Source organism: Salinivibrio costicola subsp. alcaliphilus (assembly GCF_001996185.1).
Classification (GTDB): domain Bacteria; phylum Pseudomonadota; class Gammaproteobacteria; order Enterobacterales; family Vibrionaceae; genus Salinivibrio; species Salinivibrio costicola.
In genome coordinates this window covers 57672-115342 of sequence record NZ_MUFR01000001.1, presented here as the reverse complement: position 1 = coordinate 115342, position 57671 = coordinate 57672, and the positions used below count along the sequence as shown (strand labels likewise).

Annotated in this window: 51 protein-coding genes (2 of these 51 cut by a window edge); 31 read left to right on the top strand and 20 right to left on the bottom strand. The window is 49.5% G+C overall.

Annotation, left to right across the window (positions count from 1 at the left end; all coding sequences use genetic code 11):
• A protein-coding gene (gene yjjG, locus BZJ21_RS00510) for a pyrimidine 5'-nucleotidase (RefSeq protein WP_077668862.1) crosses the window boundary here: on the bottom strand, nucleotides 1-137 show its beginning. The gene continues 535 nt to the left of window position 1, outside the view; only the first 137 of its 672 coding nucleotides appear in the window; the start codon lies at nucleotides 135-137; its stop codon lies beyond the left edge, outside the window.
• Nucleotides 138-259: 122 nt separating this feature from the next.
• Nucleotides 260-1483, bottom strand: coding sequence for a NupC/NupG family nucleoside CNT transporter (locus BZJ21_RS00505; RefSeq protein WP_021022502.1), 1224 nt, complete (start codon nucleotides 1481-1483; stop codon nucleotides 260-262).
• 634 nt (nucleotides 1484-2117) lie between these two features.
• Here BZJ21_RS00505 and BZJ21_RS00500 point away from each other — a divergent pair.
• The 5 genes from BZJ21_RS00500 (at nucleotide 2118) to BZJ21_RS00480 (ending at nucleotide 8793) form a co-directional block, all read left to right on the top strand.
• The gene (locus BZJ21_RS00500) at nucleotides 2118-3731 is read left to right on the top strand and encodes a BCCT family transporter (protein WP_174566328.1); all 1614 of its coding nucleotides are present in this window, start codon (nucleotides 2118-2120) and stop codon (nucleotides 3729-3731) included.
• Nucleotides 3732-4088: 357 nt separating this feature from the next.
• A complete protein-coding gene (locus BZJ21_RS00495) occupies nucleotides 4089-5705 on the top strand; it encodes a BCCT family transporter (RefSeq protein ID WP_236719489.1) in 1617 nt (538 codons plus the stop codon).
• A 161-nt stretch (nucleotides 5706-5866) separates the two neighbouring features.
• Complete coding sequence (locus tag BZJ21_RS00490) at nucleotides 5867-7744, top strand: DUF294 nucleotidyltransferase-like domain-containing protein (RefSeq protein WP_021022499.1); 1878 nt, start codon at nucleotides 5867-5869, stop codon at nucleotides 7742-7744.
• A gap of 9 nt (nucleotides 7745-7753) precedes the next feature.
• Nucleotides 7754-8485: a 3'-5' exonuclease gene (locus BZJ21_RS00485; RefSeq protein WP_077575881.1), complete on the top strand. Its 732-nt coding sequence runs from the start codon at nucleotides 7754-7756 to the stop codon at nucleotides 8483-8485.
• A gap of 104 nt (nucleotides 8486-8589) precedes the next feature.
• Nucleotides 8590-8793: a hypothetical protein gene (locus BZJ21_RS00480; protein WP_021022497.1), complete on the top strand. Its 204-nt coding sequence runs from the start codon at nucleotides 8590-8592 to the stop codon at nucleotides 8791-8793.
• A gap of 77 nt (nucleotides 8794-8870) precedes the next feature.
• Here BZJ21_RS00480 and BZJ21_RS00475 read toward each other — a convergent pair whose 3' ends face one another.
• The 6 genes from BZJ21_RS00475 to dinG form a co-directional block, all read right to left on the bottom strand.
• Nucleotides 8871-10301, bottom strand: coding sequence for an alanine/glycine:cation symporter family protein (locus BZJ21_RS00475; protein ID WP_077460143.1), 1431 nt, complete (start codon nucleotides 10299-10301; stop codon nucleotides 8871-8873).
• A 613-nt stretch (nucleotides 10302-10914) separates the two neighbouring features.
• Nucleotides 10915-11091 carry a pleiotropic regulatory protein RsmS gene (gene rsmS / locus BZJ21_RS00470; RefSeq protein ID WP_021022495.1) on the bottom strand — a complete coding sequence of 59 codons (177 nt, stop codon included), beginning with the start codon at nucleotides 11089-11091 and terminating at the stop codon, nucleotides 10915-10917.
• Nucleotides 11088-12014 carry a histone deacetylase family protein gene (locus BZJ21_RS00465; protein WP_077668860.1) on the bottom strand — a complete coding sequence of 309 codons (927 nt, stop codon included), beginning with the start codon at nucleotides 12012-12014 and terminating at the stop codon, nucleotides 11088-11090. The genes rsmS and BZJ21_RS00465 overlap by 4 nt, the downstream gene beginning before the upstream one ends.
• A gap of 55 nt (nucleotides 12015-12069) precedes the next feature.
• Nucleotides 12070-12624 (bottom strand): primosomal replication protein, encoded by a 555-nt coding sequence (locus tag BZJ21_RS00460; protein ID WP_236719485.1) that lies wholly within the window; start codon nucleotides 12622-12624, stop codon nucleotides 12070-12072.
• Nucleotides 12625-12666: 42 nt separating this feature from the next.
• Complete coding sequence (locus BZJ21_RS00455; protein WP_077460146.1) at nucleotides 12667-13440, bottom strand: sulfite exporter TauE/SafE family protein; 774 nt, start codon at nucleotides 13438-13440, stop codon at nucleotides 12667-12669.
• Between the two features lie 14 nt (nucleotides 13441-13454).
• Nucleotides 13455-15527 (bottom strand): ATP-dependent DNA helicase DinG, encoded by a 2073-nt coding sequence (gene dinG, locus BZJ21_RS00450; protein WP_077668859.1) that lies wholly within the window; start codon nucleotides 15525-15527, stop codon nucleotides 13455-13457.
• A gap of 536 nt (nucleotides 15528-16063) precedes the next feature.
• On the opposite strand from dinG, the gene BZJ21_RS00445 reads away from it, so the two are divergent.
• Together BZJ21_RS00445 and BZJ21_RS00440 are read left to right on the top strand one after the other, a co-directional pair.
• Nucleotides 16064-17080: a porin gene (locus BZJ21_RS00445; protein ID WP_077668858.1), complete on the top strand. Its 1017-nt coding sequence runs from the start codon at nucleotides 16064-16066 to the stop codon at nucleotides 17078-17080.
• Nucleotides 17081-17167: 87 nt separating this feature from the next.
• The gene (locus tag BZJ21_RS00440; RefSeq protein ID WP_077668857.1) at nucleotides 17168-17815 is read left to right on the top strand and encodes a YccT family protein; all 648 of its coding nucleotides are present in this window, start codon (nucleotides 17168-17170) and stop codon (nucleotides 17813-17815) included.
• 135 nt (nucleotides 17816-17950) lie between these two features.
• Here the strand turns inward: BZJ21_RS00440 and BZJ21_RS00435 are convergent, their stop codons facing one another.
• A complete protein-coding gene (locus tag BZJ21_RS00435) occupies nucleotides 17951-18334 on the bottom strand; it encodes a hypothetical protein (protein ID WP_077660947.1) in 384 nt (127 codons plus the stop codon).
• Nucleotides 18335-18752: 418 nt separating this feature from the next.
• Here BZJ21_RS00435 and BZJ21_RS00430 point away from each other — a divergent pair, with 418 nt between their 5' ends.
• From BZJ21_RS00430 to BZJ21_RS00390, 9 genes are all read left to right on the top strand, one after another.
• A complete protein-coding gene (locus BZJ21_RS00430; protein WP_077668856.1) occupies nucleotides 18753-19220 on the top strand; it encodes a YbaN family protein in 468 nt (155 codons plus the stop codon).
• Nucleotides 19221-19257: 37 nt separating this feature from the next.
• Nucleotides 19258-19803: an adenine phosphoribosyltransferase gene (apt, locus tag BZJ21_RS00425; protein WP_021022485.1), complete on the top strand. Its 546-nt coding sequence runs from the start codon at nucleotides 19258-19260 to the stop codon at nucleotides 19801-19803.
• 57 nt (nucleotides 19804-19860) lie between these two features.
• Complete coding sequence (gene dnaX, locus BZJ21_RS00420; RefSeq protein ID WP_077668855.1) at nucleotides 19861-22104, top strand: DNA polymerase III subunit gamma/tau; 2244 nt, start codon at nucleotides 19861-19863, stop codon at nucleotides 22102-22104.
• Between the two features lie 24 nt (nucleotides 22105-22128).
• Nucleotides 22129-22458, top strand: a complete 330-nt coding sequence (locus tag BZJ21_RS00415) for a YbaB/EbfC family nucleoid-associated protein (RefSeq protein ID WP_021022483.1) — start codon at nucleotides 22129-22131, stop codon at nucleotides 22456-22458.
• 3 nt (nucleotides 22459-22461) lie between these two features.
• Entirely contained in the window at nucleotides 22462-23070 is a 609-nt protein-coding gene (recR, locus tag BZJ21_RS00410; RefSeq protein ID WP_077668854.1) for a recombination mediator RecR, read from the top strand.
• Nucleotides 23071-23271: 201 nt separating this feature from the next.
• Nucleotides 23272-25167, top strand: a complete 1896-nt coding sequence (gene htpG / locus BZJ21_RS00405) for a molecular chaperone HtpG (RefSeq protein ID WP_077575877.1) — start codon at nucleotides 23272-23274, stop codon at nucleotides 25165-25167.
• A 155-nt stretch (nucleotides 25168-25322) separates the two neighbouring features.
• Entirely contained in the window at nucleotides 25323-25967 is a 645-nt protein-coding gene (gene adk, locus BZJ21_RS00400; protein ID WP_021022480.1) for an adenylate kinase, read from the top strand.
• A gap of 163 nt (nucleotides 25968-26130) precedes the next feature.
• Nucleotides 26131-27105: a ferrochelatase gene (hemH, locus tag BZJ21_RS00395; protein ID WP_077668853.1), complete on the top strand. Its 975-nt coding sequence runs from the start codon at nucleotides 26131-26133 to the stop codon at nucleotides 27103-27105.
• Nucleotides 27106-27194: 89 nt separating this feature from the next.
• Nucleotides 27195-28496 (top strand): inosine/guanosine kinase, encoded by a 1302-nt coding sequence (locus BZJ21_RS00390; protein ID WP_077668852.1) that lies wholly within the window; start codon nucleotides 27195-27197, stop codon nucleotides 28494-28496.
• A 72-nt stretch (nucleotides 28497-28568) separates the two neighbouring features.
• On the opposite strand, the gene asnB is transcribed toward BZJ21_RS00390, so the two are convergent.
• The 5 genes from asnB to nagB form a co-directional block, all read right to left on the bottom strand.
• The gene (gene asnB, locus BZJ21_RS00385; protein WP_077575876.1) at nucleotides 28569-30236 is read right to left on the bottom strand and encodes an asparagine synthase B; all 1668 of its coding nucleotides are present in this window, start codon (nucleotides 30234-30236) and stop codon (nucleotides 28569-28571) included.
• Between the two features lie 289 nt (nucleotides 30237-30525).
• Entirely contained in the window at nucleotides 30526-32106 is a 1581-nt protein-coding gene (locus BZJ21_RS00380) for a cation:proton antiporter family protein (protein ID WP_077668851.1), read from the bottom strand.
• 172 nt (nucleotides 32107-32278) lie between these two features.
• On the bottom strand, nucleotides 32279-33493 hold the full coding sequence (gene nagC, locus BZJ21_RS00375) for a DNA-binding transcriptional regulator NagC (protein ID WP_077575874.1): 1215 nt from the start codon (nucleotides 33491-33493) through the stop codon (nucleotides 32279-32281).
• A 7-nt stretch (nucleotides 33494-33500) separates the two neighbouring features.
• On the bottom strand, nucleotides 33501-34637 hold the full coding sequence (gene nagA, locus BZJ21_RS00370) for an N-acetylglucosamine-6-phosphate deacetylase (RefSeq protein WP_077575873.1): 1137 nt from the start codon (nucleotides 34635-34637) through the stop codon (nucleotides 33501-33503).
• A gap of 11 nt (nucleotides 34638-34648) precedes the next feature.
• Nucleotides 34649-35449 carry a glucosamine-6-phosphate deaminase gene (gene nagB / locus BZJ21_RS00365; protein WP_077668850.1) on the bottom strand — a complete coding sequence of 267 codons (801 nt, stop codon included), beginning with the start codon at nucleotides 35447-35449 and terminating at the stop codon, nucleotides 34649-34651.
• Nucleotides 35450-35767: 318 nt separating this feature from the next.
• Between nagB and nagE the strand changes: the two genes are divergently transcribed.
• Together nagE and glnS are read left to right on the top strand one after the other, a co-directional pair.
• Nucleotides 35768-37270, top strand: coding sequence for an N-acetylglucosamine-specific PTS transporter subunit IIBC (nagE, locus tag BZJ21_RS00360; RefSeq protein WP_077460160.1), 1503 nt, complete (start codon nucleotides 35768-35770; stop codon nucleotides 37268-37270).
• 216 nt (nucleotides 37271-37486) lie between these two features.
• A complete protein-coding gene (gene glnS, locus BZJ21_RS00355; RefSeq protein ID WP_077668849.1) occupies nucleotides 37487-39154 on the top strand; it encodes a glutamine--tRNA ligase in 1668 nt (555 codons plus the stop codon).
• 70 nt (nucleotides 39155-39224) lie between these two features.
• Here the strand turns inward: glnS and fcrX are convergent, their stop codons facing one another.
• Entirely contained in the window at nucleotides 39225-39671 is a 447-nt protein-coding gene (fcrX, locus tag BZJ21_RS00350) for a ferric iron uptake transcriptional regulator FcrX (protein ID WP_021022470.1), read from the bottom strand.
• Nucleotides 39672-39867: 196 nt separating this feature from the next.
• On the opposite strand from fcrX, the gene BZJ21_RS00345 reads away from it, so the two are divergent.
• The gene (locus BZJ21_RS00345; protein WP_021022469.1) at nucleotides 39868-40356 is read left to right on the top strand and encodes a DUF4442 domain-containing protein; all 489 of its coding nucleotides are present in this window, start codon (nucleotides 39868-39870) and stop codon (nucleotides 40354-40356) included.
• A gap of 59 nt (nucleotides 40357-40415) precedes the next feature.
• Here the strand turns inward: BZJ21_RS00345 and fldA are convergent, their stop codons facing one another.
• The 3 genes from fldA to BZJ21_RS00330 all read right to left on the bottom strand — a co-directional run bounded on the left by fldA (nucleotide 40416) and on the right by BZJ21_RS00330 (nucleotide 42108).
• Complete coding sequence (fldA, locus tag BZJ21_RS00340) at nucleotides 40416-40943, bottom strand: flavodoxin FldA (RefSeq protein WP_077668848.1); 528 nt, start codon at nucleotides 40941-40943, stop codon at nucleotides 40416-40418.
• 109 nt (nucleotides 40944-41052) lie between these two features.
• On the bottom strand, nucleotides 41053-41274 hold the full coding sequence (locus BZJ21_RS00335) for a DUF2788 domain-containing protein (protein ID WP_021022467.1): 222 nt from the start codon (nucleotides 41272-41274) through the stop codon (nucleotides 41053-41055).
• Between the two features lie 60 nt (nucleotides 41275-41334).
• Complete coding sequence (locus BZJ21_RS00330; RefSeq protein WP_021022466.1) at nucleotides 41335-42108, bottom strand: alpha/beta fold hydrolase; 774 nt, start codon at nucleotides 42106-42108, stop codon at nucleotides 41335-41337.
• A gap of 99 nt (nucleotides 42109-42207) precedes the next feature.
• Here BZJ21_RS00330 and seqA point away from each other — a divergent pair, with 99 nt between their 5' ends.
• Together seqA and pgm are read left to right on the top strand one after the other, a co-directional pair.
• On the top strand, nucleotides 42208-42753 hold the full coding sequence (seqA, locus tag BZJ21_RS00325) for a replication initiation negative regulator SeqA (protein WP_021022465.1): 546 nt from the start codon (nucleotides 42208-42210) through the stop codon (nucleotides 42751-42753).
• A 28-nt stretch (nucleotides 42754-42781) separates the two neighbouring features.
• Complete coding sequence (gene pgm / locus BZJ21_RS00320) at nucleotides 42782-44428, top strand: phosphoglucomutase (alpha-D-glucose-1,6-bisphosphate-dependent) (protein ID WP_077668847.1); 1647 nt, start codon at nucleotides 42782-42784, stop codon at nucleotides 44426-44428.
• 55 nt (nucleotides 44429-44483) lie between these two features.
• Here pgm and BZJ21_RS00315 read toward each other — a convergent pair whose 3' ends face one another.
• Nucleotides 44484-45308, bottom strand: coding sequence for a DUF1853 family protein (locus BZJ21_RS00315; protein WP_077668846.1), 825 nt, complete (start codon nucleotides 45306-45308; stop codon nucleotides 44484-44486).
• 138 nt (nucleotides 45309-45446) lie between these two features.
• On the opposite strand from BZJ21_RS00315, the gene BZJ21_RS00310 reads away from it, so the two are divergent.
• Both BZJ21_RS00310 and BZJ21_RS00305 read left to right on the top strand, forming a co-directional pair.
• Nucleotides 45447-45644, top strand: coding sequence for a DUF2517 family protein (locus BZJ21_RS00310; protein ID WP_021022462.1), 198 nt, complete (start codon nucleotides 45447-45449; stop codon nucleotides 45642-45644).
• Between the two features lie 134 nt (nucleotides 45645-45778).
• Entirely contained in the window at nucleotides 45779-46537 is a 759-nt protein-coding gene (locus BZJ21_RS00305; RefSeq protein WP_025744307.1) for a Nif3-like dinuclear metal center hexameric protein, read from the top strand.
• A 53-nt stretch (nucleotides 46538-46590) separates the two neighbouring features.
• Here the strand turns inward: BZJ21_RS00305 and BZJ21_RS00300 are convergent, their stop codons facing one another.
• Nucleotides 46591-47880 carry a citrate synthase gene (locus BZJ21_RS00300; protein WP_077668845.1) on the bottom strand — a complete coding sequence of 430 codons (1290 nt, stop codon included), beginning with the start codon at nucleotides 47878-47880 and terminating at the stop codon, nucleotides 46591-46593.
• Between the two features lie 420 nt (nucleotides 47881-48300).
• On the opposite strand from BZJ21_RS00300, the gene sdhC reads away from it, so the two are divergent.
• From sdhC to sucD, 8 genes are all read left to right on the top strand, one after another.
• On the top strand, nucleotides 48301-48693 hold the full coding sequence (sdhC, locus tag BZJ21_RS00295; protein WP_021022459.1) for a succinate dehydrogenase cytochrome b556 subunit: 393 nt from the start codon (nucleotides 48301-48303) through the stop codon (nucleotides 48691-48693).
• The gene (gene sdhD / locus BZJ21_RS00290; protein WP_021022458.1) at nucleotides 48687-49037 is read left to right on the top strand and encodes a succinate dehydrogenase, hydrophobic membrane anchor protein; all 351 of its coding nucleotides are present in this window, start codon (nucleotides 48687-48689) and stop codon (nucleotides 49035-49037) included. The genes sdhC and sdhD overlap by 7 nt, the downstream gene beginning before the upstream one ends.
• Nucleotides 49038-50804 carry a succinate dehydrogenase flavoprotein subunit gene (gene sdhA, locus BZJ21_RS00285; RefSeq protein ID WP_021022457.1) on the top strand — a complete coding sequence of 589 codons (1767 nt, stop codon included), beginning with the start codon at nucleotides 49038-49040 and terminating at the stop codon, nucleotides 50802-50804.
• Between the two features lie 13 nt (nucleotides 50805-50817).
• Nucleotides 50818-51531 carry a succinate dehydrogenase iron-sulfur subunit gene (locus tag BZJ21_RS00280; RefSeq protein ID WP_077668844.1) on the top strand — a complete coding sequence of 238 codons (714 nt, stop codon included), beginning with the start codon at nucleotides 50818-50820 and terminating at the stop codon, nucleotides 51529-51531.
• A 115-nt stretch (nucleotides 51532-51646) separates the two neighbouring features.
• Nucleotides 51647-54457, top strand: a complete 2811-nt coding sequence (gene sucA / locus BZJ21_RS00275; RefSeq protein WP_077668843.1) for a 2-oxoglutarate dehydrogenase E1 component — start codon at nucleotides 51647-51649, stop codon at nucleotides 54455-54457.
• 28 nt (nucleotides 54458-54485) lie between these two features.
• Entirely contained in the window at nucleotides 54486-55697 is a 1212-nt protein-coding gene (gene odhB / locus BZJ21_RS00270; protein WP_021022454.1) for a 2-oxoglutarate dehydrogenase complex dihydrolipoyllysine-residue succinyltransferase, read from the top strand.
• A gap of 112 nt (nucleotides 55698-55809) precedes the next feature.
• On the top strand, nucleotides 55810-56976 hold the full coding sequence (sucC, locus tag BZJ21_RS00265) for an ADP-forming succinate--CoA ligase subunit beta (protein ID WP_077460170.1): 1167 nt from the start codon (nucleotides 55810-55812) through the stop codon (nucleotides 56974-56976).
• A 2-nt stretch (nucleotides 56977-56978) separates the two neighbouring features.
• On the top strand, nucleotides 56979-57671 hold the 5' portion of the coding sequence (gene sucD / locus BZJ21_RS00260) for a succinate--CoA ligase subunit alpha (protein ID WP_021022452.1). The gene runs 180 nt beyond the window's last position; 693 of the gene's 873 nt are visible here — the first part of the coding sequence; the start codon lies at nucleotides 56979-56981; its stop codon lies off the right edge, out of view.

Sequence of the window (57671 nt, the reverse complement as noted above, 5' to 3'; positions counted from 1 at the left end):
TTTAGCTCTGAGTATTCCGCAAACGCGTGATGGTCAAAATTGACATTGTAGCGCGAAAACATACGTTGCAGTCCCGCAAAGGCATCGAAGTGAAACAGGGTTTCATCCGCATCAAAAAGCACCCAAGGATATCGCATCGATTTAACTCTCTTAATGTAAAGTGAAAGAGTGTAACAGACCCAGAGGTTTGCTAGCGAGCCTCCACAAGCGACTCACCGTCCATGGTGATAAATAACGAAAACACAAAGCCATGTTGCTATTAAAGGGAGAGGTATAGCCCTGCCAAGGTGGCACTCATGAGGTTGGCTAAGGTTGCGGCAAGAATGGCGCGCATGCCTAATTTGGCGATATCACCGCGGCGCTCTGGGACAATGCCGCCCAAGCCACCCATTAACATTGCTATTGAGGTGAGGTTGGCAAAGCCACATAACGCAAACGTAACAATGGCTTGGCTATGGGGAGAGAGCGCCCCTTTTAGGTTCATAAAATCCGCAAACGCCACAAATTCATTCACAGCAATTTTCTTACCAATCAAGGTGCCTGCTGTCATCGCCTCTTGCCAGGGAATGCCAATCAGCCAAGCCACTGGTGCAAATAGGTAGCCGAATAGCCACTCAAGGCTTAGTTGCGGCAAGTTTAAAATAGGCCCCAGTTTCCCTAACCCACCATTAATCAGCGCAATCATACTGATCACGGCGAGTAAGCTGGCCCCCACGGCCATCGCAATTTGTAAGCCACTCAAGGCGCCTTGCGTGCCAGCATCAATCACATTCACTGGTTTATCTTGATCGTCTTCGAGCGCTTGGTGTTGAGCATGATTCATGGGGGATTCGGTCTGCGGTACCATTATTTTGGCCATCATTAACCCAGCAGGTGCCGACATAAACGCAGCCGCGATCAGGTATTTCATCTCTACCCCCAAGCCTGCGTAACCCACCATGGTGCCGCCGGCGACTGAGGCGAGCCCGCCTACCATAACAGCAAACAGCTCGGAGCGAGTCATGGTAGAAAGAAAAGGTTTTACAACCAACGGTGCTTCAACGGAGCCAACAAAGATATTGGCCGTGGCAGACATGGACTCAGTGCGAGAAGTGCCAAGTACGCGGCGCAATAAGCCACCAATGAGGCGAATGATCCAAGTCATGACCCCAATGTGGTAAAGCACAGCGATCAGTGCAGAGAAAAAAACGATGGTGGGAAGTACATTAAAAGCGAAAATAAAACCAAGTTTAAACTTAGCCAGATCACCAAACAGAAATTCAGCGCCAATATCGCCAAAACTAATAATCGCCGACACGGCTTCTGATGCGTTAGCTAGAATACGCTGACCAAGCGGAACAGAGATGATAAAGCCAGCAAAGACGATTTGTATTAGGAACGCACCTCCCACTGTGCGCCAATTAATCGCGGAGCGATTTTCCGAAAAGACAACCGCGATAAGGAAGAGGACACTAATCCCCAAAAGGCCAATGCCAAACTGCATGATGTTGCTCCGCAAACGTTAAACTTAGGATGGAAAACGATTGCGGCGGTATTGTACGCGATTTTAATAATGTGACAAGAGTCACTTTTTGTCCTCTTTGTGTTCATTTAATTGCACTTGTGTCTATATTGATAAAAGGTGTGTTGTAGCTCGTAAATGATGCGTGACATCTTGGTTATAAAAGGTGTCGAGACGGGTTCTTCCTATCAGCATTGTGAGTGAAGATTGCGTTGCATCAAAAGTGTTGATGGTGACTGTGTCTATTTTTCATGGGCATCTAGAATAAAACCCGGCTATGATTCGAATAGGCCAAGGATAGTGCTATTTCCTTAGCGACACGATTATTTATAGTTCTGAAATAAAGAGTTCAAATAACTCGCTGAGCGAGTAAGGACGCGGGATTCGGGCTGATTTTTTCTTAGTGGGTGGTCACAAAATGAACATTTGGTTAGGCCCCTAATTAAAAAATTTTCGAGATGTGTTAATGTAGCCGACTGTGTGGTGATGACTGATCTTTTATTGATGTTAAAGATGGCTTAAACATCAATAAATAATGAGCTCGCTACCAACACTCACAGGCTTCCGAATAAACGGACTAAGGAGTTAACTCGTGAGCGATAAAAGCCATGAAGATATGATGACACCAGACGGGAAGGTTAACCCGATCGATACTGACTATCAGGTCGGTCAGGATAACGTAGCGCTGAAACTCGGCCCGTTTGGTTTTGATATTCATAACCGAGTATTTATGATTTCCGGGCTGTCAATTTTGGCCTTCATTTTTGTCACCTTGGCATTTCAAAACCAAATCGGTCCTGTTTTTGGGGATTTGCGTGGATGGCTAACCTCAAATCTAGACTGGTTCTTCCTTTCTGCAGGTAATATTTTTGTTGTTGCTTGTCTAGTGCTGGTTGTGTCACCACTGGGTAAAGTTCGATTGGGTGGTACTGAGGCAAAACCGGATTACGGCTATCCTGGCTGGTTCGCGATGCTTTTTGCGGCCGGTATGGGCATTGGCTTGATGTTCTATGGCGTATCTGAACCATTGACGCACTTCCAAACCGCGTTAGGTGGAACGGCAACCGGTGCTGACGGTCTTCGCACTGACTGGGCGCCTTTGGGGGCGGCAGCCGGGGATACGGAAGCTGCCCGTCGCCTAGGTATGTCTGCGACTATTTTCCACTGGGGCTTACACCCATGGGCGATTTACGCGGTATTGGCTCTAGGCTTGGCACTGTTTGCGTATAACAAAGGCTTGCCTTTGACCATGCGTTCTGTGTTCTACCCACTGTTCGGTGAACGTGTTTGGGGTTGGACAGGGCACGTGATTGACATTCTCGCAATCATTGCGACCTTGTTTGGTCTTGCCACCTCGCTAGGCTTGGGAGCATCACAAGCATCCGCCGGTCTGCACTTCCTGTTTGACACGCCGTTGGGTGATACCACCGAAGTCTTGCTGGTGATGGGTATCACAGGCGCGGCGATCCTTTCGGTTGTCGCAGGGGTAGACAAAGGGGTCAAACGCCTGTCTGAAATCAATATGATTTTGGCACTGTTGCTGCTGATCTTTGTGATTGCCGTGGGTCCAACGATTGCCATCTTAACCGGCTTCTTTGGAAACCTAGGGGCATATCTACAAAATCTGCCTGCGCTGTCTATGCCATTTGGCCGTGAAGATGCGAACTTTACCCAAGGCTGGACTTCCTTCTATTGGGCATGGTGGATTTCTTGGTCCCCATTTGTGGGGATGTTTATTGCGCGTGTTTCACGCGGTCGTACTGTGCGTGAATTTATCACCTGTGTGCTGATCATCCCTTCAGCGGCCTGTGTGCTTTGGATGACCGTCTTTGGTGGCACGGCGATTGGTCAGTTCGTTAATGAAGGCTATACCGCTGTTGCCGATGCGGAGCTTTCACTCAAGCTGTTTGCGATGCTGGATGGTTTGCCATTGGCATCAATCACCTCGTTTATCGGGATTATCCTGGTTATGGTATTCTTTGTGACCTCGTCTGACTCGGGCTCATTGGTTATTGATACCATTTCAGCGGGCGGTAAAGTGGATGTGCCTGTACCACAGCGTGTTTTCTGGGCGTCTTTCGAGGGCTTGGTTGCGGTTGCGCTGATCCTTGGCGGTGGCTTGGTTGCCCTGCAAGCGATGGCGGTATCAACCGGTTTCCCATTCACGATTGTGCTGTTGGTCGCGACGGTCTCCTTGTTTAAAGGCTTGATGTCAGAGCCGCGAGTCTAGTTAGCGAAATAGCGTTAATCTAGTCAATGATGAAAGAGGCAGCGCACCATGCGTTGCCTCTTTTTTATTAGCGCTGTTTTATTGTCTTCTTTTTTCAGCCCCCCCTTTTTGCCGCTAATGTTCGTCTCCCGAGACGAAGCGTTATGAAGTGGTTGAATCTTGACCAAGCTCGCCAGCCCTTTATTCACCTATTCATCTTGTGTGATATTCTTGCTGACTTTTCTGTCATTGCTTCTTTTTGCGTGCTGACGTTTACCTCGATATCGAGTGTCGTCCAGGCAGCGTTTAGCAATAATGACAGGTTGCCGAGTAGACGGAGTAAGGAGTTTACGTGTGAGCGATAAAAGCCATGAAGATATGATGACACCGGACGGGAAGGTGAACCCGATCGACACCGATTATCAGGTCGGTCAGGACAATGTTGCCCTCAAGTTTGGCCCGTTTGGCTTTGATATTCATAACCGTGTATTTATGGTCGCGGGTTTGGTGATTATGGCCTTTGTGTTTGTGACGTTGGCTTTCCAAAACCAAATGGCCCCGATTTTTGAGCAGATGCGCGCTTGGTTAACCGCAAACCTCGACTGGTTCTTTCTTTTAACCGGTAACGTCTTTGTCATCGCTTGTTTGGTGCTAATTGTCTCACCACTAGGCAAGGTACGGCTGGGGGGCACTGAGGCCAAACCGGATTACGGCTATGCTGGCTGGTTCGCGATGCTTTTTGCCGCCGGTATGGGCATTGGTTTGATGTTTTATGGTGTCTCTGAGCCACTAACCCATTTCCAAACGGCGTTACAAGGGACCGCAACGGGTACTGATGGTCTACGTACCGACTGGGCACCTTTGGGGGCTGCCGCCGGTGATACCGAAGCCGCGCGTCGGCTGGGGATGTCGGCAACCATTTTTCACTGGGGCTTACACCCTTGGGCGATTTATGCCGTATTAGCACTCGGTTTGGCATTGTTTGCTTATAACAAAGGGCTTCCTTTGACCATTCGGTCGGTATTTTATCCGCTGTTTGGTGAGCGTATTTGGGGCTGGACCGGTCACTTGATTGATATCTTAGCTATCGTCGCGACGCTCTTTGGTCTCGCTACTTCGCTTGGCATTGGTGCATCACAAGCATCCGGTGGTTTGCATTATTTGTTTGATACACCATTGGGGGCCACCACTGAAGTCTTGCTGGTGATCGGCATTACTGCGTTGGCGATCTTTTCGGTCGTAGCGGGTGTGGATAAAGGGGTAAAGCGTTTATCTGAGATCAACCTAGGCCTGGCGTTCTTACTCCTCCTTTTCGTGATTATCGTCGGGCCAACGTTAGCGATTCTGACCGGCTTCTTTGGTAACCTCGGGGCGTATTTACAGAACCTGCCGGCGCTGGCTATGCCATTTGGCCGAGAGGATGCCAACTTTACCCAAGGTTGGACCGCGTTCTATTGGGCATGGTGGATTTCTTGGTCTCCATTTGTGGGTATGTTTATTGCCCGCGTCTCACGTGGTCGAACCGTTCGCGAGTTTATTACCTGTGTGCTGCTGATCCCATCCGCCGCGAGCGTATTGTGGATGACTTCATTTGGTGGCACCGCGATTAACCAGTTCGTCAATGAAGGGTATACCGCAGTGGTTGACGCAGAGTTGTCGCTGACCTTGTTTGCCATGCTAGAAGGGTTGCCGTTAGCAGAGATTACCTCGTTTATCGGTATTATCTTGGTCATTGTCTTCTTTGTAACTTCGTCTGACTCCGGCTCTTTGGTGCTAGATACCATTTCGGCAGGCGGGAAAATGGACGTACCGGTATCGCAGCGCGTTTTCTGGGCAACCTTCGAAGGCCTGGTCGCGATCGCACTGATCCTCGGCGGCGGGCTTGTTGCGTTACAGGCAATGGCGGTTTCGACGGGCTTCCCGTTCGCGGTGGTCTTGCTGGTGGCGACGCTCTCCTTGTTTAAAGGCCTTGCTTCTGAGCCGCGTGCAAAATAAAGAAGTGTGCTAACTGCTTGATAGTTAGCTAAGATAGAAAAGGCAGGCTTTCGAGGCTGCCTTTTTTTATGGCAAGTGATACGGCACACTGTGTCACAGCCAACGGACATTCTGATTCACTGTGTCCTATCACGATATTATCGCACGTTTAGGTGAGCGCTATGGAAGCTGAACAAATCGAGATTGCAACATTTCTTGCACAGTACGCCCCATTTGATTCAATGCCCGAAGAGGTGGTCGCAGAAGTGGCAACCAGCATTGAGATCAGTTATTTCCGTGCAGGCACCGATATTTTTGCTTACGGTGATGAAATTCACGACTTGGCGATCATGCGTAGCGGCGCTGTCGAGCTGTTTCGCCGTAATGGCACCCTGTATAACCGCATATCCGAGGGCGACATTTTTGGCCAAATGGGTCTATTGATGAACAATCGTGTGCGGATGCCAGCGAAAGCGATTGAAGACACTTTGATCTATTTTATTCCGGAAGCCACGTTTAATCGCTTGTTTGATGATTTTGAGCATTTTGCCGATTTTGTCGAGGTGGAAGATAGAACACGCTTGCGCCAAGCGGTATCAAGCCACAATGAAGCCAATGATCTCACCACCTCCAAAGTGAAGAAACTGATTATTCGCGACCCGGTGATGATTGCCAGTACTGACTCCGTGCAATATGCCGCGCAAGTGATGTCGCAAGAAACCGTCTCATCGATTTTGGTCATGGGTGATGAGCCCAATCCAGAAACAGGGCTCAAACCGGTACTGGGGATTATTACCGATCGAGACTTGCGTAACCGGGTGTTAGCAGAAGGTTTGCCTTATGAAACGCCGGTTCAGGAGATCATGTCGCCACAGTTGATTACCTTGGATCATAATGCGTATATTTTTGAGGCCATGCTGACCATTCTGCGCTCCAACTTGCACCATGTGCCGGTGCTACAGCACGGTAAGCCGATTGGTGTGGTTGCCTTGTCTGATATTGCACGCTACGAGTCGCAAAACAGCTTGTTCTTGGTGGCGAGTATTTTCCGTCAGCAGTCGGTCGAGGATTTGGTGATCTTATCTAAGCAGGTCAAAGATTGCTTTGTACGCATGGTCAATGAAGATGCCAACTCGCATATGATTGGCTCGGCACTGTCGGTGATTGGACGCAGTTTTAAGCAGCGTCTTTTAGAGCTTGCCGAAGAAGAGTTGGGTGAGCCGCCTGTGCCGTATTGCTTTTTGGCGATGGGCTCTATGGCGCGTGATGAGCAGCTGATTGTCACCGACCAAGACAACGCAATTATCCTTGATGACAACTACGATCATGGCCAACACAATGCGTATTTTGAAGCCCTATCTAAGCGCGTCTCTGATGGCTTAAACGCATGTGGTTATACCTACTGCACCGGTAATATCATGGCGACCAACCCCGAGTGGCGTAAAACGCTGAAACAGTGGGAGCAATGCTTTGCCGATTGGATAGATAATCCTAGCCCGCGTTCACTGCTCGACAGTAATATTTTCTTCGACTTGGATGGGGTGCATGGTCGCACGAACTGGGCCGAACAACTTAAAGCTTTCGTGGGTCGTCGCGCCCGTCGCAATAATCGCTTTTTGGCGTCCATGGCGCGTAACGCCTTGAACCGCACTCCACCATTAGGCTTTTTTAAAGATTTTGTCATGGAGCAAGACGGTCGCCACAATAATTCGATTAACTTAAAGCGGCGTGGTACCGCGCCCTTAGCCGACTTGATACGTGTTCATGCATTGGCGACCGATTCGCGCTCGCAAAACTCGTTTGAGCGTTTAGACGATATTATCGAAGCAGGGATCTTACCCAAAGGCCGCGGTCCCGATCTGCGCGATGCGATGGAGTTTATTTCGATGGTCAGGATCCGTCACCAAGCATTAGATATAGAAGCGGATCGTGAACCTGATAACAATATTGAGCCGGAGAACTTATCTGACTTTGAGCGCCGTAATTTAAAAGACGCCTTTCAGATTTTAAGTAATGCACAGAAATTTTTGAAATTCCGCTATCAGCCCAATCGGTCGTAAAGGAAGGATATGTTCCACTTTAATCTTAGGAAAAAAGAGGATGCAGACCAGGTAGACTGGCGTGCGATGCTAGACACGAAACGCGAGACCGTGCAGCACGAAACCTTGCAGGCCTTTTATCAGCAAGGATGGGTGTCACCCGATACGCCCGTTTCGCAAGTGCCGTTTGTGGCGCTTGATTTTGAAACAACGGGGCTCGATAGCCAGCAAGATGCGATTGTCAGTATTGGCTTAGTGCCTTTTACTCTCAATCGTATTCGCTGCCAACAGGCACAGCATTGGATTGTGAACCCCAACCGACCACTTGCCGAATCGTCGATTGTCATTCACGGCATCACGCACTCCGACATTGTCAATGCACCGGATTTTTCCCATGTGATTGAGCCATTACTCAGCGCGCTGGCCGGTTCAGTGGTGGTGGTGCATTATCGCCGGATTGAACGCGAGTTTTTGGATCGTGCGATAAAAGAGCGGCTAGGCGAGGGCATTATTTTCCCCATGGTCGATACCATGGAATTAGAAGCCTGGAAGCATCGCACCGGCAAGCGTAGCTTCGCTGACTGGATAGCCCGTCGGCCGCCAGAATCGATTCGCTTGGCTGACAGTCGGCAGCGCTATCAGTTGCCATTTTATCAAAGCCACCATGCGCTTACCGATGCAATTGCCACTGCCGAACTACTACAGGCACAAATTGCACACGACTTCTCGCCAGATACGCCCATTAGTGAGTTATGGCGATAATAAACAAAGACACAATGAACGTTTCTCGTGTGGTTTCCGTATTCGTCGACAAGGCGTATAATTTGCGTGCTACAAGCCAGTGACGGAAAGTAAGAGGAACACAAATGACATTGATCCACGTAGTAGAGGGGCTGGCATTCGGTCTCGGGGTGCTGTTGTTATCATCGTCGGTTGGCTTTGCCTATTGGGGATTGACGCTCAAACCGGAAGAAGCAGAAGACATGACAGCGCGTAAAATTGAGTTGGGTTTTTACGCCGGCGCGTGTCTGGTTTTTACGCTGTTAATCGGGTATTGGTTGAGCGTGTAAGTTCATCGCCTTAAAAAGTGAGCCCAATAAAAAAACCACCGAATCACCGGTGGTTTTTTTGTTCTATCGGCTTGGCATTACCAAACGTCTTTATCGATTTGCTTATCCAGTTTCGGGAATTTGGTACGATCAAAGGTCGGGTTTTTACCCGCACGACGCTGGTCTTCGTAGTCTTTCATCAAGGCGAACGCGACGCCAGACAGCAGCGCAATCGCGACCAAGTTAATCACAGCCATCATCCCCATTGATAAGTCAGCAAAGCTCCAAATCAGTGGCAGATCCATCACCGCGCCCATCAGCACCATTGCGAGCACCGCAATACGATACAACAAGATGGCTTTACGACACTTAAAGATATACTCGATGTTCGACTCGCCATACGAATAGTTGGCAATGATCGAGGTAAAGGCAAACAGCAGAATCGCGATGGCGATAAAGGCAGCGCCCCAATCACCGACTTGGCTGACCAAGGCTTCTTGCGTCAGTGCAATACCTGTCAGGCCGCTCTCAGGCTCAAGCATGCCCGAGATCAAGATAATCGATGCGGTCGCGGTACAAATGACAATGGTATCGACGAAGACACCCAGCATTTGGACGTAGCCCTGCGCGGCAGGATGATTCGGCTTGGTAGTCGCCGTTGCCGCAGCATTAGGGGCTGAACCCATACCTGCTTCGTTTGAGAACAAGCCGCGTTTAATCCCTTGCATCATTGCTTGCGCGATCGCATAGCCCATGGCACCGCCTGCAGCCTGCTCCAAGCCTAATGCGCTTTTGACAATGGTTGTAATCACGGCGGGAAGCTGTTCGATGTTCATGGCAACCACGACCAAAGCAACCAATAAATAAGCCAGTGCCATAAAGGGGACAATCAGCTCTGCAACGCGTGCGACTGAGCGCATGCCGCCAAAAATAACCGGTGCGGTGACCAACGCCAGACCGATACCGACAGCGAGATCATTAAAGCCAAACGCGGTGTCCATGGCTGCGGCAATGGAATTCGATTGCACCCCGTTAAAAGCCAAACCAAAGGCGATAATCAAGCAAATGGCAAATGCAATCCCAAGCCAACGTTGACCCAAGCCTTTTTCGATGTAGTAAGCCGGGCCTCCGCGGTAGGTTTTGTCGTTGTGGTTCACTTTGTACGCTTGCGCGAGAGTGGATTCGACAAAGCTGGTGGCCATACCCACCAGGGCGGTTAGCCACATCCAGAAAATAGCACCCGGGCCACCAAGATACAGCGCCACCGCGACACCTGCCATATTCCCGGTGCCGACACGCGCGGCAAGACTGGTACTGAATGCTTGGAACGACGAGATCCCGCCTGATGCGCCATTACGGCTGTCTGCCATCAGTTTAAACATGTGGCCAAAGTTACGGAATTGAATGAAGCCTGATCGCACCGTGAAGTACAAGCCTAAGCCAATCAAAAGATAAATCAGTACGCTGCCCCAAAGGAGGCCGTTACCTGTATCGACTACGGACACAAATAGATTTTTAAGTAGTTCCATCATTAAACTCTGTTTTGTCTGTTGGGAGACGCCTTGCACGGTTGTTGCTCGGGCCATAACCCGATGATTACCGAATGCGAGGGTCGACAACCACTGTCCTTGTGAGATCGCTGCCATCCATGCAGGTGAGCAACGCGTCACTCGAGAAAGTCATGCATCAAGGCCTGATATGACGAGTGGACGTTGAGTCTGCAACAGCATTTTGAATCCATGCTCGGCTGTTGCCAGAGTGCGCTTTGATTAGCCATGCCGATGTTTCAACGCACCGGTACACTAATTGGAGCACGCCGGATAATACCGATATTTGTGAGACAAAACACTATATGATTAGCGAAGTGTTGGTTTTTTAATCGGTTGCATGTGTTAATAACAGCACTAAAAACTGTAACCAAAATGTAATGCTTTGCAGGCTAATTGCTTGATGTTAAAGCAGTCCAGGTTCAATTGGATAAATAATATAGCGTAAATAATGACTATTTATTCACATTGTTAAGACTGAACAAAATGTGATCGACAGCACGTAATATCAGCAAAATCGAGTGGTAAGCATGCAAGCCATTCGGAAACGCCAACCGTTTTTGTCAGAAAAAGTAGCGGCCGCATGCCTAATTGATTAGGGAGGTGAGTTTTTTTTCGCCAGCAGATCGCGTCTCACCATCTCAATCGCAGATAAAGCGGTATCTGGATCAATGGCATGGTTTTCGAGCAAGTAAATAAGATCGACAGCGAGTTTGACGTCATCAGGGGCGTTTTCTAAGGCGCTTGGTGTCGACGCGTGCGGGTCAGTCATGATACCTCCGAGCTGGATGCAAAATCAGCAAAGTGAATAAGGGCCGCTTGAATGAGTTGTTCGTGCAACGGCACCAAACTGGTGTGCGAGTCATGGTATCCGCCACCAATCACCGCGGCGACCGGAATATCATGCTTGGCACAGCGTGAGAGTACCCCGCTATCGCGTTGATAAATGCCCTCGGTCGATAACGCCAAATAGCCAAGCGCATCGGCTTGGTGGACATCGACCCCCGCATCATAAATCACCATATCAGGGCGGTATTGTGCGAGGGCGAGATCTAACAAGGGCAAAAAAGCGCTGAGATAGTCCTGATCGCCTGTGCCTGTTGGCAGGGGTAAGTCCAAATCGGAGGGCGGTTTGCGTGAGGGAAAATTTTTCTCGCAATGGACAGAAAACGTCACAATATCGGGGTGGTCGGCGGCCAAGGCGGCGGTGCCATCGCCATGATGTACATCACAATCGACAATCATCACCTTATCAATGCCTGGCTGGGTGAGCGCATGGCGGGCGGCAATCATCAAATCATTAAATAAACAAAAGCCGCTGCCAAAGTCGTAGTGCGCATGGTGATAGCCGCCGGTGAGATGAATAGCAAGGCCTGAATCTAGAGCGTGATCGACCGTCAGTGTGGTGCCGCCGAGCGAGGTTAAACTGCGTGCGATCAGTGCGTCGCTCCATGGAAAACCAATCCGACGCATTTTGACTAAAGGGAGATCCCCTGCCAGCAACTGACTGACATACGCGGGATCATGAACAGCATCAATCACTTTTCGAGTGGCCGGGATCGGTTGATGAAATTCAACCGGTAACGCCAGGCGTTGTAACCGCTCAAACAACAATCGGTATTTTTGCAAAGGGTAGCGGTGGCCGTCGGGAAGGGGAAAGTCCGAGTACACCGGATGATAAATCAATGGCAGCACGTATCTCTCCTGGTTGAGCGCTCGGGTTTGATGCTTGGTGTGAGCTGAACGTGAATCACGATTTTTTTTCTCGGTAACTGATCGTGGTTTCGATACGCTCTCGCGCCTTGGTGCAGCGTGCTAGGCGTTGTTCTAAGGCAAGCACTTGTTTTTGGTACTGCTGACGCACCGCGGGGGTCGATGCCATTTCGACGCTGGCATTGGCGTCTCGGAGTTTATCGGCCAGTCGACGCTCCCAATCTTGGTGCTTGGCTAAGTCTTGATAAAGCTCACCAATCGCCTGGCGTCGTGGCCCGCGTTTGGCTTGCTCTTGCTTACGTAACGGCTGTGTCGCCAGTTCACGTTGTAGCGCGGTGATTTGCGATAACAAGGTGTCGCAAATATGGGTCGCACGTGCATCGGTCAGCACCCCTTGTTGGTGATCGCGCTGCATCACTGCCAGCAATCCTTGGGCTTCGTTCACACAGGGTGTGAGCAATTTGCCTTTGCAATGAAAAAGCGTTGTCGCGAATAAAGGCGCGCGGGCTTCGCCACGGCGTCGGTCGACCTCGGCGGCTTGATTGGCCAGTTGCTCAAGGTGTTGGGACATTGCATCGATTTGCGCTTTCATTATGGGTCTCTCAGTCACGCACAGCGGCGACGATAACGGCGATTAAAACCAAGCATCAACGGCCAGTTTACCGGCTAAAATCACCACCGCGGTCACAAAAATAGGTCGAATAAACTGACTGCCAAAACGAATCGCGGAGTGGGCGCCAATAAACGCGCCTAGCATTAAGCATACGCCCATGGTCAGCCCGAGTGCCCAGTTCACATGGCCCAAAAGCGCAAACGCCACCAATGAGGTAATATTACTGGTGAAGTTCATCGCTTTCGCCAGTCCGGAAGAGAGCAAAATATTCATCCGATAGAGCGACATGGTAGACACCGTCCAAAACGCGCCCGTACCCGGACCGGCAACGCCATCATAAAAGCCCAACGACAGGCCTTGGCTCCATTGCTTCATCGGTAGCTTGGAGCAGCGCGCGGGGAGCTGGTTGTTATCTCCCTTAGGGTGGGGATGCCAAACGGTGTAAATCGCTGCCACAAGCACCACCACGGGGATCGCTTTTTCTAACCATTCAGTGCTTAGCACATCAACCAGTAAAGTCCCTGCGGTTGCGCCAATCAAGGTGCCCCAAAACGCGTGTTGCCAAAATAAAGGCGAAAAAAGACGTTTTTTATAATAGGTAAAGGCGGCGGTGCTGGAGGCAAAGGTCGCGGCCAGTTTGTTGGTACCTAACGCCACATGGGGCGGCAAACCCAGTGATAACAGGGCTGGAACAGTCAGCATGCCGCCACCGCCGGCGACGGCATCGATAAAGCCGGCGACAAAAGCAGTCAGCCCTAGGATCACTAAGGTCGAAAGATCAATCAATTCAAGCATAGTCACTCGTTAATTTAAGGTTCGATCACGCGTTTGAATGGCGGCAGCGAGTCGAGTAAAGATTGGCCATATCTGCGGGTGATAATGCGCCGGTCAAGAAGCACTACCTTACCAGAATCTTCCTCTTTGCGCAGTAGACGACCGACTGATTGCACCAGCTTTTTACTCGCTTCTGGGACCGCGATTTGTAAAAACGGATTGCCACCGCAGCGTTCAATGTACTCCGCGTGAGCTTCTTCCACTGGAGAAGTGGGGACCGCAAAGGGAATTTTCGTAATAATGAGATTAGTCAATAAGTTACCGGGCAAATCTAAGCCCTCGGAAAAACTGCCGGTGCCAAAAATTATACTGGTTTTGTCCGCACTGACTGCTTGCTGATGGGCCTTTAATAGCGCCGTGCGTGATTGTGTGCCCTGACAGAGCAGTTGCCAGCCGCGTTGTGTGACCGTTTGCTCAATGGCTTGGGTGACTTGTTTCATCTGCCAATAAGAGGCGAACAATACCAAGGACGCTCGCTCGCCCTCTAGGTGCCCAATAATTTTCTCGCTCAGCGCCGCCGTAAAGGCACTGGCTTGCGGCTCACAAGGCATAGTTGGGATCACCAAGCGCGCTTTATTGGCGTAATCAAATGGCGAGGGTAAGGCTAAATAACGCGAACCGTCGCTTTCACTGAGTCCGACTTGGCGGCAAAAATAGCTAAAGCGATTCAGGGCGCGCAAGGTCGCAGAAAACAGTCCAACCCCGGCGGCGCGAGACCAGAGCATTTGATCCAGACGCCAGCCTACTTCTAAGGGAGAAACATGCACCCAAAGATCCCCCTCGCGCTCACGGCAGGCTTGCACCCAACGGGCAAGCGGTGCGCCTTTATCGGCATTCGGTTGGGCCATTAAGGTCCAGACTTTTTCTAAATTTTCTAACCGTTGGAGGAAAAACGCGGTTTCGGCGAGCGCCGGATCAGCCAGTTTGGCAGAAATGTCATTTTCTTTCAGACGCTCATTGATCAAATCATGGATCTTTCCCAATGCCTGATGGGCTTTTTTGCTCGCGGTTTTAAGCTGTTCACTGGGCGCAATCAGGGCTTCGGGCAGTTCACCGTCGGCAAAGCGATAACAACCGTCGTCGTTGAGCGACAGTTGACTGAGCATGTTTTTTGCCTCGCGTAACCCTGGGATCAGGGTTTGTATCGCCTCGAGTAAGCTATCAACAAAGCGGTGTGCGCGCGTCATATCCGCGGTATTTCCCAACTTGGTAGCGGCTTGGTTCAGCTTTTCTAGCCAACCGACCACGCCGAGCAAACTGGCACTGGCCGCTGAGAAGTCACGCGCCACCGTGGGAAGGTGGTGCGCCTCGTCAATCATATACAGGCACTGCTCTGGCTCGGGCAAGATCACCCCGCCGCCGAGTTCGAGATCGGCGAGCAGCAAGCTGTGATTGACCACCACCACATCGGCTTTATCCATTGCCTCGCGTGCTTTGGCAAAGGGGCAACCACGGTGAGCGGGCAGGCCAGCATGGCAGGTGTGTTTGTCAGAGGAGATCGCTTGCCATAGGTGATCGGCAATCGGTTTGGGCCAGCTGTCGCGGTCGCCATCCCATTTTCCTCGACTCAGGGCAACGTAAAGATCATTCAGCAACAATTGCTCGCTGCGCTTGGGTTTTTGAGCAAATAGCGCCCCTTGGATGCTCTCGGTCTCTGCCACTGCACTCAGCTTGTGTGCACAGCAATAGCGCTGCCGCCCCTTGGCCAAGATAAAATCAAACGGCTTGGGGCAGATACGATGAAAAAACGGGATATCTTTATCGGCGAGCTGCTCTTGCAACGCCACGGTTGCGGTCGACACCACCACTTTTTTATTGTTGTTAAGCGCAAACGGAATCGCGCCCATCAAATACGCCATTGATTTGCCCACCCCAGTGCCGGCCTCGGCCACCAGTAGCCGACGCTTGGGGTCATAATCACCCGCCAAGGTTTTGGCCAGCTCTGCCACTAAATAGTTTTGAGCTTTGCGCGGAATAAAGTGGGGAAGTTGGTCTTGTAGCGTCTGGTAGCACGCGCGAATGTCTGATTTTACGGCAGGGCTGAGCATCAACAGGTCCGAGTAGTAAAGGATAAGCCCCAGTATAACACGGGGAAAAAACGTGAAAACGATCGCGAAATGTAAGTTTTCCTTACAGATATGAGATCTTGGTCACGAATTTAATTTGAACCATTCGCTGCTATCTTGCTGATCTGCCGTTTGATTAACAAAAAGCCGTATTTAAGCTTTTGATTAGTTTTTTATTCTAAAGATTGGATAATAAAAGGCACTAATTAGAATTTTATCTTGCAATATTTTGTTGTTAACTTTCACAAAACCACAATGTGAATAAAAGTTAAACTGTGATCCTTGTTCATTGTTGTTTATTAACTTACTGTTTTATAAAGGATTTTTTCTAAAATGTAATGCGCTTCCAGCCAGTTGACAGAACCACAAATGTTCTGCACGATTAGCCACGAAGTTTCAGTGAACTGGCATTTTGTGCTTTGCAGCGCTTGTTGCACGTAACAGAGTGACAGTCACCATAAAACAGAGTTCCATGAAGGAACTCATAATGACTAAATAGAAAAGGCAGTGGATTAACCATGAAAAAGACTATTCTAGCAATGGCAGTACCAGCTCTGCTGGCTGCTGGCTCAGCATCAGCAAGCATCAACCTATATGACGCAGAAGGCGTTAAAGTCGACGCATCGGGTGCCGCTGAAGTTCAGTACATTCAAGAAATCGGTAACAACCGTGACGGTGCATGGAAGTTGGACGACGGTGACTTTGCAATTAATACTGAAGTTGCAGTATCAGATAAGCTTTCTGTTATCGGTGCAATGGCATTTGAATTTGAAATGAACGATGCCAACAGTAACTATGACAAAAAAGGTATTCCTACAGGAGAAAGTCGCTCGAACGTCGAAAATGACGAGCTTTACGTAGGTTTTAAAGGTGACTGGGGTCAGTTTACTGCCGGTCGTCAATATTTGCTGGATTCTGGCATCACTAAAGATTACGAGCTGTCAGCAAACAGCTTTGGTGCAGACTATGAGCAAGCTGCTCAAGTCGGTAAATACGTGTATGACAACGGTACTTTCTACGGTGCTGCAACCTACACTGATAAGAGCGATGGCATTGACGATGGCAGCCCAGAAGCGATCAACGCTGGTAATTTAGGTGACGACGTACGTGTTTATGAAGCTCGCTTAGGCTATCGTTTCGCAGACGTTGATGCACGTGTTTACTATCAAAAAGCGGATAATGTTAACCGTAATAGCGATGACGACAAAGATGCATACAACTTTGAAATCGAATACGCAGGTATCGAAAACGTTGGTCTAGCAGCATCGATTGGTCGTACCTCTTCAGATATTGGCGGTAGCGATACCGACACAGACTACACCTCAATCGCAGCTGACTACACCATGGGTAAAACTACCTTTGCGGTTGGTTACGATAACAAAGACCAAGAAGGTAACACTTCAGACGTTAACGGTTACTATGCAAACGTGACTTATGCACTGCACAGCAATGCGCATGTATACGCAGAAGTTGGTGACAGTGACGGTGAAAACGAAGACTTCGGCTACGTAGCAGGTATGGAAGTTAAGTTCTAATTGAGCTTAAACCCTATTGCTAAGTTGTAGCACTGATTATAAAAGCCGCCTTAGGGCGGCTTTTTTCGTCTTACCGTTGGAGTGACAATGAAAAAGTTAACAAAAGCCGCATGGATGTTGGGTGCACTGATGGCATCAAGCGCTATCCATGCAGCGGAAATCACCTCCGCCCGTCATATTGAATTTTTGGTGGTGGATGGCAGCAAAGTCAGCTTTGAAAACTGGGCGCCGCAGCAGACCATTGAACTTGCTAATGGCACCCACCAGTTGGTGATGCGCTTTGATGGCGAAGTAAAGCGAGGAAGTAAAGAGGTGATTTTTACCTCGCGTCCGTATTTGTTTGAGCTAGACGTTGATGGCCGCGATGCCACCATCAACATTGATACTAATCTAAGAGTGAAAACCCAGGCGACCAGCTATTTTGATGATAACCCACAATGGCAGGCTGAGTTTGATAATGGCGAGGTAATGCCGTTAGAGGCCGTCGAGCTTAAAGGTGATGGGTTTGGCGCCTATGCCGATATGGAAGCGCTGGTGGCCGAGTACAACCGCGACAACGGTATTATTATCGACCAAGGTGAAAGCAAAAACCTTAACGACGTATTAGTCGAGGTCGACGACCAAGGACAAGCCTCAATTAAAGGCGATGCCTTGTCGCAGCTTAAGCTTTGGTACACCAAAGCCAGCGACCAAGAGCGTAAAACCTTCCGTCGTTGGATCATTGATCAAGATTAAGCGCGTGTTCGGGGGAGGCGTGGTAGTCAGTATCACCCACTTGACAGCTTTACACGGTCAATAAAAAACGCGCCCAGCTGATGCTGGGCGCGTTCCGTTTAAGCCACGGTGAGACAAGCGAAAGTCGACCTGGGCTCACACCGATTTACGGGGGCCCGTTGTCGCGCGGCGAGTGGCCGGATCGTGGTGATAATAGTTTGATGCGCGGCACTGCGGACAGCGCTGCTCCGCGGCATCATTGATTAAATCATCGAGTGGAATGTCACTCTCACAATCGGCACACAATCCGTAAATTTCCAAATCCATGGCACACAAAGCCGCATCGACTTTTTCCAGACGTTCACCGAGGCAACGAATTGCACCAGGCAGGCCTTGGCTTTCTTTGATCAGCTCTGTGACAGTCAGGGTGTCGCAATGCTTGTCCCAGTCTTCACGCAAACGCGTGGTTAAGGTGGCGATCAGCTCGGCACGCTCACGAGTGAGCTTACGCCGCAGCTGCGCAAGAGTATTTGTATCCATGGTCAGTTCGCTTGATTGGCTAAATGACGTTTATCATGACCCAATGCACCAAGTTGTTACCCTGATGTAAATCAATAATCGGATTAAAACCTTACAAAACGTCCGTTTTTAGCGGGGGCAAGCTAGGCTATAGTAACTGCTCACTGATGTTATGTTGTTGTGAGCGTTGTAACTTATGAGTCACGAATTTAAAGAACCTTATAACCTAAAGTATTTTATCGGCTTTTTGTTTGTCTTACTGATCCCCACCTTACCCGCAAGCCTCACTTGGCTCGGGATTGTATTTGGCGGTTAATTACCGCCTTATTCAATACTGCCTCATTTTTCCTCAGCTCGCCCTGTACCCATTGCGGCTGGATCACTACACTGGGGTAAGAGGGTCACTCTGGTGACGCGCAGCAATAAGGGCAAATTGGCTATGCAGTCAAAAGCGGTGCAGTCAAACGCGCCACAGTCAAAAGCGCGACAAACAACACCCGCGCCGCCAGCTCCATCCGTCGCTTGGCGTTGGGCGTGGAACGGTTTGGGTTGGTTTTGGGTCGCACTCGGTGCCGCCGGGGCGTTTTTGCCTGTGTTACCAACAACTCCGTTTTTGTTGCTCGCAAGCGGCTGTTTTATGCGCGGCTCTCCCCGTATCGCCAATTGGCTTCATGCCCATCCAACGTTCGGGCCAATATTGACTGACTGGTACCAACAACGCGCCATCAGCCGGCGGGTCAAAAAGCGGGCAACGGTGATGATCGTGGCCAGTTTCTCATTCTCAATGTACATGGTGCCAGCGCTCTGGTTAAAAGGCATGCTACTGCTTTGTCTGATTGTGCTCTTATGCTGGTTTCTCCGCCTGCCTGAGACGGAATCTGTTGCTGGTACGGCCGAAAATTCATAACATGGCGGTTTGCGTTTTTTACCGATGAGAATTGGCCATGAGCAACGACAACTTGGATGTGATTAAACAAAGCATTCAAACCATTCCTGATTACCCTAAGCCAGGCATCTTATTTCGTGACGTCACCAGCTTGATGGAAGACCCGACCGCCTACCAGGCCACCATTGATGCCCTGGTAGCAAAGTATCGGGATCAAGGCTTTACCAAGGTGATTGGCACCGAATCGCGCGGCTTTTTATTTGGCGCGCCCTTGGCCTTAGCGCTAGCATTGCCATTTGTGCCGGTGCGCAAGCCAGGCAAATTGCCACGGGCGGTGATCAGCGAAAATTACCAGCTAGAATACGGTGAAGATACGCTTGAGATTCACAGTGATGCCATTGATGACGGTGATAAAGTGCTGGTGATCGATGACTTGCTCGCCACCGGTGGCACCATTGAAGCCACGGTCAAATTAGTACGTCGGTTGGGCGGCACCGTGGAACACGCCGGTTTTGTCATTAGCCTACCGGATATTGGCGGTGAGGAAAAACTGACGGCGCTTGGCGTTAGTGTGTACAGTTTGTGCGAGTTTGCCGGCCATTAATGGTGAACACGACGCTGGGCCTTGGGTCATTTATCAGCCACTAGGAAGCCAATTGACATGAGTTATCAAGTTCTTGCACGCAAATGGCGCCCCCATAACTTTGACGCGGTGGCGGGGCAGAGCCATGTGCTGACGGCGCTCGCCAATGCGCTCGATCATGACCGCCTGCACCATGCTTACCTGTTCAGTGGAACGCGGGGAGTGGGCAAAACCACCATCGCACGTATTTTTGCCAAAGGATTAAATTGCGAGCAGGGCGTGTCGTCCTCACCGTGTGGCCAATGCGCCACCTGCCGTGAAATTGATGAAGGGCGTTACGTTGATTTGTTGGAAATTGATGCGGCGTCACGCACCAAGGTAGAAGATACGCGCGAGCTGCTTGATAACGTCCAGTATAAACCCGCACGCGGACGGTATAAGGTGTACCTGATTGATGAGGTCCACATGCTGTCGCGGCATAGTTTTAATGCCTTGCTTAAAACGCTGGAAGAGCCACCCGAGTATGTGAAATTTTTGCTGGCGACCACGGATCCGCAAAAATTGCCGGTGACCATTTTGTCGCGCTGCTTGCAGTTTCATTTAAAACATTTTGACGCCAGTCAGATCCAAACCCAGCTCGATTACATTCTTGGCCAAGAGGGCGTCGAAGCTGACGCGCGCGCGCTGATGCTACTGTCACGTGCGGCAGAAGGCAGTATGCGCGATGCGCTGAGCTTAACCGATCAAGCGCTTGCGCTCGGTAACGGTCAGATTAGCACCCGCGCAGTAGCAGAAATGCTAGGGACCTTAAGCAGTGACAATGCGTTGTTGTTACTGGAAGCATTAGTAAATCAAGATGCAGTTGAGCTGATGAATGGGCTGGCGCAGATTGCACAAATTGGCGTCGAATGGGATGGGTTGCTTAAAGAGCTCGCAGGCCAGCTTCATCAAATTGCGTTGGCGCAAACACTGCCACAAACCCGCGATGATGCAGAGGGTGATCACGCGCGCATACAGGCTTTAGCGTCGCGCTTAACGCCGCAAGATGTACAGCTATGTTACCAAATAGCGCTGCAGGGGCGACAAGATTTACCCTATGCCCCCGATGGACGTGCGGGGCTAGAGATGGTATTGCTGCGGATGTTGGCGTTCCAGCCGGTTAAAACGGTGCCTTATGAGCCGGTGACTATTGCCGTGCCCGAACACGCCCCAACGTCGTCGCAGGCGCAGCCAAGCGCCTCAAGTATGGCGTCAGGCGCCCAGCCCAAAGCGGCGAGCGAAAACCCTGATCCAACTCAAGCAATTAGCGCATTAAAAGCGCAAGTTGCCGCGTCGGAGCGCCGTGGGCCTGCCTCATCCGAATCATCTATCTCGGCGACACCCTCTGCGCCTGACACTAGGCCGGCCGATCCGATCGCATTTGTGCCTGATCACGCTTCGTCGGCGGCTGATCACGATGACAGCACTCCGATATCGCCTGCATCAGCTCCCGCGACAGACGCGACGCCAGCAACGGACGCATCAGACGTGCCAGCCAGTGAGGCACCCGCGTCTGCGGCATCGAGTTTGATTCAAGCCCGCAACCAGCTGCGTAGCAGGATGAAGCGACAAACGAGTCAGACAGAGTCTGGCGCAAAAAAGGCGAGACAGACACCGGCCAAGAATGATGCATTATCTGTGTTGGATCGCGTTGCGACCGCTGCAGAATCGACATCGCCTGTGTCTGACGCCAACTCAGTCGCGACCTCCACTGCAACGCCATCTGAGCCGGTGCCCGCACGGCAACGCGACACATCATTGGCGGCGACGGAGCCTTATCAATGGCGTCCTTCTCAGCCCCAAGCCAAGGCGCCAGCCACCGCGTCGCCGTTGACGCCAAAGGCGCTCAAACAAGCGCTTGAGCATGAGAAAACGCCAGCAATGCGCGACAAGTTGGTGCAGGAGACCAACCAACAAGATCCTTGGTGTGCGTTGGCCGATAGCCTTGAGGTCGAGCGGCTGGTGAAACAAATGGCGCTCAATGCCGCTATGGTGCGTGAAGGCGACCAGGTTCGGCTGACATTAAGGCCTGATCAATCACATCTGAATACCGAAAAAGCGCAGCAACAATTAACGCAGGCCTTGACGACGGCCTTGGGCGCCCCCATAACCTTGGAGGTACAGCTCGGCACGTCGGGAATCACACCGTTAGAGCGGCGCGAGCAACGCTATCAACAAAAATTAGCGCAGGCGACACACAGCCTGCATAATGATCCGAATGTCACTTTTATGCTTCAACGTTTTGCGGCGGAGTTAGAAGAAGACAGCATTCGACCAATTTAAGACACCTAACCAAGAGAGAGAATTATGTTTGGTAAAGGCGGAATGGGCAACATGATGAAGCAGGCGCAGCAAATGCAAGAGCGCATGCAAAAAGTACAAGAAGAAATTGCCAGCATGGAAGTGACAGGCGAAGCGGGCGCAGGCATGGTGAAAGTGACCATGACAGGCAGCCATAGCATCCGTCGTGTCGACATCGATGATAGCTTGATGGAAGACGATAAAGACATGCTGGAAGACTTGATTGCAGCCGCATTCAACGATGCTGCACGTCGTGTTGAAGAGCAACAGAAAGAAAAAATGGCAGACGTGACAGGCGGTATGCAGTTACCACCGGGCATGAAAATGCCGTTTTAATCTATGCGCACCAGCCAGTTACTTGAACAGCTGATGGACTCGCTGCGTTGTTTACCTGGGGTGGGTCCCAAGTCGGCGCAGCGAATGGCGTATCATCTTTTGCAACGTAATCGCCAAGGGGGGCTTGCCTTGGCGCAGTCACTGAGCACGGCAATGACCGACATTGGCCACTGCAGCCAGTGCCGGACATTTACAGAGCAAGACGTGTGTGTCATTTGTGATAACCCGAAACGACAAGCAACCGGACTGATTTGTGTGGTTGAAAGCCCGGCCGATATTGCCGCCGTTGAAGCGACCGGCCAATATGCTGGGCGCTATTTTGTCTTAATGGGGCACTTGTCGCCATTAGATGGGATTGGGCCGGCAGATATCGGTTTAGACGTTTTGGAAAAGCGCTTGCAAAGTGAACCGATTGAAGAGCTTATTCTGGCGACCAATCCTACGGTAGAAGGGGAAGCCACGGCGCAGTACATCGCCGAGCTTTGCCAAGAACACCAAGTGGGCGCGAGCCGTATCGCCCATGGTGTTCCCATGGGTGGTGAGCTTGAATTGGTGGATGGCACCACGCTGTCGCACTCCATTATTGGCCGCCAACAGCTTAAATATCGCTAACGGCGTCAATATCGCTAACCGCTTATCAAGCCTAACCGCCCGGTTAGGCTTTCTTTTTCTCAACTGATGTTTATTTGACCAGTCACACCTTGAAAGCGACTGATGTGGCCCTTATATCCTGGGGTACTGAATATGAATTCTTCGTGACGTGGGTCGATTACCCACTCAGCCTTTAAACATCATAGTGTTAGGTAGATTGACATGAGCGTGAAAACCCCAGAAAAACACCAGTTTGGTTCAGATACCTCCAAATTGCTGCAGTTGATGATCCATTCTCTCTACTCAAACAAAGAGATCTTTCTTCGAGAGCTGGTCTCAAACGCGTCGGACGCCGCGGATAAGCTGCGCTTTAAAGCGCTATCAGCGCCTGAGCTGTATGAAAACGACGGTGATCTGCGTGTTCGTCTGTCTTTTGATAGCGAAGCCGGCACACTCACTGTGTCTGACAATGGCATCGGCATGAGCCGTGACGATGTTATTGCCAATCTCGGCACCATCGCCAAATCAGGCACCGAAGAGTTTTTAAAACAACTGAACGAAGACCAAAGCAAAGATTCCAACTTGATTGGCCAGTTCGGAGTCGGTTTTTACTCCGCCTTTATTGTCGCGGATAAAGTGACGGTACGTACCCGTGCTGCAGGACTTGGGGCTGACGAAGCGGTGCAATGGGAATCAACCGGTGAAGGTGAATATACACTTGAGCCTGTTAGTAAAGCGGAACGTGGCACCGATATTACGCTGTACCTCAAAGACGATGAGAAAGAGTTCCTTAACGACTGGCGCCTGCGTGAAGTGATCGGTAAATATTCGGATCACATCGGTATTCCGGTTGAAATGTGGACACAAGAGAAAGACGAGGAAGGCAACGAGACTGGCGAAGGCAAATGGGAGCAAGTGAACAAAGCGCAAGCGCTATGGACCCGTGCCAAGTCCGATATCTCTGCTGAGGAATATAAAGAATTCTATAAGCATGTTTCGCATGATTTTGCAGAGCCGCTAACCTGGAGCCATAACCGGGTTGAAGGTAAAAATGATTACACCAGTTTGTTGTATATCCCCTCTAAGGCGCCGTGGGATCTTTACAACCGCGAGCACAAACATGGACTGAAACTCTATGTACAGCGCGTGTTCATCATGGATGATGCGTCACAATTTATGCCAAGCTACTTGCGCTTTGTACGTGGTTTGATTGATTCTAACGATTTGCCGCTCAACGTATCGCGCGAGATCTTACAAGATAACAAGATCACTCAATCGCTGCGGGGGGCGTGCACCAAGCGTGTTCTGTCGATGCTAGAAAAATTGGCCAAAAATGATGCCGACAAGTATCAAACATTTTGGCGTGAGTTTGGCTTGGTGATGAAAGAAGGCCCAGCGGAAGATTTCAGCAATAAAGAAAAAATTGCTGGCTTGCTGCGTTTTGCTTCAACCCACGAAGACAGCGCTGAGCAAACCGTGTCGTTGGCCGACTATGTGTCGCGCATGAAAGAAGAGCAAGACAAGATTTACTACATCACGGCAGATAGCTATAACGCCGCGAAACACAGCCCACACTTGGAGCAGTTTAAAGCCAAAGGCATTGAAGTGATCTTGATGTACGATCGCATCGATGAATGGCTGATGAGCTACCTGACCGAGTTCGATGGCAAATCGTTCCAAGCGATCACCAAAGCGGATCTCGACCTCAGTCAATTCGACGATGAAGAGGCAAAAGCAGAGCGCGAAGAAACCGAAAAAGCGTTTGAATCTGTGGTTGAGCGGGTGAAATCTCACCTAGGTGAGCGGGTGAAAGATGTGCGCACCACGTTTAAGCTTTCAGACACCCCAGCTGTGGTTGTGACTGATCAGTTTGAAATGGGCACACAAATGGCGAAGTTGCTAGAAGCCGCTGGCCAGCAAGCGCCTGATGTGAAATACATTTTTGAGCTAAACCCAGAGCATGATCTCATCAAGCGCATGGCGGATGAAAGCGACGAGCAAAAATTTGGTACTTGGGTAGAAATGTTGCTCGGCCAAGCGATGTTGGCAGAGAAGGGCAGCATGGATGATCCGTCAGAGTTCTTGGCGTCGGTCAATCAACTTCTGACCAAGGTATAATCGACACAGGTCGAGTCAATCAACATACTCAGTGACGAACGACAAGCCCGGCCGGATGCCGGGCTTGATAGCGTTTGGCTAAGCGTGTATGTTTCGGGTCTTTGCGGCGATAGACGCAGTTTAACGAAACCTAAATAATCATAAAGGGGATCACTATGCGCATCATTCTTTTGGGTGCACCGGGCGCGGGTAAAGGGACGCAAGCGCAGTTCATCATGGAAAAATACGGGATTCCGCAAATTTCTACCGGTGACATGTTGCGCGCCGCGATTAAAGCGGGCACTGAGCTTGGTTTAAAAGCCAAAGCAGTTATTGATGCGGGCGAATTGGTGTCTGACGACATTATTCTTGGCCTAGTTAAAGAGCGTATCTCGCAAGATGATTGTGCCAACGGCTTCTTGCTAGATGGGTTCCCACGTACGATTCCGCAAGCGGATGGCCTTAAAGAGATCGGTATCGCGATCGATTACGTACTCGAATTCGACGTTCCGGACGACGTTATCGTAGAGCGTATGAGTGGTCGCCGTGCTCATCTGGCCTCTGGTCGCACCTATCACCTAGTTTATAACCCACCGAAAGAGGAAGGGAAAGACGACGTGACGGGCGAGCCGCTGGTGGTGCGTGATGATGATAAAGAAGAGACAGTGCGTGCGCGTCTAAACGTGTATCACAATCAAACGGCACCACTGATTGCGTACTATAAAAAAGAAGCCGATGCCGGCAATACCCAGTTTGTCACTTTTGACGGCACCCAAGCGGTTGAGCAGGTTAGCACCGAGATTCAAAAAGTACTCGGCTAATCAGCGCCACGCCCGATGCGGTGTAACCCTATGACGTCATCGGTATGACGGATAGCAGAAACCGGAGCAGACGATTAGTCGCTCCGGTTTTTTTATGGCAAGCTGCATGTCACTCATTACTATTATTCGCTCTTTGACTGAGCCGATGCCAAGGACAACCATCATGACAGAAAATAAACACCAAGTTGGCGTGCTATTGGTCAACTTGGGGACGCCAGATGAACCGACGCCCGCCGCGGTAAAGCGCTTTCTCTCTGAGTTTTTGCATGATCACCGAGTGGTCGATTTAACCCGCTGGTTATGGTGCCCATTATTGCACGGCGTGATTTTGCCGGTACGGTCACCCAAGGTCGCCAAACTGTATCAAAGTGTATGGATGGAGGAAGGCTCACCGTTAATGGTGTATGCCAAACGTCAGCGTGATGCGTTAGCAAAACAAGTAGATATGCCAGTTGCGTTGGGAATGACGTATGGGACACCGTCAATCATCCAGGGCATTGAGACGCTGGAGCAACAAGGCTGTGAAAAGGTTCTAATCGTACCGCTTTACCCACAATACTCGGCCACCACCACGGCGGCGGTCTTTGATAAGGTAGCCAAATCACTCAAAGGGCGACCATGTATTCCCGAATTGCGCTATGTGCATCATTATCACGATCACCCTGCTTATCAATCCGCGTTGGCGGCGTCGGTGAAACGCCACTGGGAGCAGCATGGAAAAGGGGATCGCTTGTTATGTTCGTATCATGGGATCCCGCAGCGTTTTGCCGATAATGGCGACCCGTACCCGCAGCATTGCCAGCAGACCACCGCGTTGCTCCAAGCCGAATTAGGTTTGCCAGATGATGCCATTATGATGAGTTATCAATCACGGTTTGGCCGTGAAGAGTGGCTGAAGCCTTACACCGATAAAACCTTGGAAGGGTTGCCAGCCCAGGGGGTCAAAACGTTAGATATCATGACTCCCGCGTTCTCATCTGACTGCTTGGAAACCTTAGAAGAAATCGCCGGGGAGTGTCGTGATATCTTCTTAGAAGCCGGTGGCGAAGCCTTTCGTTTTATTCCATGCTTAAACGATGACAAGGCCCACATTGATTTACTTGCCGCGCTGGTGGCAGACCATACGCAAGGCTGGTAGGCAAGAAAATTCGTAGGCCAGACGCTACGCAAGCGCAAATTCTGTGATAGAATTCGCGCCTTCCTTCCATTAGCCAAGTTACACGAACCATGAAATTTCCAGGACAACGTAAGTCTAAACACTACTTTCCGGTTCATGCCCGGGATCCTTTGCTCAACCCTGCCACGGACCGCGGCTTTAAGCGCCCCCATGTCATCGGCATTGACCAAACTTTGGTCGATATAGAAGCGAAAGTAAGTGATGAGTTTCTGGAACGTTATGGTTTAAGCAAGGGCCACTCATTGGTGATTGATGATGAGCGTGCCGAAGCCTTGTATCAAGAGCTAAAAGATAACAACTTGGTGACGCATGAGTTTGCCGGCGGCACCATTGGCAATACCTTACACAATTATTCCGCATTGGCTGACGATCAGTCGATCTTGCTAGGGGTAATGAGCCAGGATATTCGTATTGGTAGTTATTCTTATCGGTATTTGTGTAACACCTCCAGCCGGATGGATCTGAACTACCTGCAACCGGTTCAAGGCCCGATTGGTCGTTGCTATGCGCTGATTGGCGATTGCGGTGAGCGTACGTTTGCCATCAACGAAGGCTTGATGAACCAACTCCATCCTGATTCGATTCCTGAGCATATCTTTGAAAACGCCTCGGCGTTGGTACTGACTGTGTACTTGGTCCGTTGTAAAGAAGGCGATCCGATGCCAGATGCGACCATGCGTGCGATCAAATATGCCAAAAAGCATAATGTGCCGGTAGTCATGACATTGGGCACCAAATATGTGATTGAACAAAATCCACAGTGGTGGCGCGATTTTCTCGCTGAACACGTCAGTGTGGTTGCCATGAACGAAGATGAAGGCGAGGCGTTGACCGGAGAAAGTGATCCGCTGTTGGCGGCTGACGCGACGCTACAATGGGTGGACATGGTGCTTTGCACCGCAGGCCCGATTGGCCTATACATGGCCGGCTACAGTGAAGACAAAGCCAAACGTGAAACGTCGCTACCGCTGCTACCTGGTGCGATTCCTGAGTTCAATATGTATGAGTTCAGCCGTCCAATGATCAAAGCCGATTGCGAAAACCCAATAAAAGTGTATTCGCATATTGCCCCTTATATGGGTGGACCGGAACGGATTAAAAATACCAATGGCGCGGGTGACGGTGCACTCTCTGCGTTGCTGCATGATATGTCAGCCAACCGTTACCACCGTGACAATGTGCCTAACTCGCGTAAACACCAGTATCCATTTTTGACCTACTCGTCTTTCTCTCAGGTGTGTAAATACGCCAACCGTGTGAGCTATGAGGTATTGGCGCAGCACTCACCACGTCTTTCTCGCGGGTTGCCAGAACGTGAAGATAGCCTGGAAGAAGCCTACTGGGAACGCTAAGGCGAGAGGCTTTGAATGCGAATAAAAAAACCGCCAATTTGGCGGTTTTTTATTGCGAGGATAAGGGCGGTGTTATTGATACGCCTTTTCATGGACAGTGCGTACGGCGCGGCCAGAGGGATCGGCTTGGTTTTTGAAAGACTCATCCCACTCAATGGCTTTGGCACTTGAGCAAGCAATTGATGGGCCGCCTGGAACGCATTTCGCCGCATCGTCGAGCGGGAAAAGCTCTGCGAAGATTTCACGATACATATACGCTTCTTTGGTGGTCGGCGTGTTGTATGGAAAGCGAAATTCAGCGGTGGCTAACTGCTGGTCGCTGACCTTTTCGTCGGCAATGGTTTTTAAGGTATCAATCCAGCCATAGCCAACCCCATCGCTAAACTGCTCTTTTTGTCGCCATGCCACTGATTCAGGCAGTAAATCGCCAAAGCACTCACGAATGATGTGTTTTTCCATTTTACCGTTACCGCACATTTTATCGTCCGGTTTGATTTGCATCGCCACTTCCAAAAATGCTTTATCGAGGAAAGGCACACGGGCTTCCACCCCCCAGGCGGCCATCGATTTGTTGGCGCGGGCACAATCGAACATGTTTAGCGCGAGCAGTTTACGCACGGTTTCCTCGTGGAATTCTTGTGCGTTGGGCGCTTTGTGGAAATACAAATATCCGCCAAAAACTTCATCGGCGCCTTCACCGGAGAGCACCATTTTGATCCCCATCGCGCGAATTTTGCGTGACATCAAATACATAGGTGTAGAGGCGCGAATAGTCGTCACATCATAGGTTTCAATGTGATAAATCACATCGCGAATGGCGTCTAGCCCTTCTTGAATGCTGTAAGTGAATTCGTGATGAACAGTCCCTAGATGATCGGCAACCTCTTTGGCTGCTTTTAAGTCAGGCGCGCCCTCAAGACCAATCGCAAATGAGTGCAAACGCGGCCACCAAGCCTGGCTTTGGTCATCATCTTCAACGCGGTTCGCCGCAAACTGTTTGGTGATCGCAGAGATCACGGAAGAATCGAGCCCGCCAGAGAGTAATACGCCATACGGCACATCGGTCATGAGCTGACGATGTACGGCACTTTCTAACGCCTCTTTGAGCGCGGCTTTATCGGTGCGGTTGTCTTTGACGGCATCATAGTCCATCCAATCGCGCTTATAGTAGCGGACAGGCTCACCCTGTTTACTCCATAAAAAGTGACCAGGAGGGAATTCGCTGATGGTTTTACATACCGGTGTCAGTGCTTTCATTTCTGACGCTACATAATAGTTACCGTGCTCATCATGGCCGTGATACAGCGGAATAATGCCAATATGATCGCGGCCAATCAAGTAGGCATCTTGCTCTTCATCGTACAAAATAAAGGCAAAAATACCGTTTAAGTAATCCAGCAGCTCAGCGCCTTTTTCTTGGTATAACGCCAAAATAATTTCGCAATCTGATTCTGTTTGGAACGGATAATCCGCCGCGAATTCGGCACGAAGCTCTTTGTGATTGTAGATCTCACCGTTCACTGCCAAAGCTTGGGTTTGTTGTGGGTTATAAAGTGGCTGTGCACCACTGTTAAGATCGACAATCGCAAGGCGCTCATGGACCAAAATAGCTTTATCTGATGAATAGATCCCCGACCAGTCAGGCCCTCGATGGCGCATGGTTTTTGACATTTTGAGCGCAACGTCACGCAATTGTTGCGGATCGGTTTTAATGTCGAGCGCTCCAAAGATTGAACACATAATTTTCCTCTCCATAGTGTTGATTGATGTGCTGTGGCAGCCATGTGCTGTGGCAGTCATATGGTGCCAACGTGGTGGCCACAATGTAGAGACACTGTGCCTTGGGGAGAGGAAATGCACAAGCAGGTAAAACAAATTCGTTATCTAAATCGTGCCAGTGATGAATATTATTTAAAAATAACGATAAATAGTGAATGAAAACTAAAAATAGCACAGATAACATACAAAAACGCACAAGAAGCGTCAGCGTCTTGTGCGTCATAAGGGAGAAAACAGCGATAAAACGGCGCTAGTCAGCCGATGACGAAAAGCGCTCTCGCACATGGCGGGCAAAGCCACTGCCTGCTTCTTGGTAGATATTAAAGGCTTCGTCCACACCCAGAGCCTTAAGTTGCTCCAACTCATCTTGGTACTTAGCAATCGCGGCCACTTTGCCCTTAAAGGGCGTTTGCCGGATTTCTTCCAGTGCCAGTGTATTGGCTTGGCTATTGGGCATCGCAAGTAAAATCAGTGATACGTTGCCATTTGAGACCGCTCGGGACCAAAAGTCGGGGTCGGTGGCATCACCCAGGATCACCTGCCGTCCTTCTTGCTGGTGGTGAGCGACGGATTCCTCTCGGGTATCAATCCCCACGATGGGCTGCTGGTGAGTGGTGGCCAATTCATCGTAGGCGCCCGTGCCGATACGCCCCATCCCCAATACCAATATGCTGGCGTCACCGAGATTAATGGGTTGTTCACTGGTATGAAGTTTATCTGGAGCACGCTCGGGTAACCAGCGCGAGGCCCATGTATACAACGCGTTACTAAAGGTATTCAGCGGCGCAGAGAAGATAAAGCTGAGCGAGACCGCGATCGCAATAGAGACAAGAATCGGCCCAGGCATTAATCCGGTTTGGTACGCCAGTCCACCGACAATGAGACCAAATTCACTGAAGTTGAACAAGGTAAGGGAGGTAAACAGCGCGGTGCGCACACGATAGCGAAAACCACTAACGACCCAATAATACAAAATGCCTTTTATCGGCAGCAGCAACATTAAAATCAACGCAAAACTAAAACTTTGCCAAGTAGGTTGCTCGGATAAGCCAATATTGAGGAAAAAGCAGATTAAGAATAACTCTTTAATATTAAATAGAGATTTAGCCATTTCTGATGCGCGGGGATGACTGGCGAGTAACATTCCCAAGATGAGTGCGCCCAAATCAGGCTTAATCCCGACCGCGCCAAATAGCCCGGCGCCAGCAACCAGTGCAAGGAAAATAGCGTAGAGTACCAGCATTTCCCCATGGCCTGCCTTATCGAGTAGCTTGCCGAGTACGGGCTTGAGCAGAGGCAAAGCGAATAACAATAATGCGGTCAAATCAGGTGTTTTTCCTGAGGTGGCTGTCAAAAAGATCACCGCGAAGATGTCTTGCATGATCAGCATGCCAATCGCCAAGGTACCATACGTCGCGTTGAGTTCGCCTTTATCTTGTAAGGCTTTAATCGCAAAAACGGTGCTAGAAAAAGATAACGCAAAACCGAGTAGCAGCATCTCTGACAGGCCCATGCTTGATAGCATGGGAAGACTCAAGGCTTTCAGGCCCATTAGCGCTAAGGTAAAAAAGCCGGTTGTCAGCACATTGTGCGCGGTAGCTCCAAACCAAATTTCTTTAGCAAACAGCGTTTTGACATCGAGCTTTAACCCAATTGTAAAAAGGAGAAGGGTGACCCCTAGTTCGGCCAGCTGGGTGATCACGGGGGTGGATTGATACCCCATTGCATGGAGAGCAAAACCGGCAAGCAGAAAGCCAACTAAGGGGGGAAGGTGGCAGCGCATTAATATGTAGCCACTAACAAAAGCGGTTGAGATAAAAACCAGTTCCATATTTTATACTTATTCCAGAGTTGAATGAGACAACGTCTTGTCTGTCACGTGGCTATAATGTACACGTTTTGTGGTCAATCTGTGAATGTAAAATAGTCACTAACTTGGCCGATGAGGGATAGATGTGAAAAGGGGAGAAAAACGGGCTTACAGAGGAGCAAGCCCGATAGCATTATTCTTCGAGTAACTGTTGAAGGAGTTCACCGTTTAGCATCGCACGCTTGACTAAAGCAAACGCCGCCATGGTTGGCTGAGTTTGTAAATCCGCGCTAACGATTGCCAGTTTTTGGTGGAAGCTTGGCAGTGACTGGTTTTCTACACAGCGCTCAATGGCGGGGAATACCACACTTTTGGCGGCGGTGATCTTACCCGCAATGACGACCAGCTGTGGGTTAAACAGGTTGACCGTCATCGCGATCGCTTTACCCAAATGATTACCGACTTTGACTAAGACTTGACGAGCCAGCTCATCGCCTTGCTCGGCGGCTTGGCAAATGGCCTCGATGGTTAACGTTTGATCGTGCGTTAGGCTGCTGGGATGACCTTGAGCCAATAATTGCTGCGCATGCTCAATGATGGCCTCGTTTGATGCGACGGTTTCCAGGCAGCCAAAGTTACCACATTGGCATTTTTTACCGAGAGGGTCGATTTGAACATGGCCGAGTTCACCCACATTCCGGTTGTGACCGAGAAAAATCTGGCCATTGACGATAATCCCTGCCCCGGTTCCGTGATGCACACTGACCAGCATTGAATCGTAGTAGTCTTGACTGGCGCCAAAGTAGTGCTCAGCGAGTGCTTGTCCTCGAATATCGTTGCCAACAAAGGCTTGCACGCCAAATTCATCGCGCAGTGTATCGGCGAGCGCGAGTTGCTGAATATTAATATTGGGCATGTACTCGACCACACCAGAATCTGGGTCGACCAAACCTGGCATCACAACCGAAATGGCAATGAGCTCTCTAATGGCATGTTGGTGAGTATCAATAAATTGGCTCACGATATCGATTAAGCCTTTGACCAACTGATCTTGATCTTGGTAATGAAAGGTTTCACCGTGCTCAGCCAGTGAGGCGCCGCTTAAGTCATACAAAGATAGCTCAATAAAATGACGCCCCAATCGCACGGCAAGCGTATGAAAAGGGGCGCACTCGGTGGTCAGTGAAATGGCGCGACGTCCACCGGTTGAGGCCTGTTGTGCCACTTCTTTGATCAGGCCTCTTTCCAAGAGTTGGCGGGTTATTTTTGTCACACTTGCAGGAGCCAGTCGACTCACATCAGCAATTTGTATGCGTGAAATAGGCCCTTGTTGATCAATGAGTCGATAAACGGCTGCGCCGTTCAATTGCTTTACGAGATCGACATTCCCAATTTTTCCGCCAGTCATAGGTGTCCTAGCTGTGTAAATAGTGCCCGTTTACGATCGTTGCTTGAATGTTGATTGAACGGTCAAAAATGGCAAGATTCGCGACTTTTCCGGGACGAATACTGCCATAATGCTGATCAATGCCCATTGCGCGAGCAGGATAGAGCGTCGCCATCCGCAAGGCTTCATCCAAGGCGATCCCTACATGCTCAACACTGTTATGCACCGCTCGGTCCATCGTCAATGCTGAGCCGCCAAGTGTACCATTTTCATCAACACACTTACCGTCGCGGTAATATACTTTCTTACCTACAAAAATAAAGTGATCCATGTCGGCTCCTGCTGGTGCGACTGCATCGGTAACCAACACTAATTTATCCCTTTTTACTTGGTGCGCGAGTCGAATATTGGCATATGACACATGAAAGCCATCAGCAATCACGCCGGTATAAACATCGGGAGTATCATAAATCGCACCGACCATCCCAGGCTCGCGCCCTGTGATCGATGTCATGGCATTAAACAGGTGCGTAGCAAAGCCGATACCATTGGCGAAGCCCTCTCTCGCTTCAGCGTAGGTCGCATTGGTATGTCCTGCCGAGACAATAATCCCTGCCTTTGTCAGCGCCTGGATATGGGCGCGGGGGGTGAGCTCGGGCGCGACAGTAACTTTTGTAATGACGTCTGCGTTATCGCATAAGTATGCAATCATGTCATCGCTACTTGGGCGAATATAATCAGCGCTATGAATTCCTTTTTTTTGAGTATTTAAATAAGGTCCTTCTAAATGCAACCCAACTGCTTGATGCGGGTGCTTGGCTTTATGGTCCCGCATTGCCGCGACAGCGGCTTTCATATCGGCATCAGAGCTGGTGATCAGGGTAGGCAGGAAATTAGTGCAACCTGATTTAAGATTCGCTTGGTGCATGGTATCGATGGTTTCGGACGTAATGTCATCATTAAACATCACGCCGCCACAGCCATTCAGCTGCAGATCAATAAAACCAGGGCTAACCATCGCACCTTCTAGACTGCGTGTTTCAATGTCAGTGGAAAGCGCATGTTGTGGGCACACGTCTGCAATCAGGCCTTCCCGAATGACGATGGCATGATTATCAAGTACCTCATGGCCAGTAAAAATCCGGCAGTGGGTTAGGGCATACATGCTTAAATTCCTTATAAATGATGGATATTTTGGGCTTCAAGCTCTTGAAAGTACTTGACCGTTTTGACTTTTAGCTCTGCGGTTGAGGGCGAATCGCACACAATCATGGCCTTGGGATGAAGCTGCAGTGCCGAGACGGTCCAAAGATGATTGACTGACCCTTCCACCGCCGCTTCGAGCGCTTGCGCTTTATTGGCACCAGTAACCAGAATCATGACTTCTTCGGCATCGAGTAGCGTACCAACACCAATGGTGAGCGCGTGTTTTGGCACTTGATTGATATCATTATCAAAGAAGCGAGAGTTTGCCACACGCGTGTCTTCGGTCAAGGTTTTGATCCGAGTTCGTGATGCTAGCGAAGAGGCCGGTTCATTAAATGCAATGTGGCCATCGTTACCCACACCGCCCATAAAGAGATGAATTTTGCCGTAGGCTTTGATTTTTTCTTCATAGCGTTGGCATTCCGCCTCGATATCGGTCGCATTTCCATCAAGCAGGTTGATGTTTTTTTCCTGAATATCAATGTGGTTAAAGAAGTTTTCATACATAAAGGTACGATAGGCCTGCGGATGATTGGCCGGGATACCACAGTATTCGTCCATATTGAATGTCACCACATGTTCAAAGCTGATTTCGCCTTTTTTATGAAGTTTAATCAATTGGTTGTAGGTATTCAGTGGGGTGCCACCGGTCGGCAAACCTAACACAAAAGGGTGGTCTGTGGTTGGGGCAAACTGGTTAATGGTATCGACGATGTAACGCGCCGACCAAAGACCAACTTGCTGGCTGGTTTGTAAAGGAATGAGTCGCATGAGTCACCTCGGTAATCGGTTCCGGAATCTAGGCTCTAGCATAACGGATATGTGCATTTATTTTCATCATAAAATAAGTTTTATGATCAGGCTAACAACTTTCTTCTGTTTTGGGGTTATTCGGTGATGATTCTCACAAATAGCACGGGTTTAATTTGCGAAGCGAATTTATTGCCATAAACTGCAAGTGAGTAACATTGCTTTACAAAAGAAGTGATTTAATAAAAAGTCCTTGAGTGAATGCTCAAGTGGTGGTTCCAGCAAAGGCGCATAGACGCACAATTGCTGAACACAGAAAAATACACAGGGGGAACGACGGTGAATATTCTTGGTTATGCACAACGTATAGGTCGTGCGCTGATGGTGCCGGTAGCAGTACTACCTGCAGCTGCGATCTTAATGGGGGTCGGCTATTGGCTGGATCCAACCGGTTGGGGCGCAAATAACGCCCTTGCTGCTTTTATGATTAAGTCAGGCGCGGCGATCATTGATAACATGTCCGTCTTATTTGCCATTGGTGTGGCATATGGGATGTCAAAAGATAAAGACGGTGCGGCGGCACTAGCGGGCTTTGTTGGCTTTATGGTGATCACCACGTTATGTGCCCCAGGCGCGGTTAGCCAAATTGGTTTAATCGATATTTCTCTGGGTAACAATGAGTTAGCGTTTAGCAAAATCAATAACCAGTTTATCGGTATCTTGATTGGTGTGGTATCGGCTGAGCTTTATAATCGCTATAGCGGCGTTGAGCTGCCAAAAGCGTTGGCCTTCTTTAGTGGTAAACGCTTGGTACCTATCCTGGTATCTGTGGTGGCTATCGCCATTTCGTTTGTACTGATGTTTGTCTGGCCTGTGGTGTTTGGTGGCCTGGTTCACTTCGGTGAAAGCATTACCAACTTAGGCGCCGCCGGTGCGGGTATTTACGGCTTCTTTAACCGCCTGCTTATTCCAGTCGGGCTGCATCATGCGCTGAATGCGGTATTCTGGTTCGATACCGTCGGGATAAATGACTTGGGTCGTTTCTGGCTCGGTGCGCAAGGCCTAGAATCTGGTGAGGCGATTAAAGGCACTACAGGCATGTATATGGCCGGTTTCTTCCCCGTGATGATGTTTGGCCTACCGGGTGCAGCGTTGGCTATGTATCACACCGCTCGCCCAGAGAATAAAGCACGTGTGGCATCGATCATGATTGCTGCAGGCTTTGCGTCTTTCTTTACCGGGGTGACTGAACCGCTTGAGTTTGCCTTCCTGTTCGTCGCGCCAGTGCTGTTTGTCTTGCATGCGTTCTTGACCGGTATTTCGTTGTTCATTGCTGCAACGTTCAACTGGACGGCAGGCTTTGGTTTCTCGGCAGGCCTTGTTGACTTGGTGTTGTCTTCGAAAAACCCCGTCGCCAACGAGTGGTATATGCTTCCTGTCATGGGGCTGGTGTTCTTTGTGCTCTACTATGCCACCTTCCGAGCGGCTATCATGGCAATGAACTTGAAAACGCCAGGTCGAGAAGATGACGCGGTTGAAAGTGCGCCTGCCAACAACAATGGCAAGAGTGATAACCGTGAACTTGCGCGTCAATACTTGAAAGCATTAGGCGGCCATCAAAACCTGACTTCGATTGATGCCTGTATTACGCGTTTGCGTCTGTCAGTTGCTGACCGTGATATTGTTGATGAAGCGAAGCTGAAAGCGATTGGTGCGATGGGCGTGGTCAAACTCGGCGAAAATAACTTGCAGGTTATCCTCGGTCCATTGGCAGAGATTATTGCCGGGGAGCTCAAGCAGATCCCTGAAGATGAAGATCTCTCCAAGGTGTCGTTGCCTTAAACTTAGTTTGAATGATAAATAATGACGATGAAAACGCTCAGCGGGTTGCTGGGCGTTTTTTTTATCCACGGAGCATGTTGGTTTCGTCTAAAAAAGTAACAATTAAGAGAGCGTAGCAAAGACAATCACAACAACGGGTTGAGTCAGAGGGCGGAATAGGCGATCATAACGTCTATGTAGCTTTAAAATTCGCATTTTTGATACGAGGTAACCTTGATGAGTGATGCTGAAGCTCGTCCCACTAACTTTATTCGCCAAATCATTGATAAAGATTTGGCGGAAGGGAAACACACAGCGATCGTGACACGTTTCCCACCGGAGCCGAATGGGTATTTGCACATTGGCCATGCTAAATCAATTTGTTTGAATTTTGGGATTGCGCAAGACTATCAGGGTGAATGTAACCTGCGTTTTGACGATACCAACCCAGAGAAAGAAAACGTTGAGTATGTCGCGTCAATCAAGCGTGATGTGCAGTGGCTAGGCTTTGATTGGGCGGGAGAGGTGCGTTACTCCTCAAACTACTTTGATAAGCTTTATGGTTATGCCATCGAGTTGATTAAAAAAGGATTGGCGTATGTTGAAGAGCTCACACCCGATGAGATCCGCGAGTATCGCGGTACCCTGACGGCGCCGGGCAAACATAGCCCTTACCGTGAGCGTACTGTTGAAGAAAACCTCGCACTGTTTGAAAAAATGCGCGCGGGGGAGTTCGAAGAAGGAAAAGCCTGTCTACGAGCCAAAATAGATATGGCATCGCCGTTTATGGTGATGCGTGATCCTGTGCTTTATCGCGTTCGTTTTGTCCATCATCACCAAACTGGGGATAAGTGGTGCATTTACCCAATGTATGACTTCACCCACTGCATTTCTGATGCGCTTGAGGGCATTACTCACTCACTTTGTACGTTAGAGTTTCAAGACAACCGTCGATTGTATGATTGGGTACTGGAAAACATCACCATTGATTGTACGCCTCATCAGTATGAATTTAGCCGTCTGAATCTCGAATACACGGTGATGTCGAAACGTAAACTCAATCAATTGGTGGAAGAACAACTCGTTAATGGTTGGGATGACCCACGTATGCTGACTATCTCTGGCTTACGTCGTCGCGGCTATACACCGGCGTCGATTCGTGAGTTTTGTCAGCGTATTGGTGTCACTAAGCAAGACAACACCATTGAAATGAGCTCTTTGGAGTCTTGTGTCCGTGACGACTTGAACGACAACGCACCGCGCGCAATGGCTGTTCTTGATCCCATTAAACTGGTGATTGAAAACAAAACAGACGGTGTTGAGTGGCTTGACGCGCCGAATCATCCGAACCAACCCGAAATGGGAACCCGCCAGATACCCTTCTCGAGTGAAATCTGGATTGAGCGCGAAGACTTCCGCGAATCAGCAAACAAAAAATATAAGCGTCTGGTGTTAGACAAAGAAGTGCGTTTGCGTAATGCCTATGTGGTGAAAGCAGAACGCTGTGACAAGGACGAAGACGGCAATATTACCACGGTGTATTGTCGCTACGATCCCGATACGTTAGGGAAAGACCCAGCCGATGGTCGTAAAGTCAAAGGCGTTATTCATTGGGTATCTGCCGATAAGGCGTTACCTGCTGAGTTCCGTTTGTATGATCGCCTCTTTACGGTACCTAACCCAGCAAGTGCAGATAACTTTGCCGAGACGATTAATCCAGAATCACTGCAAGTACAGCAAGGCTATGTCGAGCCAAGTATGCAGAATGCGCCGGCTGAAAAAGGTTATCAGTTCGAGCGGACGGGCTATTTCTGTGTCGATAACAAAGATAGCCAACCCGATGCACTTGTTTTTAACCGAACAGTGAGCCTAAGGGATACTTGGGCGAAAATAGAAGGGAAGTAATAAAAAGCCGGCGTGTTTATCACGCCGGCTTTTTTGTTGTTATGTCACACCGCTAGTCGGTGAGCATCGATTAATCTGCGTTGTGAATGGAAGGATCGGCTTTGCAGTCGCCCTCCTGACAATGGCCATACAGATACAGGCTATGGTTGGTTAATTTCACATTAAAGCGGGCGGCAATCTCTTTCTGACGCTCTTCAATTAAGTCGTCAGAAAACTCAATGACTTTACCGCAATCAAGACAAACTAAGTGATCGTGATGATGCTGTGTCGCGAGTTCAAAGACCGATTTACCGCCTTCAAAATGGTGACGCGTTACAATGCCCGCATCATCAAATTGGTTTAATACGCGGTAGACCGTCGCTAGGCCAATTTCTTCGCCTAGATCAATTAACTTCTTATACAGGTCTTCGGCACTGATGTGCTGGCAATCTGGCTGTTGCAGCACTTCTAGGATCTTGAGTCGTGGGAGCGTGACTTTCAGCCCAGCTTGCTTCAACGCCTGGTTATTGTCTGACATGTGTATCTACCTGTTTTCTGTCTCTGTGAAGACAGTTGGATTAGCAAGGAAATATTCTATAAGACTATCAAAATTGCACTGCTCTCGCTACATCAGCCATGCTTTCTGCGTACGAAAATTGTTCATCTGTGGTTGCATCAATGTTTACAAGATGTGAATATTGCCTGGTTGGACCAGATAAGGAAGTCAATAGACCATGAATCGTTTCTATAAGCCACGAGTGGTGAAGTGGGCACTTAATAGCTGGCCACCGTTTTGGGGAGCCGGTATTCGCATTGAAAACATCAGCCCTGACTTTAAACGTGTCAATATGCGATTAAAGTTACGTTGGTGGAACAAAAATGCCAATCGTACTCAATATGGCGGCAGTATCTTCTCCTTAACTGATCCTGTTTACGCATTGATGTTAATGGGCATTTTAGGGCCACAGTACCATGTGTGGGACAAGCAAGCTGATATCAATTTCATCAAGCCTGGGACCACCGATTTATATGCAGATTTTGTGATCAGCGAAGCGGTATTAACCGATATTCAGCACAAGGCAGGGCAGGGTGACAAGGTGTTACCCGAATTTGTGGTGCATGTGAAAGATGCACATGGCGAGGTAGTTGCAGAAGTCAAGCGCACGCTGTATGTGAGAAAGAAACGGCAATACCGTGATATCTCGCCCAAAGAAGCTGCGTAATAAAAAACGCCAAGGCTAAGCTTGCCTTGGCGTTTTTTCGTCTCTCGAATCAGTGTGTCTTAGCCTTCGAGTTCGGCTAAACACATTTCTTCGTGAATTTGCTTAACCCATTTGCTCACACGTTCGTCGGTCAACTCTGGTTGGCGATCTTCATCAACGCATAAGCCGACAAAATGGCTATCATCCACAAGGGCTTGCGAGGCTTCAAACTCGTATCCTGCCGTTGGCCAGTGACCAATGATGGTCGCGCCCTTGGCTTCAATAATATCACGCACTGTGCCCATTGCGTCACAGAAGTACTCTGCGTAATCTTCTTGGTCACCACAGCCGAAAATGGCAACGAGTTTGGTGGAAAAGTCGATTTGCTCTAGCTCGGGAAAGAAATCATCCCAATCACACTGCGCTTCACCATAATACCAAGTTGGGATCCCGATCAGCAGCAGATCGAAGTTATCAATATCTTCTTTGCTGCTTTTCGCGATGTCTTGCACGTGGACCATTTGCTTGCCCAGCTGCTTTTGAATGCTTTTCGCAATTGCTTCAGTGTTGCCTGTGTCACTACCAAAGAAGAGACCTACACTCGCCATATAAAAATACCCGTTTTTGTCAGTGGGTTGCTGTTTGCAACTAACTCGAATTTAAGAAAAAGCCGTGCTTTTTCACACCCATATGCATAGGCGATTATTCTCCGTTGGGTTAGCCGATACCGACGCCTTCCCAAACCAATTGAATAACCCCTTTTACGATAAAGCCGACACAGCCTAGCGTGAGCACAAACCAGACGATTCGTCGACCGAATACTGGTACGTTGCCCTCACGTAACACGTCTTTAATTGCCATGCCGATAAAAAAGAAAATCGCGGCGAAGACGAGATCTAGACCAATTTTTTCGAGCAATTGAAAGTGCTCGTAAAGCATGCGTGCCTCCATTGAGCACCGACTTCTGCGGCGCAATATACCACAAGGGTTGCTTAACTGTTAACGCTCGCCCGGCATTAAAAAGCGTTCGATGACACTTGCGACCACGGCTGGCTTTTCTGCATGTAGCCAATGCCCTGTGCCTGCCACCATGTGCGCTTTTGAATGGGGGAACTGCGCGACAATGGTATCGCGATGCTCAGACTGGATGTATTCAGAGTTCTGTCCTTTAACAAATAATGTTGGGCCTGAATACGGTCCAAAGGCTGTCCACCCCATGATGTCACGATAACCGTGATAAAGATTATCAATATTAAAGCGCCAGTCGTAGTGACCGTGATCGGTTTTATAGAGTGATTTCAATAAAAATTGGGTCACACCTGGGTTTTCGATCGATCGATTCATGATCGATTGCGCTTGCTGGCGATTTTCTAAGGTAACTGTTTGGGTCTCGCGTAGTGCGTTAAAGACATTGTCATGTCGGCTAACTTGGTAGTCGACGGGGGCAATGTCCATCACAACCAGCTGCGAGACGCGCTCGGGAAAACGCTGGGCGATGGCCATGGCGACTTTGCCGCCCATCGAATGGCCCACCAGCGTGACCGTCTCAAGACGTTGCGCGTTCATCCAAGCAACCACAGCATCTGACTGGCTTTGATAATCCATACTCTTAGTATGATAGGACTGTCCATGGTTGGGGAGATCAATCTGATAGACACAAAAATGCTGAGCAAGGCTTTTAGCTAGCCCACCTAAATTATCCAGATCCCCAAATAAACCGTGGATTAATACGAGTGGTGACCCCTCACCACGAGATTTTCCATTTAACAACACGTTGCTTTTCTCTCAGATTACTGGCTTTAACGTAGAGTATACCTATCTATCTCTGTATAATCGCCCCGTCAAACGATAAACAGGACGCGATGAAAAACAATGAAAACGATTGAGGTTGACGACGATCTATACCGTTATATTGCCAGCCAAACCCAGCATATTGGCGAAAGTGCATCAGACATTTTACGTCGCCTATTACTGTCGGATGCGGCACCGCAGCCCAGTCAAGCTGCGCCGACGACGTCCTCTCGTTCTAGTGGCATTGTTGTCAGTAAAGATGCTGGACGGAGTGTGTCCACTGATCGTGTCAAAGCGATGCGAACGCTTTTGATCTCAGATGAGTTTGCCGCACAAGATCGTGCCATAGGCCGTTTTATGCTTGTCCTAACCACTTTATACCGTGTTGATCAGCAAGGTTTTGCCGACGGTATGGCGTTAAAAGGACGCACTCGTCTGTATTTTTCCGATAATCCACAAACACTGTTGGAAAGCGGCAAAACAACCAAACCTAAACAGATTCCAGATACACCTTTTTGGGTCATCACCAATACCAACACTGGTCGCAAACGCCAAATGGTGGAGCAGTTGATGGAAAAAATGCAGTTCCCCAGTGATTTGACCGAGAAGGTTGTGAACGCGATTTAATCTATGCCACTCATGGGAGAAGAGAAATATGGCAGTGCATCCCCAAGCAGGACAACGCGCACAAGCAGCAGACTTGTGTGATATTCCTGCACTTGTTACGCGTTTTTTCCAAGCTCAACCTCGACCAGGGCAACCCGAACAACAAGTTGCTTTTGGTACGTCAGGTCATCGCGGGAGCGCATTAAACACCACCTTCAATCGTGATCATATTTTAGCGATTGCACAGGCAATCTGTGATGAACGCCAAGCCCGTGGCATCACAGGGCCAGTGTTTGTCGGTAAAGATACGCATGCATTGTCTGCGCCTGCGTTTGGGGCGGTTATACAAGTGTTGGCGGCGAATCAGGTGCAAATTATCGCACAGGTAAATCAGGGCTATACGCCAACACCGGGCATTTCCCAGCAAATTCTGGCTTATAATCGTGATCATGCTGAACAAGCGGATGGCATTGTCATTACCCCTTCACATAATCCACCGCAAGATGGTGGCATTAAATATAATCCGCCACATGGCGGGCCGGCAGAGGGAGAAATCACCAAGGCGATTGAATCCCGAGCCAATCGATACATCGATACCTATTTAGAGGGTGTTCAACACATCGATATTGATGCGGCGATGGCCAGCGACTATTACGTTGAAAAAGATCTCGTGACTCCTTATGTTGCCGGTCTGACGCAGGTGGTTGATATTGAAGCTATTCAAAAAGCGGGATTAAAGCTGGCTGTTGACCCTTTAGGTGGTGCAGGTATCGCCTATTGGCAACAGATTGCGACTCAGTATCAACTCGATATTACCTTGATTAACGATCATGTCGACCCGACGTTTGGCTTTATGCCGCGCGATAGTGATGGCGTGATCCGGATGGATTGTTCGTCTGCTTATGCGATGGCTGGGTTGCTCGCTTATAAAGACGATTATGACTTGGCTTTTGGTAATGATCCCGACTTTGATCGTCACGGCATTGTGACCCCCGCCGGTTTGATGAACCCTAATCATTACTTGGCGGTGTGCATTGATTATTTATTCCGACATCGTCAGCAGTGGCCTGCAGGGTTAGGTGTCGGTAAAACACTGGTGTCTAGTGCCATCATCGATAAAGTCGTCAATGACTTATCACGCCCGCTGGTTGAAGTCCCGGTCGGCTTCAAGTGGTTCGTGCCTGGTTTGCATGAGGGGACGCTTGGCTTTGGCGGTGAAGAGAGTGCGGGGGCGTCGTTTTTAACCTTTGATGGTCAGCCTTGGTCTACCGATAAAGATGGTATTATTCTTTGCTTACTGGCGGCAGAAATCCTGGCGGTGACGGGGCTGACACCACAGGCTTATTATCAAAAGCTGGCGGATAAACATGGGGATCCTGCCTATAACCGTTTGCAAGCGGTCGCTAACGCGCAACAAAAGCAGGTGCTGAGCCAACTGCGCCCGGAAATGGTGACGGCTGACACCTTAGCAGGGGATGTCATCACCGCTAAATTGACTCATGCACCAGGTAACGGCGCGGCAATTGGCGGACTCAAAGTGGTCACGGATCATGGTTGGTTTGCGGCTCGCCCATCAGGAACCGAAGACATTTATAAAATCTACTGTGAGAGCTTTAAAGGCGAGCAACACTTGCGCTTGATTGAACAGGAAGCGCAACAAATTGTCGATCGCGTGTTTGAGCAACAGGGCGTCTAGCGCGCTGTTTCCGTTCTCCGTTTGCAAAAAGCGTGCACGATTAAGTGCGCGCTTTTTATTTTTTGGGGGCGGGCGAAGGTGCGTTATTAGGCCAAGTGTTCGGCACTACGAACCAAGGTGTTTGTGTGTTATCTAACAAATGACACGTGCGGTCTATGTTACCGAGACTGCCTGGGACAATGGGGGGTAACTCCCCAAATTCTGGCAGAGATAACCATTGATCGCGGGCCAACATGGCAAATTCTCTGTCTGTTGGCAGTTCGTCAGGCCAGCACCACCAACCACCGACACTTGCCGCATTAACGGGAGGCCAGTCGGGCAGGTCAGTATCCTGGCTGTAATGACGGTAAAGCCGGCCTTGAACCATTAAGCGTTTTTGGGTGGGCCGCCAATGAGGAAACTGTTGGCAAAAGCTTGGATGACTCGACAGAGCCAATTGATGGTCAATCATGCGCGCAACTTTAATATCGAGTGCGTCCTTGGCGTTCGGACCCAGCCAGCGATTCTGATGAGCAAGATAAAATTTTACCGCGACTTCCCAGTGTTCTAACTGCCCTTGGTACTCAATCAAAAAATCAATGGCACCTCGTGTTTTTCCAGCCTCATTAACCTGTATTTCTTCTGCTTCTAGTCGCAAGTGAGGATGATGATGGATTAACTCAGTGAGCAACCATTGATAATAAAAGCCAATTCGCCTAGGGCCCGCGTACGGTTTAGATGCCGATACCGAGACGGCCGAGAAAAGTCCGTGCGGTACAAGCGAAAACTGCTCAGAAGACAACAACGGAAATTGGCGTTGTAGCCATTTTATATCCGCCTGTATTTGTTCCCTATTGGCAAACAACGTGTCCGGTGAGTGGTGTGACCGCAGATAAGCCATAATGTAATTTAATTACCTTGTTAATCGTTTGTTAATACCAAAAACGTATTTTTAGGATAAAAAACCAGCAAAATGTAGTAATGCTACAAAAATAATGATAGACTTCACACATAACTGGTCAGATGAGTGAGGTTCGCTATGTATAAACCGTTCGATAAAACCCGTGTTGTTCTGCGTCGTTGTGTTGTCGTAGTGGCGGGCATCACTTGCCTGCCAACGCTGATTGCGCCATCGCTAGCTTCTCGTATTTATAGCCATTTGCACCAAGTATGGCTTAAAGACAGCACCAAACCTGTATGGCTGGCTGAGTCCGAGAAAGCTGGGGGCTATCTGTAACCCGCGAAGGTCTGATTTAAACGCACAACTTCGTGTGGTTGAAAAAGGCGGTTAGCATCAATGCTAGCCGCTTTTTTTATCTTTGCTTGTCAGGTTACACTGTTCCCATTGTCTCGCAAGTGAATGTGATTGCTATGAATAATTTCCAGCTAGAAGCCCTGCTTAACGCTGAACTGAAACCTGAACAAGTTAAAGACTACAGCCCAAACGGATTACAAGTTCAAGGCCGCGATAATGTACAAACCATTGTTACTGGCGTGACGGCCTGCCAAGACTTAATTGATAAAGCAATTGAATATCAAGCCGATGCTATCTTGGTTCATCATGGCTACTTTTGGCGTGGTGAGTCGCAATCAATACGCGGCATGAAGTATCAACGGATTAAGATGTTGATTGAAAACGGTATCAACTTATACGGTTACCATTTGCCGCTTGATATCCATCCCACATTAGGCAACAACGCCCAGCTAGCCAAACGATTGGGGATTGAGATCATAGGTGGCTTGGAGCCCAATAATCCAGTCTCCATTCCTGTCTATGGCAAATTATCAACACCGATGACTCTTGGCCAATTCGAGCAACAAGTTGCGACCGTGCTTAACCGAACGCCACTTGTCGTTGACGGTGGCAGGACAGCACGGATAGAGACCGTCGGCCTGTGCACGGGAGGGGCGCAAGACTTTATCGACTTAGCCGCCGAGCAAGGCATGGATGCGTATTTATCGGGTGAAATTTCTGAGCGAACCACGTTTTCAGCGCGCGAGCAGGGTGTGCATTATGTTGCCGCGGGGCACCATGCAACAGAACGTTATGGGGTTAAAGCGTTGGGTGAGTGGTTAGCTGACCATCATGGGCTTACCACGCACTTTGTCGATATCGACAATCCCGCATAAAAAAAGCCGCCCATCGAGGCGGCTTCGTTAGCTCTATCATCAAGGTGTCGCAGTTAATCGCGTTTATCCATCGGCGTGAATTCACGCTGGGTATAGCCTGAGTAAAGCTGGCGTGGACGACCAATGCGCTTGTGTGGATCCGTATGCATTTCGTTCCAATGAGCAATCCAACCGATCGTCCGCGACATCGCGAAGATAACGGTAAACATCGATGTGGGAATACCGATGGCTTTGAGGATGATGCCCGAGTAGAAATCGACATTCGGATACAATTTCTTGTCGATGAAGTATTGATCGGAGAGTGCGATGCGTTCTAACTCCATCGCCACATCCAATAACGGGTCTTGAATTTGTAGCTCTTCAAGCACTTCATGACATGCTTCGCGCATGACCGTTGCACGTGGGTCATAGTTCTTATAAACCCGGTGACCAAAGCCCATTAAGCGGAAAGGATCATCTTTATCCTTAGCGCGTTCAATGTACTCAGGAATGTTATCGACATGGCCGATTTGCTCAAGCATGCGCAGGCAAGCTTCATTGGCCCCGCCATGTGCCGGCCCCCACAAGGACGCGATACCGGCAGCAATACAAGCAAACGGATTGGCTCCCGATGATCCCGCTAGGCGTACCGTGGATGTTGAGGCGTTTTGCTCATGATCCGCGTGTAGGGTGAAAATCTTATCCATCGCGCGCGCAACTACCGGATTCACCTCATATTCTTCACATGGTGTGGCAAACATCATATGAAGGAAGTTCTCTGCGTAGTCCAGATCGTTACGTGGATAAATAAATGGCTGGCCAATCGAATACTTGTAACACATAGCCGCCAGGGTAGGCATCTTCGACAGCAAACGAAACGCCGTAATTTCACGGTGTTTATCATTGTTGATGTCGAGAGAATCGTGGTAGAACGCGGCAAGCGCCCCTACAACCCCGACTATAACGGCCATAGGGTGAGCATCACGACGGAAACCATGGAAGAAACTCGCGATTTGTTCGTGAACCATGGTGTGGCGCACGATCATAGAACGAAAACCATCGTATTGTTTTTTTGTAGGGACTTCGCCGTAGAGCAGGATGTAACAGACTTCTAAGTAATCAGCGTTATTGGCAAGTTGATCTATCGGAAAACCACGGTGTAGTAAAACACCCGCTTCGCCGTCGATGTAGGTGATTTGCGAATCGCAAGATCCTGTCGCAACAAACCCTGGATCAAACGTGAAGTAACCTTCATTGACTAGCTTGCGCACATCGATCACATCCGGGCCGACAGTGCCTCCGATAATCGGCAGTTCGATTGGTGCTTTCCCTTCGATATGTAGGGTAGCTTTCTTCTCTGCCATAACAATCTCCTTTGTTATTTTATAATCCCATCCAGGATACGGACCCGACCGTTTTACCGATCGACCTCTATTATGTCAATTTTTAACCTATCGATGTGTGCGTCAGTTAATAACTTATGTGCGTTAGTTAATAACTTATGTGCAATGGGGGTTAAATATCTGTTGTGAGATTCCGGTCAATTTTGTGCGTTTGTAATTGTCTGTTACGCCACGTATACTTTTTCGAGGTCTCTGGGCAAATCAGTATCCTAGAGCGTTTAGGGGCTCAAACACCTTTCCTAACTGACGTGATCCATTCACCGAAAATTGCAGTTATAAGCAATAAGGTACATGAAGCGCGTTACGCAGATGTTGCAGGTCTTACGCTTTGAGTACTGAGGTTCAGAGAGTGTAATAACTATAAATGCTCAATAGAGCTGAGTGGGCAATATCGTGAAAGAAAGAAAGTCAAGACCCGTAAACCTCGACCTTAAGACGATTCGCTTCCCCATTACAGCGATTGCGTCTATTTTGCATCGGATATCAGGTGTGATCACCTTTGTTTCGATCGCCATCCTACTGTGGCTGCTTAGCCTGTCTCTCTCTTCTCCTGATGGATTTCAATCTGCTGCTGCGATACTCGATACCTTCTTCGTCAAGCTCGTACTTTGGGGCATTTTGACGGCGCTGGCTTATCACATCGTTGGCGGGATTCGTCATTTAATCCAAGACCTGGGTTACTTTGAAGAGCTGGAGTCGGGGGCAAAAAGTGCCCAAGTCTCGTTTGTAATTGCAGGCGTGCTAGCTGTGTTGGCGGGGGTTTTAGTATGGTAACAAAAAATATTTCATCGGTGGGTCGCAACGGTGTGCACGATTATGTGCTGGTCCGAGCTACTGCGATTCTCATCACACTTTACACACTTTATATGGTCGGTTTTGCCGTCTTTGGCCCTGAGATTACGTATGCCTCATGGACAGCGTTTTTCGGCCAGACCAGCACGAAGGTCTTTACCATGTTGGCCCTGGTCTCTGTGCTGATCCACGGCTGGATTGGGATGTGGCAGGTGTTGACTGATTATATCAAGCCAGCCTTGCTGCGCGGTGTATTACAGCTTGCTGTTGTCGCCACGCTTCTCATCTATGTGTTTGCCGGTTTCTTTGTATTGTGGGGTGTGTAAGTGAGTATTCCAGTTCGCGAATTTGATGCAATCGTTATTGGAGCAGGTGGCGCCGGTATGCGCGCGGCACTGCAAATATCCGAGCAGGGCCTAACGTGTGCGCTGTTATCTAAAGTGTTCCCAACTCGCTCTCATACTGTGTCAGCACAGGGCGGGATTACAGTGGCACTGGGTAACTCGCACAAGGATAATTGGCAATGGCATATGTACGACACCGTCAAAGGCTCCGATTATATTGGTGATCAAGACGCTATCGAATACATGTGTAAAACAGGCCCGCAGTCAGTCATTGAGCTAGAGAAAATGGGATTGCCCTTTTCTCGCTTTGAAGATGGTTCGATCTATCAACGACCCTTTGGCGGTCAATCAAAAGAATTTGGGGGCGAGCAAGCGGCACGTACCGCCGCGGCGGCAGACCGAACTGGCCATGCCCTATTGCATACGCTTTACCAACAAAACATCAAAAACAAAACGACGATTTTTTCAGAGTGGTATGCCCTTGATCTGGTCAAAAACCAAGATGGAGTGATTGTCGGTGCAACGGCGATGTGCATGGAAACGGGTGAGATTTGTTACTTCAAATCGAAAGCAACCGTGTTGGCGACTGGGGGCGCAGGCCGTATTTATCAGTCAACCACCAACGCGCACATCAATACCGGTGATGGTGTCGGTATGGCGCTCCGTGCTGGCGTACCGATGCAGGACATGGAAATGTGGCAATTCCACCCCACAGGCATTGCGGGTGCCGGTGTCTTGGTGACAGAAGGCTGTCGTGGTGAGGGTGGCTATCTACTCAATAAAGATGGTGAACGCTTCATGGAGCGTTATGCGCCTAATGCAAAAGACCTTGCGGGTCGTGACGTGGTTGCCCGATCAATGATGATCGAGATCCGTGAAGGACGCGGCTGTGAGGGGCCATGGGGCCCACACATTAAGCTGAAGCTCGACCATCTCGGCAAAGATGTACTGGAATCGCGCTTGCCGGGTATCTTGGATTTGTCGCGCACTTTTGCACATGTCGATCCGATCAAAGAGCCGATTCCTGTTATCCCAACGTGTCACTACATGATGGGAGGCATTCCAACGCAAGTATCCGGCCAAGCCATTAAACAAGATCCACTGGGCAATGATATCGAAGTTCAAGGGCTTTTTGCCTGCGGTGAAATCGCCAGTGTCTCTGTACATGGCGCCAACCGCTTAGGGGGCAACTCGCTCTTAGACTTGGTTGTCTTCGGCCGTGCAACAGGGTTACACCTAGGGGAAACCTTGGCAGCGCAGGTGGAAGCAAGAGACGCCAGTGAATCAGACATTGAAGCCTCTCTGGCTCGCGTCAATCGCTGGAATAGTACTCAGCAGGGTGAAGACCCAGTAGAAATTCGCAAAGACCTTCAAGCGTGTATGCAAGAAAACTTCTCGGTGTTCCGAGAAGGCGAAGCGATGGAAAAAGGGCTGAAAGAGTTGGATGCTATCCGTGAGCGACTCAAAACAGCACGCCTTGATGATACATCAACAGAGTTTAACACCCAGCGCGTCGAGTGTTTGGAGCTGGAGAACCTGATGGAAACTGCCTATTCAACGGCGGTCTCCGCGTATTATCGGACGGAAAGCCGTGGTGCTCATGCGCGCTTCGACTACCAAGAGCGTGATGACGAGAATTGGTTGTGTCACTCCATCTATAACCCAGAAACGGAAACCATGTCCAAGCGCGACGTCAATATGGCGCCTGTGCATCGTGACGCTTTCCCACCGAAAGCACGTACTTATTAAGGGGGTCGAAACGATGAACGTTAATTTTTCAGTCTATCGCTATAATCCAGATGTGGACGATGCGCCATACATGAAGGATTACACACTCGACGTCCCTGAAGGGTCGTCAGATATGATGCTTTTGGATGCGCTGTTTCAACTCAAAGAGCAGGATCCAACGCTGTCATTCCGTCGCTCGTGTCGAGAGGGAGTCTGTGGCTCTGACGGTGTCAATATGAACGGTAAAAATGGGCTGGCATGCATCACGCCTTTATCCTCGCTAATGGATAAGTCGGAGATTGTTATTCGTCCGTTGCCTGGTTTGCCCGTAGTGCGTGATCTCATTATCGATATGGGGCAGTTCTATGAGAACTACGAGCGCGTCAAACCTTATTTGATCAACGATGAGACACCACCGTCGCGTGAGAACCTTCAAGCGCCGGAAGATAGAGCAGAGCTTGATGGTTTGTATGAGTGCATCATGTGTGCTTGCTGTAGTACGGCGTGCCCATCGTTTTGGTGGAACCCTGACAAGTTCGTCGGCCCTGCAGGCCTTCTTGCCGCTTATCGTTGGCTGGCTGATAGCCGTGATACGGCAACCGAAGAACGGTTATCTGATCTAGACGACGCTTTTAGTGTCTTCCGTTGCCACGGAATAATGAACTGTGTCAGTGTATGTCCAAAAGGGCTTAATCCAACCAAGGCAATTGGGCACATTAAGTCAATGCTGATTCAGCGCGGCGTTTAAAACGCTGAACCAATAACGTAGATAAAAAATGCCCCGTTCTAGGACGGGGCTTAATAACAGGTAACCCGGCTTAGAACCGGTGTTTGGATAAATAACTAGTGGTTAAGGGATAACAATGCAAAATGGCGTGATGAAGGCTTGGTTAGAGTCTTCTCATTTGGCTGGCGCCAATGCAACGTACGTAGAAGATCTCTACGAAATGTACCTCAGTGACCCGGAGTTAGTTGATCAAGAATGGAGAGCGGTCTTTGACCAGCTACCAGTGGTGAGTGATACCGCGGTAGAACAACCCCACTCTCGAGTTCGCGATTACTTTCGACGCTTAGCTACCGATACATCGCGTGCAAGTGCTTCAGTCAATGATCCAGATGTAGACGCGAAACAAGTCAAAGTTCTTCAACTGATCAATGCGTTCCGTTTCCGTGGCCATCAACAGGCCAGTTTAGACCCCCTCGGATTATGGAAACGTAAACCTGTCCCCGATTTGTCACCTGACTTCCATTCTCTTAACGAGCAGGATTTTAACGAGACCTTTAATGTCGGCTCATTTGCAATTGGCAAAGACAATATGCAATTAGGTGAGTTGTATGACGCACTGCAAAAGACCTATTGCGGGTCAATTGGTGCTGAGTACATGCACATTACAGATACCGAAGAAAAGCGTTGGATTCAAAGCCGCCTCGAATCAGTTGTGGGGCAGCCACAATTTAGCGAGGAAGAGAAGCTCACCTTTTTGGAAGAGCTAACGGCAGCAGAAGGCCTTGAACGGTATTTGGGGGCTAAATTCCCTGGGGCAAAACGTTTCTCGCTTGAAGGGGGCGACTCGCTCATTCCTATGCTCAAAGAGCTTATTCGCCATGCGGGAAGTAACGGTGGGCGTGAAGTGGTTGTTGGGATGGCTCACCGTGGTCGACTCAATGTCTTAGTCAATGTGCTGGGTAAAAAGCCGTCAGAGTTATTTGATGAGTTCGCAGGGAAACAAGATGAAAGTTGGGGAACCGGTGATGTGAAATATCATCAGGGGTTCTCATCTGACTTTGCGACCCCAGGTGGTGACGTTCATCTTGCTTTAGCGTTCAACCCGTCACACCTTGAAATTGTTAATCCAGTGGTCATGGGCTCCGTGCGTGCGCGTCAAGACCGACTCGAAGACAGCACAGGCTCAAGCGTATTGCCGATCACCATTCATGGCGATGCGTCGATTGCGGGACAAGGCGTGGTGCAAGAGACCTTTAATATGTCTCAAGCGCGGGGCTTCCAAGTGGGCGGCACGGTGCGGATTGTGGTGAACAATCAGATTGGTTTTACAACCTCAAATCCGGCAGATTCTCGCTCAACCCAGTACTGCACCGATATCGCGAAAATGGTTCAGGCGCCGATTTTCCACGTCAATGCCGACGATCCCGAAGCGGTAGCATTTGTGTCGCGTTTAGCGCTTGATTTTCGTAATGAGTTTCAACGCGATGTGGTCATTGATTTGGTCTGTTATCGCCGTCATGGCCATAACGAAGCGGATGAACCGAATGCCACGCAGCCGATGATGTACCAGAAGATCAAAAAACATCCGACGCCGCGCAAACTCTATGCGGATGTGCTTGATCAACAAGGCATTGCCAACCTAGAAAAAGCGACCGAATTGATTAACGAATACCGTGATCTGTTGGACAGCGGTGAATGCGTAGTGAAAGAGTGGCGCCCAATGGTGTTGCACTCGGTCGACTGGACCCCTTATCTCGGCCACGACTGGACGGTTGAGTGGGCGAACAAGTTTGATGCCAAACGGCTGAAAGAGCTTGGTAACCGTATCTGTCAATTGCCAGATAGCCATACGCTACACAGCCGAGTCGGTAAGCTTTACAAAGATCGTAAAGCGATGATTGATGGTGAAAAACCTGTTGACTGGGGGATGGCCGAGACATTGGCCTATGCCACGCTGGTGGACGACGGCAAGCGTGTTCGTATTACGGGCCAAGATACTGGTCGTGGTACTTTCTTCCATCGTCACGCGGTGTTACATAACCAAGGCGATGGCAGTACCTATGTCCCCCTTGCCAATATCCATAATAAGCAAGGGCCGTTCGAAATTTATGACTCTGTGTTGTCTGAAGCGGCCGTCGTGGCATTTGAGTATGGCTATGCGACCGCAGAGCCGGGTGGCTTAACGGTATGGGAAGCGCAATTTGGCGATTTTGGTAATGGCGCGCAAGTTGTGATTGACCAGTTCATCAGCTCTGGCGAGCAGAAGTGGCGCCGGATGTGTGGTTTAACCATGTTGCTCCCTCACGGTTATGAAGGGCAGGGCCCTGAGCACTCTTCCGCGCGCTTAGAGCGGTATTTGCAATTATGTGCCGAGCAAAATATGCAGGTCGTGGTGCCCTCGAGCCCCGCTCAGGTTTATCATATGCTACGCCGTCAAGTTGTTCGCCCGATGCGTCGACCATTGGTGGTTATGTCACCTAAATCCTTGCTACGCCATCCGCTTTGTGTATCCAGCCTAGACGATCTGACAGAGGGCGATTTCCAACCCGCTATCGGTGAAATGGATGATCTGGATCCAAGCAAGGTGAAACGGGTGGTTATGTGTGCCGGTAAGGTCTATTACGATTTGCTGAAAGCACGCCGCGAGCAAGAAATCGATGACGTAGCCATTGTTCGTATCGAGCAACTTTATCCGTTCCCGCTTGAGGCGGTGAAAGAAGTGATTGCGCCTTACGGCAATGCAAAAGACTTTGTATGGTGTCAAGAAGAGCCACAAAACCAAGGGGCTTGGTACAGCAGCCAGCACAACTTCCGTGCAGCTTTACCGGATGGTGCCACACTCAGCTACGCTGGGCGTGCCGCCTCGGCATCGCCAGCGGTAGGTTATATGTCTGTACACCAGAAACAACAAAAAGCGTTAGTACAAGACGCTCTGACCCTAAAGTAAGAACTAGAACATTAAGGATAAATACGATATGACAATCGAAATTCTGGTTCCCGATTTACCCGAATCTGTGGCTGACGCAACGATTGCCACATGGCATAAACAGCCAGGTGACTCGGTAACCCGTGACGAAGTACTGGTTGATATTGAAACAGATAAGGTCGTGCTAGAAGTTCCCGCTCCTGCAGATGGGGTACTGGAATCCATCATTGAAGATGAAGGGTCAACCGTGCTGGGCAAACAAGCGATCGCCAAGCTGAAAGAAGGGGCAGTCGCGGGTGAACCAACCAAAGATGTGCCCGCTGAATCAGAGGCATCACCGGATAAGCGCCACACTGCGTCACTAGAAGAAGAGAGCAATGACTCACTGAGCCCTGCCGTCCGTCGCTTATTGGCTGAACATGATCTTTCTTCGGATGCGGTGAAAGGCACGGGTGTAGGCGGACGCATTACCCGAGAAGATGTGGAAGCGCACCTGAAGAAGCAGCCCGCGCAAAGTAGTGAGCAGAAAGCGGCGACCCAAGATGTGCCGCCAGTGGCAGAGCGAGGCGAGAAGCGTGTGCCGATGACGCGTTTGCGTAAGCGCGTGGCAGAACGTCTGCTCGAAGCAAAAAACAGCACCGCGATGCTAACCACATTTAACGAAGTGAACATGAAGCCAATTATGGAACTGCGTAAGCAGTACCGTGATTCGTTTGAAAAGCGTCATGATATTCGCCTTGGTTTCATGTCTTTTTACGTTAAAGCGGTCGTTGAAGCCCTTAAACGTTATCCAGAAGTGAATGCGTCAATAGATGGTGATGAGATTGTGTATCACAACTATTTTGACGTCAGCATGGCGGTTTCTACTCCGCGTGGCTTGGTAACACCTGTACTGCGCGACTGCGACAAACTAGGTTTTGCCGATATCGAAAAAGGTATTCGTGACTTAGCCATAAAGGGGCGTGACGGCAAGTTGACCGTTGATGAACTCACCGGAGGTAACTTTACTCTGACCAATGGCGGTGTGTTCGGCTCATTAATGTCAACGCCGATCATTAACCCACCTCAAGCTGCCATTCTTGGCATGCATAAAATTCAAGATCGCCCAATGGCGGTAGATGGCAAGGTTGAAATCTTGCCGATGATGTACCTTGCGCTTTCCTATGATCACCGCCTTATTGACGGTCGTGAGTCGGTTGGTTTCTTGGTCACCATCAAAGAGCTCCTTGAAGACCCAACACGTCTGCTCCTAGACGTTTAATGGTGTTATCGACCTCTTTTTGAGGGAAATAAACCGTTTTGAAGGGGACGGAGGTCCCCTTCTTTGGAAAGCATAAAGATACAATAATGGACACTAACACGGATAGAACATCATGAATCTGCACGAATATCAGTCAAAGCAGCTGTTCGCTGAATATGGTCTACCAGTTTCAGAGGGCTATGCCTGCGATACACCACAAGAAGCTGCTGAAGCAGCCGATAAAATTGGCGGCAACAAATGGGTTGTGAAATGCCAAGTTCACGCCGGTGGCCGCGGAAAAGCGGGCGGGGTGAAACTCGCGAACTCAAAAGAAGAAATCCGCGAATTTGCACAGAAATGGCTGGGTAAAAACCTAGTGACATTTCAAACGGACGAGAATGGCCAACCAGTCAGCAAAATTTTGGTTGAGTCTTGCACCGATATCGCTAAAGAGCTTTACCTGGGTGCCGTGGTCGACCGTGGCTCGCGTCGCGTTGTTTTCATGGCATCCACCGAAGGCGGTGTTGAAATAGAAAAAGTCGCCGAAGAAACGCCAGAGCTGATTCACAAAGCATCGATTGATCCTTTGGTTGGCCCACAACCTTACCAGGGTCGCCAACTGGCATTTAAACTTGGCTTAGAAGGTGAGCAAATCAAGCAGTTCACTAAGATCTTTGTCGGGATTGGTCAACTGTTCTTGGATAAAGATGTTGCCTTGGTTGAGGTAAACCCGCTGGTGATTACTGAACAAGGCGATTTGCATTGCTTGGATGCAAAGCTAGCGATTGACAGTAATGCGGTATATCGTCAGCCGAAGGTGCGTGCGATGCACGACCCGAGTCAAGACGATGAGCGCGAAGCGCATGCGGCACAGTGGGAGCTGAACTATGTTGCGCTAGACGGCAACATTGGTTGTATGGTGAATGGTGCTGGCTTGGCAATGGGGACCATGGACATTGTTAACTTGCACGGTGGTAGCCCTGCCAACTTCCTCGATGTGGGAGGCGGTGCGACAAAAGAGCGTGTGACAGAAGCCTTTAAAATCATTCTATCTGATAGCAACGTAAAGGCGGTATTGGTGAACATCTTTGGCGGCATTGTGCGCTGTGATCTGATTGCAGATGGCATTATTGGTGCGGTTGAAGAAGTCGGCGTTAAAGTGCCTGTTGTGGTTCGTCTTGAGGGGAATAACGCAGACTTAGGCGCCAAAAAACTGGCCGATAGTGGTTTGAACATCATTGCGGCAACATCGCTAACCGAAGCCGCACAGAAAGTCGTTGCTGCCGCGGAGGGTAAATAACAATGTCAGTGCTGATCAATAAAGAAACCAAAGTTATCTGCCAAGGATTTACGGGCGGTCAAGGAACCTTCCATTCCGAGCAGGCGATTGAATATGGAACCCAAATGGTCGGTGGCGTATCACCGGGCAAAGGCGGCACGACTCACCTCGGCCTTCCGGTCTTTAATACCGTGGCAGACGCGGTTGAAGCGACCGGCGCCACTGCCTCGGTCATTTATGTGCCAGCGCCTTTTTGTAAAGATGCCATTTTAGAAGCGATTGACGCCGGGATTGAGCTGATCGTCTGTATTACCGAAGGTATTCCAACGCTGGATATGCTGGAAGTGAAAGTGAAACTGGATCAAGCAGGGGTGCGAATGATCGGCCCTAACTGCCCCGGTGTGATTACCCCCGATGAGTCTAAGATTGGCATTATGCCAGGACATATCCATCAGTCGGGTAAGGTAGGCATTGTTTCACGCTCAGGCACCTTGACTTATGAAGCGGTAAAACAAACAACCGATGAAGGCTTTGGCCAATCAACGTGCGTTGGAATTGGTGGTGATCCGATTCCAGGCTCAAACTTTATCGACATCCTCGCGATGTTCGAAAAGGATCCTGCCACCGAAGCAATTGTAATGATTGGTGAAATCGGTGGTACCGCCGAAGAAGAAGCCGCCGCGTACATTAAAGCGAATGTTACCAAGCCGGTTGTG

What these genes read in the sequence shown, in the direction of transcription:
- BZJ21_RS00505 (WP_021022502.1), bottom strand. Translation starts at nt 1,483, where the DNA reads ATGCAGTTTGGCATTGGCCTTTTGGGGATTAGTGTCCTCTTCCTTATC.
- BZJ21_RS00500 (WP_174566328.1), top strand. Translation starts at nt 2,118, where the DNA reads ATGATGACACCAGACGGGAAGGTTAACCCGATCGATACTGACTATCAG.
- BZJ21_RS00495 (WP_236719489.1), top strand. Translation starts at nt 4,089, where the DNA reads ATGATGACACCGGACGGGAAGGTGAACCCGATCGACACCGATTATCAG.
- BZJ21_RS00490 (WP_021022499.1), top strand. Translation starts at nt 5,867, where the DNA reads ATGGAAGCTGAACAAATCGAGATTGCAACATTTCTTGCACAGTACGCC.
- BZJ21_RS00485 (WP_077575881.1), top strand. Translation starts at nt 7,754, where the DNA reads ATGTTCCACTTTAATCTTAGGAAAAAAGAGGATGCAGACCAGGTAGAC.
- BZJ21_RS00480 (WP_021022497.1), top strand. Translation starts at nt 8,590, where the DNA reads ATGACATTGATCCACGTAGTAGAGGGGCTGGCATTCGGTCTCGGGGTG.
- BZJ21_RS00475 (WP_077460143.1), bottom strand. Translation starts at nt 10,301, where the DNA reads ATGGAACTACTTAAAAATCTATTTGTGTCCGTAGTCGATACAGGTAAC.
- rsmS (WP_021022495.1), bottom strand. Translation starts at nt 11,091, where the DNA reads ATGACTGACCCGCACGCGTCGACACCAAGCGCCTTAGAAAACGCCCCT.
- BZJ21_RS00460 (WP_236719485.1), bottom strand. Translation starts at nt 12,624, where the DNA reads ATGAAAGCGCAAATCGATGCAATGTCCCAACACCTTGAGCAACTGGCC.
- BZJ21_RS00455 (WP_077460146.1), bottom strand. Translation starts at nt 13,440, where the DNA reads ATGCTTGAATTGATTGATCTTTCGACCTTAGTGATCCTAGGGCTGACT.
- dinG (WP_077668859.1), bottom strand. Translation starts at nt 15,527, where the DNA reads ATGCTCAGCCCTGCCGTAAAATCAGACATTCGCGCGTGCTACCAGACG.
- BZJ21_RS00445 (WP_077668858.1), top strand. Translation starts at nt 16,064, where the DNA reads ATGAAAAAGACTATTCTAGCAATGGCAGTACCAGCTCTGCTGGCTGCT.
- BZJ21_RS00440 (WP_077668857.1), top strand. Translation starts at nt 17,168, where the DNA reads ATGAAAAAGTTAACAAAAGCCGCATGGATGTTGGGTGCACTGATGGCA.
- BZJ21_RS00435 (WP_077660947.1), bottom strand. Translation starts at nt 18,334, where the DNA reads ATGGATACAAATACTCTTGCGCAGCTGCGGCGTAAGCTCACTCGTGAG.
- BZJ21_RS00430 (WP_077668856.1), top strand. Translation starts at nt 18,753, where the DNA reads ATGCAGTCAAAAGCGGTGCAGTCAAACGCGCCACAGTCAAAAGCGCGA.
- apt (WP_021022485.1), top strand. Translation starts at nt 19,258, where the DNA reads ATGAGCAACGACAACTTGGATGTGATTAAACAAAGCATTCAAACCATT.
- dnaX (WP_077668855.1), top strand. Translation starts at nt 19,861, where the DNA reads ATGAGTTATCAAGTTCTTGCACGCAAATGGCGCCCCCATAACTTTGAC.
- BZJ21_RS00415 (WP_021022483.1), top strand. Translation starts at nt 22,129, where the DNA reads ATGTTTGGTAAAGGCGGAATGGGCAACATGATGAAGCAGGCGCAGCAA.
- recR (WP_077668854.1), top strand. Translation starts at nt 22,462, where the DNA reads ATGCGCACCAGCCAGTTACTTGAACAGCTGATGGACTCGCTGCGTTGT.
- htpG (WP_077575877.1), top strand. Translation starts at nt 23,272, where the DNA reads ATGAGCGTGAAAACCCCAGAAAAACACCAGTTTGGTTCAGATACCTCC.
- adk (WP_021022480.1), top strand. Translation starts at nt 25,323, where the DNA reads ATGCGCATCATTCTTTTGGGTGCACCGGGCGCGGGTAAAGGGACGCAA.
- hemH (WP_077668853.1), top strand. Translation starts at nt 26,131, where the DNA reads ATGACAGAAAATAAACACCAAGTTGGCGTGCTATTGGTCAACTTGGGG.
- BZJ21_RS00390 (WP_077668852.1), top strand. Translation starts at nt 27,195, where the DNA reads ATGAAATTTCCAGGACAACGTAAGTCTAAACACTACTTTCCGGTTCAT.
- asnB (WP_077575876.1), bottom strand. Translation starts at nt 30,236, where the DNA reads ATGTGTTCAATCTTTGGAGCGCTCGACATTAAAACCGATCCGCAACAA.
- BZJ21_RS00380 (WP_077668851.1), bottom strand. Translation starts at nt 32,106, where the DNA reads ATGGAACTGGTTTTTATCTCAACCGCTTTTGTTAGTGGCTACATATTA.
- nagC (WP_077575874.1), bottom strand. Translation starts at nt 33,493, where the DNA reads ATGACTGGCGGAAAAATTGGGAATGTCGATCTCGTAAAGCAATTGAAC.
- nagA (WP_077575873.1), bottom strand. Translation starts at nt 34,637, where the DNA reads ATGTATGCCCTAACCCACTGCCGGATTTTTACTGGCCATGAGGTACTT.
- nagB (WP_077668850.1), bottom strand. Translation starts at nt 35,449, where the DNA reads ATGCGACTCATTCCTTTACAAACCAGCCAGCAAGTTGGTCTTTGGTCG.
- glnS (WP_077668849.1), top strand. Translation starts at nt 37,487, where the DNA reads ATGAGTGATGCTGAAGCTCGTCCCACTAACTTTATTCGCCAAATCATT.
- fcrX (WP_021022470.1), bottom strand. Translation starts at nt 39,671, where the DNA reads ATGTCAGACAATAACCAGGCGTTGAAGCAAGCTGGGCTGAAAGTCACG.
- BZJ21_RS00345 (WP_021022469.1), top strand. Translation starts at nt 39,868, where the DNA reads ATGAATCGTTTCTATAAGCCACGAGTGGTGAAGTGGGCACTTAATAGC.
- fldA (WP_077668848.1), bottom strand. Translation starts at nt 40,943, where the DNA reads ATGGCGAGTGTAGGTCTCTTCTTTGGTAGTGACACAGGCAACACTGAA.
- BZJ21_RS00335 (WP_021022467.1), bottom strand. Translation starts at nt 41,274, where the DNA reads ATGCTTTACGAGCACTTTCAATTGCTCGAAAAAATTGGTCTAGATCTC.
- seqA (WP_021022465.1), top strand. Translation starts at nt 42,208, where the DNA reads ATGAAAACGATTGAGGTTGACGACGATCTATACCGTTATATTGCCAGC.
- pgm (WP_077668847.1), top strand. Translation starts at nt 42,782, where the DNA reads ATGGCAGTGCATCCCCAAGCAGGACAACGCGCACAAGCAGCAGACTTG.
- BZJ21_RS00315 (WP_077668846.1), bottom strand. Translation starts at nt 45,308, where the DNA reads ATGGCTTATCTGCGGTCACACCACTCACCGGACACGTTGTTTGCCAAT.
- BZJ21_RS00310 (WP_021022462.1), top strand. Translation starts at nt 45,447, where the DNA reads ATGTATAAACCGTTCGATAAAACCCGTGTTGTTCTGCGTCGTTGTGTT.
- BZJ21_RS00305 (WP_025744307.1), top strand. Translation starts at nt 45,779, where the DNA reads ATGAATAATTTCCAGCTAGAAGCCCTGCTTAACGCTGAACTGAAACCT.
- BZJ21_RS00300 (WP_077668845.1), bottom strand. Translation starts at nt 47,880, where the DNA reads ATGGCAGAGAAGAAAGCTACCCTACATATCGAAGGGAAAGCACCAATC.
- sdhD (WP_021022458.1), top strand. Translation starts at nt 48,687, where the DNA reads ATGGTAACAAAAAATATTTCATCGGTGGGTCGCAACGGTGTGCACGAT.
- BZJ21_RS00280 (WP_077668844.1), top strand. Translation starts at nt 50,818, where the DNA reads ATGAACGTTAATTTTTCAGTCTATCGCTATAATCCAGATGTGGACGAT.
- sucA (WP_077668843.1), top strand. Translation starts at nt 51,647, where the DNA reads ATGCAAAATGGCGTGATGAAGGCTTGGTTAGAGTCTTCTCATTTGGCT.
- odhB (WP_021022454.1), top strand. Translation starts at nt 54,486, where the DNA reads ATGACAATCGAAATTCTGGTTCCCGATTTACCCGAATCTGTGGCTGAC.
- sucC (WP_077460170.1), top strand. Translation starts at nt 55,810, where the DNA reads ATGAATCTGCACGAATATCAGTCAAAGCAGCTGTTCGCTGAATATGGT.